General features: G+C 60.6%; 59 protein-coding genes and 2 pseudogenes (1 of these 61 running past the window's edge). 21 read left to right on the plus strand and 40 right to left on the minus strand.

The features are described 5' to 3' along the window. Positions 1 to 111 precede the first annotated feature (111 nt). A pseudogene (locus EGM97_RS17270) lies at positions 112 to 216 on the minus strand (NUDIX hydrolase); the annotation flags it as partial. A 103-nt stretch (positions 217 to 319) separates the two neighbouring features. On the opposite strand from EGM97_RS17270, the gene EGM97_RS17275 reads away from it, so the two are divergent. After that, positions 320 to 712 carry a RidA family protein gene (locus EGM97_RS17275; RefSeq protein WP_238961772.1) on the plus strand — a complete coding sequence of 131 codons (393 nt, stop codon included), beginning with the start codon at positions 320 to 322 and terminating at the stop codon, positions 710 to 712. Positions 713 to 731: 19 nt separating this feature from the next. Here EGM97_RS17275 and EGM97_RS17280 read toward each other — a convergent pair whose 3' ends face one another. Further along, on the minus strand, positions 732 to 1,184 hold the full coding sequence (locus tag EGM97_RS17280) for a winged helix-turn-helix transcriptional regulator (RefSeq protein ID WP_238961773.1): 453 nt from the start codon (positions 1,182 to 1,184) through the stop codon (positions 732 to 734). 95 nt (positions 1,185 to 1,279) lie between these two features. On the opposite strand from EGM97_RS17280, the gene EGM97_RS17285 reads away from it, so the two are divergent. The 3 genes from EGM97_RS17285 to EGM97_RS17295 all read left to right on the plus strand — a co-directional run bounded on the left by EGM97_RS17285 (position 1,280) and on the right by EGM97_RS17295 (position 4,398). Continuing rightward, positions 1,280 to 2,227: an aromatic alcohol reductase gene (locus EGM97_RS17285; RefSeq protein WP_238961774.1), complete on the plus strand. Its 948-nt coding sequence runs from the start codon at positions 1,280 to 1,282 to the stop codon at positions 2,225 to 2,227. A gap of 39 nt (positions 2,228 to 2,266) precedes the next feature. Further along, entirely contained in the window at positions 2,267 to 3,316 is a 1,050-nt protein-coding gene (locus EGM97_RS17290; protein WP_238961775.1) for an alpha/beta fold hydrolase, read from the plus strand. Positions 3,317 to 3,546: 230 nt separating this feature from the next. Then, on the plus strand, positions 3,547 to 4,398 hold the full coding sequence (locus EGM97_RS17295; RefSeq protein WP_238961776.1) for a LysR family transcriptional regulator: 852 nt from the start codon (positions 3,547 to 3,549) through the stop codon (positions 4,396 to 4,398). 14 nt (positions 4,399 to 4,412) lie between these two features. Here EGM97_RS17295 and EGM97_RS17300 read toward each other — a convergent pair whose 3' ends face one another. Then, positions 4,413 to 5,867 carry an MFS transporter gene (locus EGM97_RS17300; protein ID WP_238961777.1) on the minus strand — a complete coding sequence of 485 codons (1,455 nt, stop codon included), beginning with the start codon at positions 5,865 to 5,867 and terminating at the stop codon, positions 4,413 to 4,415. Positions 5,868 to 6,113: 246 nt separating this feature from the next. Between EGM97_RS17300 and EGM97_RS17305 the strand changes: the two genes are divergently transcribed. Both EGM97_RS17305 and EGM97_RS17310 read left to right on the plus strand, forming a co-directional pair. Next, positions 6,114 to 6,872 (plus strand): SDR family NAD(P)-dependent oxidoreductase, encoded by a 759-nt coding sequence (locus EGM97_RS17305; RefSeq protein ID WP_238961778.1) that lies wholly within the window; start codon positions 6,114 to 6,116, stop codon positions 6,870 to 6,872. Positions 6,873 to 7,022: 150 nt separating this feature from the next. Further along, on the plus strand, positions 7,023 to 7,541 hold the full coding sequence (locus EGM97_RS17310) for a GNAT family N-acetyltransferase (RefSeq protein ID WP_238961779.1): 519 nt from the start codon (positions 7,023 to 7,025) through the stop codon (positions 7,539 to 7,541). 36 nt (positions 7,542 to 7,577) lie between these two features. Here EGM97_RS17310 and EGM97_RS17315 read toward each other — a convergent pair whose 3' ends face one another. Beyond that, positions 7,578 to 7,952, minus strand: coding sequence for a c-type cytochrome (locus EGM97_RS17315; protein ID WP_238961780.1), 375 nt, complete (start codon positions 7,950 to 7,952; stop codon positions 7,578 to 7,580). Between the two features lie 16 nt (positions 7,953 to 7,968). Beyond that, a complete protein-coding gene (locus tag EGM97_RS17320; RefSeq protein WP_238961781.1) occupies positions 7,969 to 8,466 on the minus strand; it encodes an HIT family protein in 498 nt (165 codons plus the stop codon). Positions 8,467 to 8,841: 375 nt separating this feature from the next. Between EGM97_RS17320 and EGM97_RS17325 the strand changes: the two genes are divergently transcribed. Together EGM97_RS17325 and EGM97_RS17330 are read left to right on the plus strand one after the other, a co-directional pair. Next, positions 8,842 to 9,345: an antitoxin Xre/MbcA/ParS toxin-binding domain-containing protein gene (locus tag EGM97_RS17325; protein WP_238961859.1), complete on the plus strand. Its 504-nt coding sequence runs from the start codon at positions 8,842 to 8,844 to the stop codon at positions 9,343 to 9,345. Further along, positions 9,342 to 9,830: an RES family NAD+ phosphorylase gene (locus tag EGM97_RS17330; RefSeq protein ID WP_238961782.1), complete on the plus strand. Its 489-nt coding sequence runs from the start codon at positions 9,342 to 9,344 to the stop codon at positions 9,828 to 9,830. The genes EGM97_RS17325 and EGM97_RS17330 overlap by 4 nt, the downstream gene beginning before the upstream one ends. Before the next feature lie 121 nt (positions 9,831 to 9,951). Here EGM97_RS17330 and EGM97_RS17335 read toward each other — a convergent pair whose 3' ends face one another. The 16 genes and pseudogenes from EGM97_RS17335 to EGM97_RS17410 all read right to left on the minus strand — a co-directional run. After that, positions 9,952 to 10,494 (minus strand): hypothetical protein, encoded by a 543-nt coding sequence (locus EGM97_RS17335; RefSeq protein ID WP_238961783.1) that lies wholly within the window; start codon positions 10,492 to 10,494, stop codon positions 9,952 to 9,954. 122 nt (positions 10,495 to 10,616) lie between these two features. Further along, positions 10,617 to 11,363 (minus strand): substrate-binding periplasmic protein, encoded by a 747-nt coding sequence (locus tag EGM97_RS17340; RefSeq protein WP_238961784.1) that lies wholly within the window; start codon positions 11,361 to 11,363, stop codon positions 10,617 to 10,619. A gap of 117 nt (positions 11,364 to 11,480) precedes the next feature. Further along, complete coding sequence (locus EGM97_RS17345) at positions 11,481 to 13,247, minus strand: S8/S53 family peptidase (protein ID WP_238961785.1); 1,767 nt, start codon at positions 13,245 to 13,247, stop codon at positions 11,481 to 11,483. Between the two features lie 68 nt (positions 13,248 to 13,315). Beyond that, positions 13,316 to 13,942 carry a response regulator transcription factor gene (locus EGM97_RS17350; RefSeq protein ID WP_238961786.1) on the minus strand — a complete coding sequence of 209 codons (627 nt, stop codon included), beginning with the start codon at positions 13,940 to 13,942 and terminating at the stop codon, positions 13,316 to 13,318. Then, entirely contained in the window at positions 13,929 to 15,005 is a 1,077-nt protein-coding gene (locus EGM97_RS17355) for a sensor histidine kinase (RefSeq protein WP_238961787.1), read from the minus strand. Before EGM97_RS17355 ends, EGM97_RS17350 begins: the two co-directional genes overlap by 14 nt. A 53-nt stretch (positions 15,006 to 15,058) precedes the next feature. Next, entirely contained in the window at positions 15,059 to 16,366 is a 1,308-nt protein-coding gene (locus EGM97_RS17360; RefSeq protein ID WP_238961788.1) for an ABC transporter ATP-binding protein, read from the minus strand. Positions 16,367 to 16,379: 13 nt separating this feature from the next. Next, positions 16,380 to 18,119 (minus strand): ABC transporter permease, encoded by a 1,740-nt coding sequence (locus EGM97_RS17365; protein WP_238961789.1) that lies wholly within the window; start codon positions 18,117 to 18,119, stop codon positions 16,380 to 16,382. 440 nt (positions 18,120 to 18,559) lie between these two features. Continuing rightward, positions 18,560 to 19,627 (minus strand): protein-glutamate methylesterase/protein-glutamine glutaminase, encoded by a 1,068-nt coding sequence (locus EGM97_RS17370; protein ID WP_238961790.1) that lies wholly within the window; start codon positions 19,625 to 19,627, stop codon positions 18,560 to 18,562. Positions 19,628 to 19,629: 2 nt separating this feature from the next. Continuing rightward, positions 19,630 to 20,127, minus strand: coding sequence for a chemoreceptor glutamine deamidase CheD (cheD, locus tag EGM97_RS17375; protein WP_238961791.1), 498 nt, complete (start codon positions 20,125 to 20,127; stop codon positions 19,630 to 19,632). After that, positions 20,124 to 20,960, minus strand: coding sequence for a CheR family methyltransferase (locus EGM97_RS17380; RefSeq protein WP_238961792.1), 837 nt, complete (start codon positions 20,958 to 20,960; stop codon positions 20,124 to 20,126). The genes cheD and EGM97_RS17380 overlap by 4 nt, the downstream gene beginning before the upstream one ends. Further along, entirely contained in the window at positions 20,957 to 21,493 is a 537-nt protein-coding gene (locus EGM97_RS17385; protein ID WP_238961793.1) for a chemotaxis protein CheW, read from the minus strand. Before EGM97_RS17385 ends, EGM97_RS17380 begins: the two co-directional genes overlap by 4 nt. A gap of 38 nt (positions 21,494 to 21,531) precedes the next feature. Next, positions 21,532 to 23,190, minus strand: coding sequence for a methyl-accepting chemotaxis protein (locus EGM97_RS17390; RefSeq protein ID WP_238961794.1), 1,659 nt, complete (start codon positions 23,188 to 23,190; stop codon positions 21,532 to 21,534). 33 nt (positions 23,191 to 23,223) lie between these two features. Then, positions 23,224 to 25,320, minus strand: a complete 2,097-nt coding sequence (locus EGM97_RS17395; protein ID WP_238961795.1) for a chemotaxis protein CheA — start codon at positions 25,318 to 25,320, stop codon at positions 23,224 to 23,226. A 42-nt stretch (positions 25,321 to 25,362) separates the two neighbouring features. Continuing rightward, entirely contained in the window at positions 25,363 to 25,647 is a 285-nt protein-coding gene (locus EGM97_RS17400) for an STAS domain-containing protein (protein ID WP_238961796.1), read from the minus strand. A gap of 15 nt (positions 25,648 to 25,662) precedes the next feature. After that, the gene (locus EGM97_RS17405; RefSeq protein WP_042730627.1) at positions 25,663 to 26,031 is read right to left on the minus strand and encodes a response regulator; all 369 of its coding nucleotides are present in this window, start codon (positions 26,029 to 26,031) and stop codon (positions 25,663 to 25,665) included. A gap of 11 nt (positions 26,032 to 26,042) precedes the next feature. Then, positions 26,043 to 26,993, minus strand: a pseudogene (locus EGM97_RS17410) (methyl-accepting chemotaxis protein); the annotation flags it as partial. 565 nt (positions 26,994 to 27,558) lie between these two features. Here EGM97_RS17410 and EGM97_RS17415 point away from each other — a divergent pair. Both EGM97_RS17415 and EGM97_RS17420 read left to right on the plus strand, forming a co-directional pair. Next, positions 27,559 to 28,905 carry an MATE family efflux transporter gene (locus EGM97_RS17415; RefSeq protein ID WP_238961798.1) on the plus strand — a complete coding sequence of 449 codons (1,347 nt, stop codon included), beginning with the start codon at positions 27,559 to 27,561 and terminating at the stop codon, positions 28,903 to 28,905. Positions 28,906 to 29,086: 181 nt separating this feature from the next. Next, positions 29,087 to 29,755: an HAD family hydrolase gene (locus EGM97_RS17420; RefSeq protein ID WP_238961799.1), complete on the plus strand. Its 669-nt coding sequence runs from the start codon at positions 29,087 to 29,089 to the stop codon at positions 29,753 to 29,755. Between the two features lie 130 nt (positions 29,756 to 29,885). Here the strand turns inward: EGM97_RS17420 and ppnN are convergent, their stop codons facing one another. Next, on the minus strand, positions 29,886 to 31,259 hold the full coding sequence (gene ppnN / locus EGM97_RS17425) for a nucleotide 5'-monophosphate nucleosidase PpnN (RefSeq protein ID WP_238961800.1): 1,374 nt from the start codon (positions 31,257 to 31,259) through the stop codon (positions 29,886 to 29,888). 218 nt (positions 31,260 to 31,477) lie between these two features. On the opposite strand from ppnN, the gene EGM97_RS17430 reads away from it, so the two are divergent. Continuing rightward, a complete protein-coding gene (locus EGM97_RS17430) occupies positions 31,478 to 32,011 on the plus strand; it encodes a DUF3087 family protein (protein ID WP_238961801.1) in 534 nt (177 codons plus the stop codon). A 91-nt stretch (positions 32,012 to 32,102) separates the two neighbouring features. Continuing rightward, positions 32,103 to 32,858, plus strand: coding sequence for an OBAP family protein (locus EGM97_RS17435; protein WP_238961802.1), 756 nt, complete (start codon positions 32,103 to 32,105; stop codon positions 32,856 to 32,858). 127 nt (positions 32,859 to 32,985) lie between these two features. On the opposite strand, the gene EGM97_RS17440 is transcribed toward EGM97_RS17435, so the two are convergent. From EGM97_RS17440 to EGM97_RS17475, 8 genes are all read right to left on the minus strand, one after another. Beyond that, on the minus strand, positions 32,986 to 33,213 hold the full coding sequence (locus EGM97_RS17440; protein ID WP_238961803.1) for a hypothetical protein: 228 nt from the start codon (positions 33,211 to 33,213) through the stop codon (positions 32,986 to 32,988). 60 nt (positions 33,214 to 33,273) lie between these two features. Beyond that, entirely contained in the window at positions 33,274 to 33,453 is a 180-nt protein-coding gene (locus EGM97_RS17445; RefSeq protein WP_003182983.1) for a con-10 family general stress protein, read from the minus strand. A 220-nt stretch (positions 33,454 to 33,673) separates the two neighbouring features. Continuing rightward, complete coding sequence (locus EGM97_RS17450) at positions 33,674 to 34,237, minus strand: ATP-dependent Clp protease proteolytic subunit (RefSeq protein ID WP_238961804.1); 564 nt, start codon at positions 34,235 to 34,237, stop codon at positions 33,674 to 33,676. 145 nt (positions 34,238 to 34,382) lie between these two features. After that, positions 34,383 to 35,420, minus strand: a complete 1,038-nt coding sequence (locus EGM97_RS17455) for a DNA topoisomerase IB (RefSeq protein ID WP_238961805.1) — start codon at positions 35,418 to 35,420, stop codon at positions 34,383 to 34,385. A 241-nt stretch (positions 35,421 to 35,661) separates the two neighbouring features. Next, positions 35,662 to 36,741 carry a molybdenum ABC transporter ATP-binding protein gene (gene modC / locus EGM97_RS17460; protein ID WP_238961806.1) on the minus strand — a complete coding sequence of 360 codons (1,080 nt, stop codon included), beginning with the start codon at positions 36,739 to 36,741 and terminating at the stop codon, positions 35,662 to 35,664. A gap of 3 nt (positions 36,742 to 36,744) precedes the next feature. Next, positions 36,745 to 37,425 (minus strand): molybdate ABC transporter permease subunit, encoded by a 681-nt coding sequence (modB, locus tag EGM97_RS17465; protein WP_238961807.1) that lies wholly within the window; start codon positions 37,423 to 37,425, stop codon positions 36,745 to 36,747. Next, positions 37,426 to 38,175 (minus strand): molybdate ABC transporter substrate-binding protein, encoded by a 750-nt coding sequence (gene modA, locus EGM97_RS17470; RefSeq protein ID WP_238961808.1) that lies wholly within the window; start codon positions 38,173 to 38,175, stop codon positions 37,426 to 37,428. It lies immediately after the preceding gene. Positions 38,176 to 38,358: 183 nt separating this feature from the next. Beyond that, positions 38,359 to 39,432, minus strand: a complete 1,074-nt coding sequence (locus tag EGM97_RS17475; protein WP_238961809.1) for an NAD(P)H-dependent flavin oxidoreductase — start codon at positions 39,430 to 39,432, stop codon at positions 38,359 to 38,361. Between the two features lie 147 nt (positions 39,433 to 39,579). On the opposite strand from EGM97_RS17475, the gene EGM97_RS17480 reads away from it, so the two are divergent. Further along, positions 39,580 to 40,068, plus strand: coding sequence for a GyrI-like domain-containing protein (locus EGM97_RS17480; RefSeq protein ID WP_238961810.1), 489 nt, complete (start codon positions 39,580 to 39,582; stop codon positions 40,066 to 40,068). Here the strand turns inward: EGM97_RS17480 and ada are convergent. From ada to EGM97_RS17505, 5 genes are all read right to left on the minus strand, one after another. Next, positions 40,032 to 41,105 (minus strand): bifunctional DNA-binding transcriptional regulator/O6-methylguanine-DNA methyltransferase Ada, encoded by a 1,074-nt coding sequence (ada, locus tag EGM97_RS17485; protein ID WP_238961811.1) that lies wholly within the window; start codon positions 41,103 to 41,105, stop codon positions 40,032 to 40,034. The two genes, EGM97_RS17480 and ada, sit on opposite strands and share 37 nt — an antisense overlap. Positions 41,106 to 41,193: 88 nt before the next feature. Next, complete coding sequence (gene alkB, locus EGM97_RS17490; protein WP_477788825.1) at positions 41,194 to 41,874, minus strand: DNA oxidative demethylase AlkB; 681 nt, start codon at positions 41,872 to 41,874, stop codon at positions 41,194 to 41,196. Next, the gene (locus EGM97_RS17495) at positions 41,861 to 42,589 is read right to left on the minus strand and encodes a 2OG-Fe(II) oxygenase (protein ID WP_238961812.1); all 729 of its coding nucleotides are present in this window, start codon (positions 42,587 to 42,589) and stop codon (positions 41,861 to 41,863) included. The genes alkB and EGM97_RS17495 overlap by 14 nt, the downstream gene beginning before the upstream one ends. Before the next feature lie 104 nt (positions 42,590 to 42,693). After that, complete coding sequence (locus EGM97_RS17500) at positions 42,694 to 42,864, minus strand: hypothetical protein (protein ID WP_172679664.1); 171 nt, start codon at positions 42,862 to 42,864, stop codon at positions 42,694 to 42,696. A 30-nt stretch (positions 42,865 to 42,894) separates the two neighbouring features. After that, positions 42,895 to 43,197, minus strand: a complete 303-nt coding sequence (locus EGM97_RS17505) for a DUF1883 domain-containing protein (protein WP_053157497.1) — start codon at positions 43,195 to 43,197, stop codon at positions 42,895 to 42,897. Positions 43,198 to 43,399: 202 nt separating this feature from the next. On the opposite strand from EGM97_RS17505, the gene EGM97_RS17510 reads away from it, so the two are divergent. Further along, a complete protein-coding gene (locus EGM97_RS17510) occupies positions 43,400 to 43,750 on the plus strand; it encodes a hypothetical protein (RefSeq protein ID WP_238961813.1) in 351 nt (116 codons plus the stop codon). A gap of 54 nt (positions 43,751 to 43,804) precedes the next feature. On the opposite strand, the gene EGM97_RS17515 is transcribed toward EGM97_RS17510, so the two are convergent. Next, complete coding sequence (locus EGM97_RS17515) at positions 43,805 to 44,017, minus strand: hypothetical protein (RefSeq protein WP_053157491.1); 213 nt, start codon at positions 44,015 to 44,017, stop codon at positions 43,805 to 43,807. Positions 44,018 to 44,252: 235 nt separating this feature from the next. Here EGM97_RS17515 and galU point away from each other — a divergent pair, with 235 nt between their 5' ends. The 4 genes from galU (at position 44,253) to ahpF (ending at position 49,085) form a co-directional block, all read left to right on the plus strand. Further along, positions 44,253 to 45,092 (plus strand): UTP--glucose-1-phosphate uridylyltransferase GalU, encoded by an 840-nt coding sequence (gene galU, locus EGM97_RS17520; protein WP_011061681.1) that lies wholly within the window; start codon positions 44,253 to 44,255, stop codon positions 45,090 to 45,092. Between the two features lie 158 nt (positions 45,093 to 45,250). Beyond that, a complete protein-coding gene (gene gorA / locus EGM97_RS17525) occupies positions 45,251 to 46,606 on the plus strand; it encodes a glutathione-disulfide reductase (RefSeq protein ID WP_238961814.1) in 1,356 nt (451 codons plus the stop codon). Positions 46,607 to 46,835: 229 nt separating this feature from the next. Then, positions 46,836 to 47,399: an alkyl hydroperoxide reductase subunit C gene (gene ahpC, locus EGM97_RS17530; RefSeq protein ID WP_238961815.1), complete on the plus strand. Its 564-nt coding sequence runs from the start codon at positions 46,836 to 46,838 to the stop codon at positions 47,397 to 47,399. A gap of 123 nt (positions 47,400 to 47,522) precedes the next feature. Continuing rightward, complete coding sequence (ahpF, locus tag EGM97_RS17535; protein ID WP_238961816.1) at positions 47,523 to 49,085, plus strand: alkyl hydroperoxide reductase subunit F; 1,563 nt, start codon at positions 47,523 to 47,525, stop codon at positions 49,083 to 49,085. A 184-nt stretch (positions 49,086 to 49,269) separates the two neighbouring features. On the opposite strand, the gene gloA is transcribed toward ahpF, so the two are convergent. Next, positions 49,270 to 49,791 (minus strand): lactoylglutathione lyase, encoded by a 522-nt coding sequence (gene gloA, locus EGM97_RS17540; RefSeq protein WP_238961817.1) that lies wholly within the window; start codon positions 49,789 to 49,791, stop codon positions 49,270 to 49,272. 181 nt (positions 49,792 to 49,972) lie between these two features. Here gloA and EGM97_RS17545 point away from each other — a divergent pair, with 181 nt between their 5' ends. Beyond that, positions 49,973 to 50,509 carry a DUF4946 domain-containing protein gene (locus EGM97_RS17545; RefSeq protein ID WP_238961818.1) on the plus strand — a complete coding sequence of 179 codons (537 nt, stop codon included), beginning with the start codon at positions 49,973 to 49,975 and terminating at the stop codon, positions 50,507 to 50,509. A gap of 91 nt (positions 50,510 to 50,600) precedes the next feature. Here EGM97_RS17545 and EGM97_RS17550 read toward each other — a convergent pair whose 3' ends face one another. Then, entirely contained in the window at positions 50,601 to 50,969 is a 369-nt protein-coding gene (locus tag EGM97_RS17550; RefSeq protein WP_238961819.1) for a histone-like nucleoid-structuring protein, MvaT/MvaU family, read from the minus strand. 322 nt (positions 50,970 to 51,291) lie between these two features. Beyond that, positions 51,292 to 52,155 carry a LysR family transcriptional regulator gene (locus EGM97_RS17555; protein ID WP_238961820.1) on the minus strand — a complete coding sequence of 288 codons (864 nt, stop codon included), beginning with the start codon at positions 52,153 to 52,155 and terminating at the stop codon, positions 51,292 to 51,294. A gap of 83 nt (positions 52,156 to 52,238) precedes the next feature. Between EGM97_RS17555 and EGM97_RS17560 the strand changes: the two genes are divergently transcribed. Both EGM97_RS17560 and hppD read left to right on the plus strand, forming a co-directional pair. Then, positions 52,239 to 53,183 (plus strand): DMT family transporter, encoded by a 945-nt coding sequence (locus EGM97_RS17560; protein ID WP_238961821.1) that lies wholly within the window; start codon positions 52,239 to 52,241, stop codon positions 53,181 to 53,183. Between the two features lie 248 nt (positions 53,184 to 53,431). Further along, the gene (hppD, locus tag EGM97_RS17565; protein ID WP_238961822.1) at positions 53,432 to 54,508 is read left to right on the plus strand and encodes a 4-hydroxyphenylpyruvate dioxygenase; all 1,077 of its coding nucleotides are present in this window, start codon (positions 53,432 to 53,434) and stop codon (positions 54,506 to 54,508) included. An 87-nt stretch (positions 54,509 to 54,595) separates the two neighbouring features. On the opposite strand, the gene rarD is transcribed toward hppD, so the two are convergent. Beyond that, positions 54,596 to 55,229 carry the 3' portion of an EamA family transporter RarD gene (gene rarD / locus EGM97_RS17570; protein WP_238961823.1) on the minus strand. It continues 251 nt past the right edge of the window, so 634 of the gene's 885 nt are visible here — the last part of the coding sequence; its start codon lies beyond the right edge, outside the window; its stop codon occupies positions 54,596 to 54,598.

Below are 55,229 nucleotides of genomic sequence, written 5' to 3' on the forward strand. Positions count from 1 at the left end.
CCTGATGCATCGGTACAACTGGATTAGACCGCACCAATTCAACAATGGACTGGCCCCAGCTCAGGCCGAGAAAAAACTTAACGTCGTGTCCGGGATTAGTTGACCACTACAATACAACGTCTGCTCTTTTACGGCGTCGTAGAATGAGTTGACCAGGATCTTTCCGTGATGGTGAAAAATACAGAGGGCGAGGGGGCGGATGCTTGGTTCTGACACGAGTGAAATTCCCTTTTGACTGGATAAGCTGACCACAGGATTCCCCCGCGCAATGCATTCTAAGCTACGAATGGCGGCCAATTATAAAAGAAAGGATACAACCATGACTGATCGTCAGATCATTGTTCCAGATGCCATGAGATTGCTCTGCGAGCAGGCTGGTTATGCACCAGCGGTAAAGGTAGGAAAAACTCTTTACTGCGCTGGTCAGGTAGGCCGGACGCCGGAATTATCAGTTATCGAAGACCCCGAGCAGCAGTTTTTGGCGGCATGGGAAAATCTCCGGCTCGTCTTGGAAGCCGGTGGCTGCGAGTTTGAAGATGTCGTCGAAATGACAACTTATCACGTCGATATTCACCGCCACATGCCAGTTTTCAGACGTGTGAAGGATGAGGTCTTCCCCAGAAGCACGTGTGCATGGACATGCATAGGCGTCAGTGAACTGGCTCGCCCCGGACTTCTCGTGGAGATCAAATGCATCGCCGTAGAACGATAATCTTTCTGATAGACCTTCTCTAGTCCCGCGGGATCGAGGGAATCGACGTAGGGATTTGCCATGATGGTTTGCGGGTATCCTGGCTGTCGAAAACTCGACGCGCCTCACGGAACTCCTCGGCATTTTCGACCACCCACATCCAAACGGGGGACATATGAACCAAGAGCCCCATACCCAGCGCAGTTATCTCGTACTCTACGTGGGGGGGAACTACATCAAACTCCCGCCGGAGCAATAGTCCATCCCGCTCCATGGCTCGTAGCGTCATCGTCAGCATTCGCTGAGTCACTCCAGCCATCTGCCTTTTTATCTCGGCATGGCGCATCGTGCCGTAAACGCCCAGGGCATGCAGGATGCCCAATGACCAACGGCTACCTGCGTGAGCGAGGACCTCTCGCCTGACGCCATCATCATCTTCTCTGAGCGTTTGGCATAGGGCTTCTGCCTGACGCAGAGTGTCCTGACCTATCATTTTTTCCTCCGGTATCACGCGTGTGCCTTCTTACTAGTGCTGCCCAATCGTGCAAGCATTTGCTCATGTTATAGGTAACAGCCTAAGGAGAAAGCATGACCGAAGCGACCTCTCAATCCATTCTCGTCCTTGGCGCCGGCGAACTTGGCCTTCCTGTTTTGCGCAATCTCGCGCAGGTAGCCAAGCGCGTGCCCGGTTCCCAGATCAGCGTCCTTCTCAGGGCGTCGACCATCAATACCCAGGTACCGGAGAAAAAAGTCGAAATCGACGAGCTTCGCGGGCTGGGCATTCAGATGGTCGCCGCGGATCTGGTGAGCGACTCAGTCGATCAACTGGCTGAAGTATTCGCACGTTTCGATACCGTAATAGGCTGTGCAGGCATGGTGGCAGGCCGGGAAACGCCGATGAAGCTGGCTACCGCTGCGCTGAAATCCGGTGTGAAGCGCTACTTCCCATGGCAGTTTGGTGTCGACTTCGAGGTCATTGGTCGCGGCAGTCCTCAGGATCTGTTCGATGCTCAGCTTGATGTTCGCGAATTGCTTCGTGCTCAGGATAAAACGGAATGGGTCATCATCTCGACAGGCATGTTCACCAGCTTTTTATTCGAGCCTGTCTTCGAGGTGGTTGACTTCGAAAATGATACCGTAAACGCGCTGGGCAGCCTTGAGACCAGCGTGACGCTCACGACTCCAGACGATATTGGTGCGCTGACAGCGGAAATTGTTTTCTTCGAACCTCGATTCCGCAATCAGATTGTGTATCTCTCGGGAGACACTGTGACGTATGGAGAGGTTGCGCAGCTCCTTGAACGTGTACTGGGCCGCCCGTTCAAACGTAACGTGTGGACTGTTCCGTACTTGCTTCAGGAACTGGAGAAAGACCCAACGCATCACATCAAGAAGTATCGCGCGGTGTTCGCCCAAGGCAGAGGCGTAGCGTGGCCCAAAGCAGGTACTTTCAACGCGCAGCAATCGATTCAAGTCACGACTGCTGAGGAGTGGGTTCGGGCGAATTTGGCAGCCCCATCAGCATTAGGGCAGTAGCTGAGCGAACGATCCCGCGCTGGAGGCTGACCTGCTACAGTGCTCCTCAGTCTGGCAGCCAAATCAAATGTTATTCCCCTGAAAGCGTGGCTGACCTGGTGCAGTGGTAACTATTTGTTGACGTGGATGGCGAGTGAAAAAAAGCGCAGTAAAAATACGACAACAGCTCATCGTCTATCGGCGTCGGGGGCACGCCTCATAGATCTGCCCAAGCCTCCACTTCGCGATCAAATCGATCACCTATCAGGCGTCGTGTACTCTCAGATCACTGATGTCCGGTCGGTACGCAAGCTCGAAATGTCCTTGCTGATTCCACGAAACGACACGCTCAAACCCGCAATAATCTTTTTCCCTGGCGGCGGCTTTATTTCCAGCCATCACGATAGATTCATTGAGTTGCGATTCGCTTTAGCGCAAAGGGGATTTGTAGTTGCCGCCGCAGAATATCGCGTCCTTCCAGAACGCTACCCTGCGCCGGTAGAGGACTGCAAGACCGCCGTCAGATACCTGCGCGCTCACGCGCAGGACTATGGAATCGATCCCACTCGAATAGGTGTGATTGGTAATTCTGCAGGTGGTTACCTTGCCCAAATGCTTGGCCTGACGAACGACGAGTCTAAATTCGAAAAAGGACCCTACCCAGAACAATCGTCCGCTGTGCAGGCAGTAGCCAGTTTATACGGCTTCTCATCTTTGCTTGATGTCAGTGGTGGCTTCTCGGAGCTTGCTCATGCGACCCACGCTTCTGCAGCTTCGCCTGAAGCGCTACTGGTACACGGTCTGACGGTTGGTGAGCGTGTTGGAAAAAGCATTCAGGATGATCCCCAGCTGGTAGTCTCCTGCAGCACTGTCGGTTATCTGGAAGGTAAAAAGCCTCCATTTCTTATCATGCACGGCACGGCAGACAAACTCGTATCCCCCATGCAATCGGAGCGGCTTTATACCGAGCTGGTTGCACGTGGAAATCACGCCGATTATTACCTTCTCGAAGGAGCAGGTCATGGGGATATCTACTGGTTTCAACCTTCAGTCATCGACAAAGTGGCTGACTGGTTTCAAAGAGTTTTGTGGGAGCAGTTCCGCGGTTGAATAGATGCCGGTACTGATTTTCTGACCATTGCACCATTGCACCATTGCACCATTGCACCATCGCACAGACCTAGCCAGTCACTGAGTCGAAGTCAGTTGCTCACGCCGATAGAGCCAATGTTCATGTCGACGCCTGCGAGGCTAATGGCTTCAAAGCAGGTGGCCTCAGGGATTGCTGTAGGGCCGCCATTGCTGCAACCTCGTCGTTCCATTTTTGTGTGGGGTGAGGCATGGACTGGAGTGACATGCGGGTCTTCCTGGCGATTGCCCGCAGCGGCTCGCTGGGGGGCGCTGCCAGGCAGCTGGGGGTCAGTCACCCGACGGTCGGACGGCGGTTGCAGGTGCTTGAGCAAACCAGTGGGCAGCCCTTTTTTCTGCGGACGGCCCAAGGGCTGGTGCTCACGGACAGTGGCGAGAGGATTCTCAGCCTGGCGCAGGATATGGAGCACAGCGCCCTGGCCATCGAGCGTCGTCTGGCGGGGCATGGCGATCAACCGGAAGGGCTGTTGCGCATCTCCTCAGCCGATTGGTTCGCCTGCCATGTGTTGTCGCCGGTACTGAGCGAACTGGTGCAACGGTATCCATTGATCGTTCCCGAAGTCATCGCCGGGCATCGGCTGTTCGACCTTGCCCGCCGGGATGCCGACATCGCGTTCCGGATCGTGCCCTTCACCGAACCCGACATCGTCCACCGCAAGCTGACTACCCTGCCGTACGGCCTCTACACCGCGTTGCATGCCCCGGCGCCGCAACCCGACGGCGAGGGCCTGGGCCTGATTCTCATGAACGTTGCCCAGGCCCATTACCCGGACGTGCAGTGGCTGCAGCAACGCTATCCGCTGGCTCGCACCGTATTCACCAGCAGCAGCCGGACGGTCCAGGCGCAGATGTGCGCGAAGGGGCTTGGCGTGGCCGTATTGCCTCGTGTCCTCGGGGACTCAGTGCCGGGACTGCGACTGCTGGATGAGGATGAGCCACCGCCAGGGCGAGACATCTGGATGGGGTACCACCGGGACATGCGCCAGATGGACCGGCTGCGCGCGCTGGCCGACCTGGCTTCCAGCATGATCGGCGCGGGGTAAAGCTTGGAAGCTCTTCAGGTCGAGCGAACAGCCGACGCCTCCGATACACGCGCTGGCTGGCGCGCTAACGTCACGCTCACCGCAGCGCCCACGGCCAGGCAGGCGGCGATGCACAGAACAGAAATCTCGAAGGCGTGAGCGATGCTGGCCGCCGTTGCCTGATCCCCCAGCAAGGTATAAAAAACGCCGCCGATCAGTGCGACGCTCAGTGAGGTGCTGATTTGCAACGTTGCACTGGTGATGCCTGCGATCATCCCGGAATATGCCGGCGCGACCCGGCCCGTGACCATGCGCATCAACGTTGGCAGGGCCAGCCCTTGTCCAAATCCGATCAGGAACAGAATGACCATCAGTGTCGTGAGGGGCGGGGCGAGGGTGGGCGGCGTCACTGACAGCAGCCAGCCCAGCCATAGCAGTCCGAATACTTCCAGTCCCATGCCGACGGGGTTCACGTAGTCCGCGAGGACGTGTCTGAGCAGAGGTACGGACAGGGGGCCGAGCAGGAACCCTGCGCCGAACGGCAGGAAGATCAGGCCGGCGTGCAATGCGGTCATCTGCAGCGCACCTTGCATGTACATCGATAACAGCAGGAAAAACACACCGATCGCGTAGAAGCAAAGCGCGACCAGCAGCGCTCGGCCCAGGCCAGGCGCTTTCAGCGCGGCCGGGTCGAGGATGGGCGTTCCACCGACGAGGCGCAGGCGGGTTTCGTAGCGCCAGAACAATACCGCCAGCACTGGGGCAGCGGCGAGCGACAGCCATGCCCACAGCGGCCATCCGGCTTCGCGGCCTTCGATCAACGGTACCACCAGGGCGGTCAGGGTCAGCATCGACAACGCGGTGCCCACCAGGTCCAGCTTGTTCGCGTGCAACGCACGGGTTTCTTTGAGCACAGGGAAGCCGAACGCAATGACCAGCAATGCAATCGGCAGGTTGACCAGGAATATCGCGCGCCACCCCATGCCCAACACGTCGACCGCAATCAGAACACCGCCCAGCGCCTGACCGATCACAGACGCCAGTCCAAACACGGCCCCGTACAGACTCAATGCCAATGGTCTTTGCGAGGCCGGGAAAATCGCCTGCACCGATGCGAGCGCCTGAGGCGCCATCACCGCGGCGGTCACACCCTGCAAGGCGCGTCCGAGGATGAGGAGCCAGGGCGAAGCTGCCAGGCCGCACATCAGCGACGCGGCGGCGAAGCCCAGCAGGCCAAGGAAGAACATCCGCCCGCGGCCGTACAGGTCGCCGAGTCGCCCGCCGGTAATCAGCGTCACGGCATAGAGCGTCGCATAGGAAGAGATCACGAGTTGCTCGGCAGAGGCCGCTGTACCCAGGTCCTCCTGTATCGAGGGCAGGGCGACGTTAACGATAAAAAAATCCAGGGGCGGCAAAAACGCACCTACGAGCAAAATGGCGAACATCAACCAGCGCCGGGGCTCGGGCGCTTCGATTTCGATTTGAGACATGACAGGCATCCTGTGTGGAGAACTCAGGTTTCACGACGAGTGAAGGGCGACGAGTGAAAGACCAGGCTTCTGGCCCGCTCGCGCCAAGTCGCAGGGGCCCAATTTAGGGGATCACTCTGAGTCTTTCGCCTTACAAAACTGCACGGCCACCGTTCATTCGTGTCAGTCCCGCTCTGCTCCAATGATGCTCACAATCGGTCAGGGTTGCTCCAGGCGACCCCTTTATCGACGACTGAGGAGTGAGATATGGCAGGTAAATTCAGCGATCACGTTGCTGTCGTGACCGGCGGGTCCACGGGGATCGGATTTTCCATCGCGCAAGCCTTTATCGCCGAGGGCGCCAAACGCGTTTACATCACTGGACGTTCAGCGGACACGCTGGAGGCGGCGGTTGCCAGACTCGGCGACAAGGCGGTCGCGGTGGTTTCCGATGTCTCGCGTCAGGCGGATCTCGATGCGCTCAAAACAACCATCGAGACGCGGGACGACCGGCTGGACGCCGTGTTCGCGAATGCCGGGATCTGTGAGAAAAATCCCCTTGGAGAAACCAGCGAGGCCGCTTACTACGCAATGTTCGACGTGAACGTCAAAGGTGTTTTCTTCAGCGTTCAAACGCTTCTGCCCTTGATGAAAGACGCTTCGTCCATCGTCTTGACCGCCTCGATCTGTTCCAGCAACGGCATGGAAGGATTGAGCCTGTACAACGCTTCCAAGGCGGCGGTGCGATCGTTTGCACGTACGTGGGCCAATGAGCTCAAGGGTCGTAAAATCCGCGCAAACGTATTGAGCCCTGGCTTCACCCGCACGCCGCTGATGGACAACGGGCTGAAAATGAGCGAGAGCGACATCGCCGCACTGCGCCAATACGTCGAGCAAATCACACCTTTGGGCTACATGGCCCAACCTGAAGAAATCGCCAGCGCGGCACTGTTTCTGGCCTCCGACGATGCCCGATACGTGAACGGCGTGGAGTTGATGGTCGACGGTGGTTTGTCGCAGATCTGAAGCCCTTCGGCGTCAACAGGCTGAACGCGCCCATATGCCCATTGACCACAGAAGCCATCGCACTGATGCTTGCGCAGGCTGCGCCATCGAACGGGCGTGGCCTGCCGGGCTCTCGATCGGGCCAATCCATTCACAGAACCGAGGGAACGTATGCCTGTGACTGTTCGTGTCGCGGTTGCGGACGACGCACAACACCTGCCGGCCATCGAGGCGTCCGCTGCCCTGGCGTTCGGAAGCATTGATGAGCTGAGTTGGGTGGCGCAGTCGCCGCCTATGTCCGTCGAGCGACATTGCCAGCTCATTGTGCTATCGACGTGCTGGGTTGCCCTCGATGACGAAGGCGCGCCGCAAGGGTTTCTCAGTGCCGAGCGCTACGGCGAGGCTCTTCATATCCATGAGGTGTCCGTCGCGCTTCCCTGGCAGGGCCAGGGCTTGGGACGGCGGCTGATAGAAGTTGCGCAGGACCATGCCCGCTCCAACGGGCTGCGTCAGGTTACCCTCACGACATTCCTTGATGTGCCCTGGAACGCCCCGTTTTATGCCCGTATGGGTTTTCAGGCTCAAGCCAGCCAGGACCTGGAGCCGCGACTGGCGGCTCTATTGAGTGGGGAATACCAGCGCGGATACGCTCCGGGCAGCCGCTGTGCGATGGTTTGGTCAGTCGCCTGAGTGCGTGTTGGGCTGTGCGCTTGCTGGGGCACAAGGTCATTTTTTTGAAATGACGCCACTCATGTATTGATGCAGGTCGCGAAAATCCCTGACACTCCAGGCGTGTGGCGGGATCTTCACGCCGTTCTCTTGCAAGGTCCTCGGAATCAGGTCTCCATTGGGACGAAGGATGATCGAGGACACGATCACGCCCGGGTAATCAGCCAGTCGTTTTCTGAAGGCGGGCGTCGTGAGGTCAGGGGTTGGCGGATTGCTTTTCCTGGCCAACGGCCCCGTTCCCTTGATATCCGCCCCGTGGCAAACGGCGCATCTTTGAAGATAGAGAGTCTTCCCATTGGCGTTGTCCGCAAAGGACAGGGTTGGTGCAACGATGGACAACAGTCCTAGCAAAGCGGTGTACAGCATCTTCATTTGTTGTGGGCCTTGTTCAGGGGCGAGCGCGCGTTTCAAATGACTGGCGCAATCGTTCAATCACCTGGTCAATCGACGGCCCCTGGATAGCGGGCGGCGTCGGGCTTTCACCAAATTCACGCCAGATGAATAACGTCAGCTCCGCGCCATCGGTCAGTGTCTGGGCGTTTTCCTGAGTGCCAAAAGTCTCCAGCAGCCTGTATCGCGCATCGTTCCAGAAAAGCTCCTCGACCCAGTCGTACACCGGAATGAAATGGAAGTGGATGGGGTAGCGGGGATCGTGGCCGAATCGGCTGATGTAAAGCCATTTGGGGTTCAGTTGTGCTTCAAGAACGCTCTGGATATCTGCCATGAGGCCACCCAGTTCTGCCAGCGCCGGGGCAGGCAGTCGGGCCAATGAGTTCTCGTAGGTCTTGGAACCGAGCATGACGTAGCCGGGAAGGGCGGATGCCATGTGATGATTGACTGTCCAGTGGTTGGTTTCATGAACGATGAACGGCGGTGCTGATTTCAAAGCAGACTCCCTGTCGTGTATTTCTTTAACTTCGTAACATTTTTAATCGGTGCGCTTACAGGTGATGCCGGTGATAACGGGTGGCGAGCGGACGTAGCCAGCCCTCAAAGAAATGCGTCCTACGGCCAATGACCACTTCGGAAAAAAACGAGGAAGTGTCCGACAACTTTTTAAGGTTGGGCTTCGGACGTATTGCACTTACGATCTGGCACTGCCTTGGTGCCCCGCGTGGCATCCAGCACGCTCAGCTTCGTTTCATATCGTGAGGACAAATCGATGCCTGAAACCCTATGCGTCAAGGCCTATGAACTGACTTGCCGCCATAACGACATTTGGCGCTATGATTACGTCAAATGTCGCAATGAGGTTAGCTTTATGTCCGCAGTGAAGCAAGCAGACAAGCGAGTCACCAAATCCACAGGGAAAACAGGTGCGGGGGCGAGGAGTCTTGCCAGAAAGCCCACGGAGGTTCTGTTGCAGGGTCGAAAAAGCGATGAGCGCTTGCTGATTATCCGGTACGCGCAGGAAGGCTTTTACTTAAGTGACGTCAAGGACATGCTTTCTACGTCCCCTCTGTACATGGAGCATGACTTGGTTCAGCGGATTACAGGAAGATCCGTCCGAACCGTCCAGCGTCTGGCGAAAGAGACTAAGCCCATACGTCTGAACCAGCAACAAAGCACGGTTGCTTTTCAGTATGCCCAGATCCTGGAGCATGCGATCAATGTCTTTGGCAGCCAGCAATTGGCTGAGGACTGGCTGAAAAAACCCTGTAAGTACCTGGATGGATACGTGCCATTGGAGCTGATCGACAACTCGCTGGGCTTTCAAGTAGCGGAGGATTACCTGACTCGGATCGAGAATGGGGTTTATCAATGATTCCGTTGCCCTGGGAAGGTCGATGGCACGCTTGGCGACTGGACCGCGAAATTTACAAGGATACGTGGGACAGCGGTATTGGGGCACAACGAACCGGTGGACGTTGGAATCCGCCTGGACGGCGGGTCATCTACGCCTCCGCTGACCCGTCTACGGCCATTTTGGAAGTTGCGTCCCACCTGGGGTTTGACGCGTTGGACACGGTGCCTTACCTGCTGACATGTTTTGAAGTGCTGGACCCGGCGCTCGTCAAAGTGGTCCAGGCCGAAGACCTGCCGAACCCGAACTGGCTTATTCCGGCTAGACCTTCACCCAATCAACAGCAGTTTGCGGATAAGCTGCTGGCTGAGTACCCTTTCATACTGATTCCTTCTGCGGTGACCCAGCATTCTTGGAATCTGTTGGTAAGCTGCGATTTGGCGACGAATCAATTCAGGCTTGTCTCACAGGAGCGGTTAGGCCTGGATACGCGATTGGTTAAATGAGTTGCTTGACCGAGGAGTGGACTCCCGGGACTCAGCGTCAGCTCATCTTTCCCACCCACGTCCATCGGCCCCGCCGCAACTACCCGATGACGCAGCTTCCGAACATCATAATCAATCAACCTTACTTCTTGACCGAATAATCCCGCCCCCAAACCCGTACCGAACTGATCGCCTCGTTCATCCCCTCGAACACGAACTTCTGCCGCACGGCCGTCTTCGGTGGGATGGTGACTTCATCCGGGTTTTCAAACCCGGTCAGCTTGTTGGCGTAGCCCGCCTGGTCGATCGCGAGCAAGGCGCCGGTCTGGCCGAGGTTGATCAGGCGCAGTTGGGTGTCGGTGCTGTTCTTGAAGCCGAGGGTGATGCTGTAGGTGTCGTCGACGGGCTCCTGCTTGAGCACTTCGATGGTGACGCGGTCTTTGAGTTGCTCGTTGGAGGAGATGATCGCTGCGCCGTCGGTGCCCTGGACCGATTCGCGGCCATCGAGCACGCCTTCGCTGACGCCGCCCAGCAGGTTTTTCCCGGCGGTGATGAACGTCGAGACGGCGGCCTTGGTGGAGTCCTTGATGAGGCTGCCGTCCGTTGGCTCGCCTTCGGCAAGGCACAGGGAACTGAGCAGGAGGCTGGAAAAGAAAAGAGTGGCGCGTGACGGCAGAGCGTTCATACCTGAGTCCTTGAGGTGGGCTGCAACATCGCTATGGGCAGGGCGAACGGCATGATAGCCGTGATCAGCGATCGGTTGCTATGGGCCTGCAGCGTCCCCGCGATGGTGGTGGATGAGATGGGCTATTGCTTCGGTTGGACGTACTGTCGCTGGATGCGTTCCAGCTCGCCCGAGCGACGCAGTTTTTCCAGAGCTTGGGCCCACGCGGCGACCACGCGGTCTTCCGAGTCTGGGCTGAAGGCGATGTACAGTGATGAGCGATAGAGTTCGACGGGCACTTTGCGCAACGTGCCGGGCGCAATATTCAATTGGCGGCTGTAGTAAGCCATGCCCGCCGGCGTGTCACCGACGATGATTTCCGTGCGTCCGGCCAGGAGCATGCGATAAAGCTGCAGACTCCCGGTGGCGCTTTTGTCGAGATTCTTAAAACCACGGGATTGCAGCACTTCGGGGATCAGACCGGCATTTCGCGTGGTGATCTGGGGCGCCTGCAACAGTTGCTCCAGCGAATTGACCGGTTGTCGCGCATCGGCCAACTGGTAAGGGTAAATGGACTCCTCCACGATCGGCCCGACCCACTTGTAGAGCGGTTCGCGCTCGGCTGTGCGGAACATGGAATACAAAATGGTCTTGGGCCGGGTTTTCAAGACCCGGGAACTGCGCATGCTGGGAAGCACCTCTATCGGAAAGTCGTCCCCGGTCAAAGCCATGATGGCCTGGACGATCTCCGTGGTCATGCCGGTGAGTCGATTGTTTTCCAGGTAGTTGTACGGCGCCCATTCTTCGGTGACGACCAGATACGACTCCGCCCGGACCGGCGTGCCGAGCAGTAGGCAGAGCAGCGCAACGACGAATATGGAATGTTTCAAGTGTCCTGCCTGAAGGCCTGGTCGGTGTTCAAAGGGTGATTGGATGAAGGGTAGGATCAGTATAGACCCGGCACGTAGCCTGCGTCGGTTGCAGGTCACGATGCGAGCCCGCCAGACTCAACGCACCCGCTCGCGACTCTGGGCTGCCAGGTCCAATGCCTTTTGCATGTCCAGCCGCGCCGAGCGGCCCACGTCCTTGTCGTTGAGCTGATAGCGGCGCTCCGATGGCAGGATGGGAGCGGTGAGATCCTCGCCATCCATGGCCTCGAAGTCGTGATTGTCGCCGATGGTCATGGCGCTGCGGCGCAGCAGCATGCGCAGCTGTTCGGGTTGCAGCTGCGGGTTGATAGACAGCATCGCCGCCAGCAATCCTGCCACCATGGGGGTGGCATAGGAGGTGCCGCAATGCACGGCGCCTTCCTGCCCGACCTGGGGCGTCGAGGCGTGGGCGCAGGCGGCGGCGGTGATATCGACACGCATATCGATGTTGGAGGAGTCGCGCTTGACCGCATAGGCGGGATCTTCGACGGCGACTCCGGTGCGTTCGCTGCGCTGGTGGCCGCCGACGACCAGCAGTTGCTCGGTGATGAAGGAGGAGGGCAGGCGGTATTCGTCAGTGCCCGAGAACGAAGACCCGTTGCCGGCGGAGTTCACCACCACGACGTCGGGATGGGACTTGCGTAGCCAGAGGAAGAACTCTTCCAGCAACTCTTCGTACCCACCCATGGCGATGCCCGAGCGCAGCAACGAGTCCACTTCGTCGCCTTTGACATCCTTCGCGCCGACCCGGTGGATACCCCAGCTCCAGTTCAACACACGAACGCCGTCTTCCACGAGGTTGACCGAGGCGGCGATGTTCGCGGTGATCCCTGCATCGGAATTACGTTCGACGATCACCTCGAATCCACCACTGGTTTTATCCAGGCCACGGAGAAATCCGGTGTTGCCGCCGTCGTTCCAGCGTGCGGCGAGGATGCCGGCGACGGTGGTGCCATGGTTGTCCGGTTTATCCGCATCGCGTGCGTAGACACACGTGCGCGGCACGGCGCAGGCCCCGAGGTAATCGGCAAAGTCCGCGGTGTCGAAATCCACGTCGCGCTCGATCAGGCCGATGCGCACTGGCTGCGGCCGGATGGGCGCGTGCTGGCCGGGGATGCGCCGCTGGTAGTAATTCACCGCGTCGAGAAAGCGGTTCGCCGCCCATTCATCGGAGTCCTGGGCCGGTTTCTTCGGTTCTTCCGGGCGAGCGGCGGCCTGCTCGGTTTCTTCTGCGGCGGATTCTTCGATCACCACGGCATCCACGCTGGTCTCGCTGCCCAGGCGCAGCACCAGCGCGTCGCGCTGCACCAGGTCACTGGCGGGCAAGCGCAGTTGGTACACGTTCAGCGGCGCGATACTGCCGACCACCTTCGCCCCGTACTTGCTGGCCAGACGCTGGGCTTCCGGCAAGCCTTCGCGATCTTCCTCGATGAGCACGCTGACCAGGTTGACGTAGGTGGTCAGGCCGTCCATGTTCTTCGCCACTTCGTCCGGTGTGGCGGCCAGGACGTGACTGTTGCGCAGGGTCAGCCAGGCTGCATTGCTGGCGCGCGAGCCCTCCTGCAGCCAGAGCGGTCCGCTCTGGTAGTCGGCGCTGTCCAGGCTCAACCGAAGGTTGGCCCCGTCGCGCTGGACGGCCTGCGCCGGTATCGTCTTGTCACCCAGCTTCAGTTGTGGGGTTTCATGGCCCAGGCCGCGCACGGTCAGGCACCAGTCCTGTCGTTGGCTTTGCAGCAGGTCGCCGCAGCGCTTCAGGGTTTCCAGGCGCAGCGGCTCTTGTGCGGAAGCCAGGGTGTGGGTGACCAAGGTGAACAAAGCGGCGAGGGCAGCGGATCGTACGGGCATGAACCAGCAATCTCTGGCAGGGATTTGTTGTTCCGACTGCCACAGGGTGCGCTTCGTTCAGCGGCGCATCAGCCCGCGCCCTTGAGTCTTTCCGACATTTTCACCAGGGCGGCCAACGAATCCGCGCCCATCTTGCGCATCAAGGCGCCGCGTCGCACTTTCACGGTCACTTCGCTCAACCCCAGCCGTCCGGCCACCTGCTTGTTCAGCAGGCCGGAGACCACCAGATCCATCACCTCCCGCTCTCCGTCGGTGAGGGTAAGGTGACGACGTTTCAGCTCATCCATCTTTTCCGCGACCTGACGTCGCTCCCGATCACGACTCAAGCCCAGGCCGATGGCGTCCAGCAGGTCCTGTTCACGAAACGGTTTGGTCAGGAACTCCAGTGCCCCGCCTTTCATGGCTTTCACCGACATGGGGATGTCACCATGGGCGGTGATGAAGACAACCGGAATCTGAATGTTCAAGCGGGCCATTTCCTGCTGGAAATCCAGGCCACTCAAGCCCGGCATCCGCACGTCGAGGATCAGACACGCCGGGGTATCGGCAAGCGTGGCGTCCATGAATTCCCGCGCCGAGCCGAAAGCCATGCTCGGCAGGCCGACGGAGGCCAGGAGGTCCTGCAGTGAGGCGCGCACGGAACTGTCGTCATCGACGATATAGATCATCGATTCGTTGGGGTCATGGGCAGTCATCGGAGTCTCGGGTTACGGCCGGCAGGGTGAAGTGGAAAGTGACGCCCGCCTGTGGATTGCTGGAGACCCAGAGCCGACCGTCATGGGCCTCGATGATGGAACGACTGATGGCCAGGCCCATGCCCATGCCGTCCTGCTTGGTGCTGTAGAACGCGTCGAATATCCGTTCGTGGTCGTTGCCGCTGAGGCCCTTGCCCTGGTCGGACACCGAAAAGAGCAAGCGCTGAGCCGATTCCAGTACGACATTGACCTCCAGGATGCGCTGGTCGACATCGACCTGCCGCATCGCGTCGATCCCGTTCATCGCCAGGTTCAGGATGACCTGCTGGATCTGTACTTCATCCGCCAGCATCGGCGGCAGGCCTTCCTGCACATGCACCTGCAAATTGATGTTTTGATCGTTCAGTTCGCCGGCCAGCAGCCGCAGCGCGGCATTGACCGTGTCGGCGACGTTCAACCACAGCTTGCTGGGCGCCTGGTGCCGGGCCATGCCCCGCAGGCGGGTGATGATCTCACTGGCCCGATGGGTGTCGGCGATGATGCGTTCCACGGCCTGGCGGGCCTTGGGCAGGTTTGGCGGGTCGTTGGCCATCCAGCGCAGGCATGCGCTGCTGCTGGTGGCCATCGCCGCCAGTGGCTGGTTCACTTCGTGGGCGATGGATGCGGCCAGTTCCCCCAGCATGTTGACGCGGGCAATGTGCGCCAGGTGCGCCCGGGTTTTGTGCACCGTGCCGATGGCGGTGGACAGGCGCAGCGCCAGGTAGGTGGTGCCGGCGATGGCGGCGAGGCTGATCAGGACGTTGACCAGCCCGGCCTCCGTATCGCCGAAACGGGTGAGCCGATAGCTGAGGATCGTCAGGAGCATGCAGACGACCGACAGGCCGGCGACCGCGCGCGTCGGCAGGATGCGCACGGCGATCAGCACCACGACGATCTGGAAGACGCCCACCGCGATTTCAAGGTCGGTGACGGTATCGATGGCCGCGATGCCGAGGGACAATCCCAGCAACAGCAGCAGGCGAAGGGTCAATTGAGTGCTTCTCACTGGATATTCATCTCGCATCGCTCCAATGGCCGGCGCAGGCACGCAGTGTATATCGCCTCTGTGCGCCTGGCTCAGGAAGGATTGTCCAGGCTGAACCGGTCAGCCACTTCATCGTAGGCAAACAGCTCCGCGTAGCGTCCCCATTGCGTGACGCAATCCAGGGTAGTCGCAGCGTCGTGCTCCGACATGAAATCCTCCAGTTGGTCCCGAAAGCGTCTGGCGGGTGCCGTGCGGGTCGGACGGTCATCCAGCACCTTGCGCACATGGCCCACCAGGGGAACGTGCCGGAGCAGGTGCTGGGCGAACAATTGTTTGCGCTCGTCGACTGTCGATTGGGCATACCGTCGCCCGGCCGGCAGCAGTGCGATATGGCCGTCCTGCAGGTCGGCCAGACGCATCAGTTGCAGCACCTCGGCCACCGGGAAGAGATCGCTGGGGCTGTAGCGCAAGGTGTCGGCCAGCTCGCGCAGGTCCGCCTGGCCGTCGTAGGGCTGATCGTGCACCGCCTCGATCAGGCCGGCCAGGGCGTTTGTGGAGATCGAAGGCAACACCATGGCCACGCCGCTGCCCGCAAATGCCCCCGTATAGGCTGAACCGTTCCGGCCGCCGCCGGCCATCTGTGCATAGATATGTTCCACCAACGCCTGGAACGCCGGGTCGGCACGATTGCGCGGCTGGCTGAGGTCGACGACGATTTCCTTCATGATCCGTCCCGGATTGGAGGAGAAAATCAGTATCCGGTCGCACATCAGCACCGCTTCTTCGATGTTGTGGGTGACCATCAGGATCGACTTGATCGGCATCCGGCCCTCGCACCACAGATCCAGCAGGTCGGTGCGCAGGGTTTCGGCCGTCAGGACGTCCAGGGCGGAAAACGGCTCGTCCATCAACAGCACATCCGGAGCGACCACCAGCGCGCGGGCCAGGCCGACGCGCTGGCGCATGCCGCCCGACAGCTCCTTGGGAAAGGCGCTTTCGAAACCGTCGAGGCCGATCATGTCGATGGCGGCCAGGGCCCGCCTGCGCCGTTCGGGCGCTGCCACGTCCAGCGCCTCCAGGCCGACCTCCACGTTTTGCAGCACCGTCAGCCAGGGGAACAGGGCGAAGCTCTGGAAGACCATGCGTACCGAGCTGGCCAGCCCGCGGTCATCGGCAGGGAAATCGACCACGCCGGCCGTGGGCGCGATCAGGCCAGCGATGGACCGCAGCAAGGTCGACTTGCCGGAGCCCGAACGTCCCAGCAGGCCGACGATCTCGCCATCGTTCAAGCGCATGCAGACGTCGTCCAGCACCAGTCGCTCGGCACCGCCGGTGGTGCCGTAGACGTGCCGAAGCTGTTGCACATCCACCAGGCAGCGTTTGTCCATGACTGCTTGCATTGGCTCACCTCCCTCAATCAATTCGAAGCCGACGCTCGGCGAACCCGTACAACGGGCGCCACAGCAGACGGTTGAAACCCACGACGAAAACCGACATGACCGTCACCCCCAGGGCCACCCGCGGAAGGTCCCCTGCGGTGGTGGCCTGGGCAATGAAAGCGCCCAGCCCTGAGGCGTAAAGGTGCTCGTCGCCCCAGGAAACGGCCTCGGCGACGATGCTGGCGTTCCACGAACCGCCGGCGGCGGTGAGGGCGCCAGTGACGTAATACGGAAAGATTCCGGGCAGCGCGACCACGCGCCACCACTGCCAACCGCCTATCCGGAAGTTGCGCGCCGCTTCGCGCAAGTCGTTGGGCAGCGCGCTGGCGCCTGCGATCACGTTGAACAGGATGTACCACTGGGTGCCCAGCACCATCAGCGGCGACAGCCAGATATTCGGGTCGAGTTTGAGGGTGACGATGGCGATCACGGCAAAGGGAAACAGCACGTTGGCCGGAAAGGCGGCCAACAACTGCGCAACGGGCTGCAGGCGCTCGGCCCAGCGTGGGTGCAAGCCGATCCACACGCCGATGGGTACCCAGACCAGACTGGCAAGGACGATGAGCACCGCGACCCGCAGCAGGGTGACAAGCCCCAGGCCGAAGGCCCCGATGACATCCTCCAGGCCCAACGTGCTGGCGATGAAACCGGCCAATTGAAGCAGGCCAGCCAGGCAGGCCAGGGCCACCAGGGCGATCCAGGCCCGGTCGGCGACACGACTGAAACCCTCACTGACCTTGAAGCGAAGCTGGGGGAGCCTGGGCAGTCTGTGCATGTACAACGCGGCCTTGATGTCACCCAGCGCGGTCAACATCAACGGCACCAATCGGGTCGAGCGCAACAGGTCGTAGATTCTCGACCGTGGGCGTTTCTGGGCGGCGGTCTGTTCGAAGCGGAATCTGTCCACCCAGGCCACCACGGGCCGGAAGAACAGCAGGTCGTAAAGCAGGATTATGGTGACCATGGCCAGCACTGCCCACACGGTCGCGGCGACGTTCTTCTGTTCGATGGCCAGTGCCAGCCAGGAACCGATGCCCGGCAGGCTCACGGTCGTGTCGCCGACGGTGATCGCCTCGCATGCCACCACGAAGAACCAGCCGCCGGACATCGACATCATCATGTTCCACACCAGGCCCGGCGTGGCGAACGGCAGCTCCAGCCGGATGAAGCGTTGCCAGGGCGAAAAGCCGAATTGTCGGCTGACGTCGTAGAGGTCGTTGGGCACGGTTCTCAGCGACTGATAGACGCTGAACGTCATGTTCCAGACCTGGCTGGTGAAGATGGCGAAGATGGCCGCGCATTCAACGCCCGATTCCTTGCCCGGGAAAAGCCCCATGAAGAACACGACAGTGAAGGTCAGAAAGCCCAGTACCGGTACGGATTGAAGGATATCCAGTGCCGGCAGTATGACCATGGCGGCCTTGCGGCTCTTCGCGGCCAACGTGGCAATGACCAGGGAAAAGACAAAGGAAGCGAACAGTGCGATGAACATGCGCAGCGTGGTGCGCAAGGCATACTCCGGCAAGCGGGCCAGATCCAGCGACAGCGGTGATGCATCCAGCACCCCGAGTGGCTGGTTCATCTGTTCCAGGCCGTAGCCGATGAATGCCGCCAGACCGACGATCAGACCCAGCAGGACGAGATCGGCCCACCAGGAGGTCTGTTGGCCAGGGTTGAAAGTGGTCAATGCCGGCGCGGGGAGTGGAGAGCGCATCGATCACCTCGCTATGGGTTGTGGAGCACGTTGACGGGCTGGGTTGAATGCCCGGCAAGATTAAGCATTGCCTCCGAACAGGGCCAGAAAGACTACGGACATGAAAATATACGTTGGTATATCGCTGATCCGCTTTTTTCGCCGGCAGGTGCGTCTGTAATGAGCCCGATCCCCAGGCCAAACTACACAGCGGATTAATGGCGACAAAAACCTGAAATCACCCCAACCTCTGCGGGAGCACATGAAATCACCCCAACCCCTGTTGGAGCACAGCTTGCTGGCGATGCGGTCGACGCGGTGTGTGCGTTATCGTTCATCGCGGGCAAGCCTTGCTCCCACAGGATCAAGATTCTCGACAGGACTGACTCATGACAAAGATGGCGATTTTTCTCGGTGGTTTTCTCGCGCTGACGCTTCTGATCGGCGCTCTTGCGACGATTTCACCGGTGTAGGATCGCCTGCGCGATTTCCTGCAACCCCATCACCCGTTGCGCGGCGTTGAGCTTGATCGCTTCCTTGGGCATGCCGAAGACCACGCAGCTGGCTTCGTCCTGAGCCACGGTGGCGCTGCCGGCGTCGAGCATTTCCTTCAGGCCGCGGGCGCCGTCGTCACCCATGCCGGTCATGATGACGCCGGTGGCGTTGCGGCCGGCGAACTTGGCCACCGAGCGGAACAGCACGTCCACGGAAGGGCGATGGCGGTTGACCAGCGGGCCGTCCACCACTTGTACGTGATAGAACGCGCCGCTGCGGGTCACCATCATGTGCTTGCCGCCGGGGGCGATCAGCGCCAGGCCGGGGTGGATACGGTCGTTGTTGCGGGCTTCGCGCACTTCGATCTGGCACAGGCTGTTGAGCCGGGCGGCGAACGAGGCGGTGAATTTTTCCGGCATGTGCTGGACGATGACAATGCCTGGGGAAACCCGCGGCAGGGCAGTCAGCACCGCTTCCAGGGCCTGGGTGCCGCCGGTGGAAGTGCCCAGGGCGACGATGCGTTCGGTGGTTTGCGCCATGGCATGGCCGTTGGCGGCGGGCAGTACGGCATCGGCGCTGAGCTTGATGGCCGGTGTCAGCGGGGCCGGGCGCTTGCCCAGGTTCCGGACATTCACCTGGGCCGCAGCGCGAATCGCCGCCACCAGTTCAGGTGCCGACTCCAGGAGAAAGTTCTTCAGGCCGGTGGTGGGCTTGGTGATGATTTCCACCGCGCCGGCCGCCATGGCCTGCAAGGTGGTTTCCGCGCCCCTGGGGGTCAGTGACGAGCAGATCACCACCGGCGTAGGGCGCTCGTTCATGATTTTCTTCAAGAAGGTGATGCCGTCCATGCGCGGCATCTCCACGTCCAGCACGATCACATCCGGCCACTCCCGGGCCAGCTTGTCCATGGCGAAAATAGGGTCGGACGCCGCGCCCATCACGTGGATGTCCGGCGTGTCGCTGAGGATCGCCAGCAACACCTGGCGCACCACGGCGGAGTCGTCCACCAGTAAAACATTGATCTTTTTTGACATGGTTAATGCCGGGTCCTTATCGGTTGGTGCCTGACCCACACATCGCCGTTGCACAGGTCGAAGATGATGCTTCGGTAACCCGTGCTGCCCAGATCCTGGGCAATCAGATCGAGGCGATAGAGGGCGGCCATTTCCAGCGCTGCGTTGATGTTCAGGCGCGCCACGTCGCCGAAGGGGACTTCCCGTTGCAGCTCGGGGAACATCTCGCCGCCGCCGAACAGCTTGAGCTGGTAATCCTCGGGATCGGTGCGGTGGGCCCGGGCCTCGCGCACGAAGAGTTCGATGGCTTCATCGGCGTACATGCCGTTGAGCGCGGTGGAGCAGCGCAGGCGACTGGGCAACATGAAGTGACACATGGCGCCGATCTTGCGCTCGGGGTGCCACAGGGTGATTGCCACGCAGGAGCCGAGGATCGTGCGCAGCCGGGTCGGGCAGGTGGCGAAGCGAAAGTCTCCCGGTGCCAGGTAGACTTCCGCCGCGGCTTTCCTGGCGGTGTTCATGGCTTGCGATAAATCGAAGGAGCCACCAGCTTCAACGCATCGGATACCCCGTTGAGGCTCTCGGAATGGCTTACGATGAAATACCCGCCGGGCTTGAGCCGGGGAACCAGTCGGGCGACCACTTTGCTTTTGGTGGGTTGGTCGAAATAAATCATGACGTTGCGCAGGAAAATCACATCGAACTCCCCCAGATCCGGCAACGTGTCGTTGAGGTTGACCTGGATGAAGTTGACCCGGCTGCGCAATGCCCGGTCGATCAGGAACGTGCCTTGCTGGCTGCCGGTGCCCTTGAGGCAGTATTTCACCAACAACGGCTGGGGCAGGGTGCGGGCGCGTTCCATCGGGTAATGACCGGAGCGAGCCTTGGCCAGGACCTGGGTGCTGATGTCCGAGCCGATGACCTCCCAGGGCGTGGTGCCCAAGCCTTCGGCCAGGGTCATGGCCAGGCTGTAGGGCTCTTCTCCCGACGAACTGGCCGCGCTCCAGAGACGGAAGGTTTTCCCTGGCACCGCATGGGGCAATACGTGCTGGCGCAGGAAATCGAAATGCTTGGGCTCACGGAAAAAGTAGGTTTCGTTGGTGGTGAGCAAGTCCAGCGCCACCTGCAATTCATCGGTGCGCTGGCCGTTCATGATCAACTTGAAATATTCGCCGTAACTGCTCAGCTCGTAGTGCTTGAGGCGTTTGAACAAGCGCCCGGCCACCAGGGCTTTCTTGGCTTGGGACAGGTTGATGCCCGCGGCCTGGTATAACCAGGACTGGAACTGGTTGAACTCCCGGTCACTGAGTGCTTGTGCGTTCCCCGTGCGTTCCTTGCAGGTGTCGGTGTTCACTTTCCTTCAAACTCCAATGCGGCCGGGGCGGCCTCGGCGAGTTGGGACATTTCGTCGATGGACAGCACCCGGTCGACTTCCAGCACGATGACGAACTTGCCGTCGACCTTGGCCATGCCGCTGATGAAGTCGGCACGGATCTTCGCGCCGAAGCTCGGTGGCGGTTCGATCTGCGAAGCCGGGATTTCCAGCACCGCCGACACGGTGTCCACCAGCAGGCCGATGTCCTGAGCCAGGCCGTCCGCGCTGTTGGCCTCGATGATCACCACGCAGGAACGCCGGGTGATCGACGAGTTCTGCCGGCCGAAACGGGCCGACAGATCCACCACCGGCACGACCGCGCCGCGCAGATTGATCACCCCGCGCACGAACGACGGCATCATCGGCACCACGGTCAGGTTGCCGTACTCGATGATTTCCTTGATGCACAGGATGCCGATGGCGAACATTTCCGTGCCCAACATGAATGTCAGGTATTGCGCTTCTTCCTCGACCGCCATGGCGGTGTGACGTGTGGTCGCGATGGCGCCCATGCCGTTTCTCCTTTAAATCGAGCCTGTGTGGCGAGCCGTCAGAACCGGGTGAATTCGGATTCGTCCGGCGCGCTGGCCATGTTGTAGGCAAAGGCCTTGGGCAGCACGGTCACCGTGGCCCGGGTCGGTTTGCGGCTGGTGGGGCCAGGCGTGTTGTCCATTTTTACCGGCAGGCTGGCCGATTTGGCCGGTGTGTCCAGGGTGAAGAAGCTCATGGCCTGTTGCAGTTGTTCGGCCTGGCTGCTCATCTCCTCGGCGGTGGCGGCCAGTTCTTCGCTGCTGGACGCGTTCTGTTGGGTCACCTGGTTGAGCTGGGTCATGGCGGTGTTGATCTGCGCCACGCCGGCGGCCTGTTCTTCGGAGGCGGCGCTGATTTCCTGCACCAGGTCCGAGGTCTTGTTGATCGACGGCACCATTTCGTTGAGCAGGTTGCCGGCTTTCTCGGCCATGTCGACGCTGCTGGAAGACAGTTCGCCGATTTCCTGGGCCGCAACCTGGCTGCGCTCGGCCAGCTTGCGCACTTCGGCGGCGACCACGGCGAAGCCCTTGCCGTGTTCACCGGCTCGGGCGGCCTCGATGGCGGCGTTGAGGGCCAACAGGTTGGTCTGGTAGGCGATGTCGTCGATGATGCTGATGCGCTGGGCGATTTTCTTCATCGCCACCACGGTCTGTTGTACCGATTCGCCGCCATCGGTGGCTTCCTTGGCGGCCTTGCTGGCCATGCCGTCGGTGACCTTGGCGTTCTCGGTGTTCTGGTTGATGCTGGCGCTCATCTGCTCGATGGAGGCGCTGGTTTCCTCGACGCTGGCCGCTTGTTCGCTGGTGGCCTGGCTCATGGATTGCGCGGTGGCACTGACCTGCTCGGAGGCGCTGGCCAGATTGTCCGCCGCGTTACGCACTTCACCGATGATATGGGACAGCTTGCCCACCATGTTTTTCATGGCGTTGAGCACCATGCCGGTTTCGTCCTTGGCGCCGTCTTCTATTTTCGCGTTCAGGTTGCCTTCGGCCAGTTGTTCGGCCACCTGTGCGGCCTGCTTCAAGGGGCGGGAAATGACCCGGGAGATGAACAGCGCCAGGCCAAGGCCGATCAGCAGGGCGGCAGCCAGTACGGCAATGATCGACAGGCGCGATTTTTCAAACAACGCCGTACCGCGCTCGCTGGCCGCGCCAGCGCCGGCATCATTGAGCTCCACCAGTTTTTGCAGGTCGGTGATGACCAGTTCGAACCGGCGCCGGGACTCGCCCTTCAGCAGCACATGGGCGTCTTCGATCAGGTTCTGCCGGGACAGCGCGAGCAAGTCTTTGCTGATTGCCAGGTAAGCGTTCCAGTCGTTGCGGGTGCTTTCGAACAGTTGCCGATCCTGGGCATTGGAGAGCAGTTTTTCGTAGGTCTCCAGGCGTGTTTCAAAACCCTTCCTGGCGTCGTCCGCTTCTTGCTCGACGGATACGCGTTCCTGCTCGGAATCGGCGGTGATATGCCGGTTTTCCTTGAGACGATAGTTTGCCGCATAGAACCGCATGCCCGAAGCCGCGCGCATGGATGGCATCCAGTTTTCGCGAATCTCGGTGGTGGTCCCGTTCACCTCGCCCAGCTGGATGATCGAGAACACCCCCATGACGGCAGTCAGCGCCAGCACCACGAGAAATGAGGTGATCAGTTTGGTGGCGATTCTAAGATCGTAGAACCATTTCATTGGGAAGTACCTCTCCATGGAGTTGCTAAAGCATCAGCGAGCGTTGGCTTGTAATTGAGTAGGGGTGTAGCGGTTTTCGATCTGGGCGATCTGGGTGAGCAACGCCGGGACGTCGAGAATCAATGCCACGGCGCCGCTGCCCAGGATGGTCGAGCCACTGATGCCGCGCAGCGCGCCGAACAGCTTGCCCAGGGGCTTGATGACGGTCTGGAATTCCCCCAGCAGGTCATCCACCACCAGCCCGGCCTTGAGGTCGGCGTAGCGCACCACCACCACGTTCTGCCGGCGCGCGGCAGGGCCTTCGTGGTTGAAGTGGTCACGCAGGTACACCAGGGGCAACACTTCGCCCCGCAGGTCCAGGTAGCCCTGTTCACGGCTGGCAGCGCCGTCGTCTTCGCTCAGTTCGATGCATTCCTGGACCATGTCCAGCGGAATCACGTAGGTGGACTGATCGATGCCGACCAGGAAACCGTTGATGATCGCCAGGGTTAGTGGCAGGCGGATGCGCACAACCGTGCCCTGGCCCGGTTGGCTGTCCAGGTCGACCGTGCCGCGCAGCAGGGTGATGTTGCGCTTGACCACGTCCATGCCCACGCCGCGTCCCGACAAGCTGGTGACGGCCTGGGCGGTGGAGAAGCCGGGCTCGAAGATCAGGTTGTAGATCTCCTGGTCGGTGGGGCTGGCACCGGGGGCGACCAGGCCGCGCTCCTGGGCTTTTTCCAGGATCCGATCGCGGTTCAGGCCGGCGCCGTCGTCGGCGATCTCCAGCACGATACTGCCCGAGTCGTGGTAGGCGTTCAGGTGCAGGTGACCCTTGGCCGGCTTGCCGGCCGCCAGTCGCGCCTCGGCGGTTTCGATGCCGTGGTCCATGGCGTTGCGCAGCAGATGCATGAGCGGGTCGCCGATTTTTTCCACCACGGTCTTGTCCAGCTCGGTTTCCGCGCCGCTGATGATCAGGTCGATGTCCTTGCCCAGTTCCTGGCTGACATCGCGCACCACCCGCCGGAACCGGTTGAAGGTTTCACCAATGGGGATCATGCGCAGACGCAGGGCGCCGTCGAGGATTTCCTCCACCAGCCCGGAGACCCGCGAGGTGGATTCTTGCAACGAATCGTCGTGGCAGTTACGGGCCAGCAGGCTGGTACCGGCGCTGGCGATGACCAGTTCGCCCACCAGATTGATCAGCTCGTCCAGTTTGTCGGCGTTGACCCGCACATAGGCGCCGTCCTTGGCTTTGCTTTCAGTGGTGACGGCTTGTCTGTCGGGGGTTGCCTGGGCAGGTGTCCGCGGGGTCTTGCGCTGGTCCGGCAGCAGTTCGCCGGTGGCCACCAGCGCTGTGTTTTCGTCGCGCTGCGCTTGGGTGGTTGCAACCAGACCGGTATTCACCAGGGCTTCGGCTTCGTCAGCGGCAACGATCTCGATCAGGCAATCTTCCCGGACGAAATCGAAAACTTCGTTGATGGCGGCGTAGCCGGCGCCCGAGCGGAAATCGATGTCGAACCCCAGGTAGCAGGATTCGGCGTCCCAGCTGTCGACCGATGGCATCGCGTCCGTCAGTGTGGCGATGTGGATGATTTCTCCGAGGGTTTGCAGGTAGCGCAGGAACGACAGCGGGTCCATGCCATTACGGAACACGTCCTGGCCAAAGCGCAGGGAGATGTGCCACAGGCGCGTTTCGGAGGGGGCGTCGGTGCCGGCTTCTTTCGCCACTTTCGGCGTCTCGTCAGGCGGAGGCGCCTGGTACTCCTGCAGGACCTGGCACAGCTCCATCTCGCGCTTGAGGGCCGGTGGCGTCAGCGTGCCGCCCTGGTTGGCGACCACATTGATCAGTTCCAGCATGTGGTCGCTGGATTTGAGCAGCACGGCGATCAAACCTGTATCCACCTCGACGCTGCCGTTGCGCAGGCGATCGAGCACGTCTTCGACAATATGGGTGAAGCTGACAATCGGCTCCAGGCCGAACAGGCCTGCGGACCCCTTGATGGTGTGGGCCGCACGGAAGATCGCACCAATGGCGTCATCGTCGCCTGGGTCGTTTTCCAATTGCAGCAGGGATTCCTCCATGGCCTGCAACTGTTCCCGTGCCTCGACGATGAACGTTTGTTGTGCCTGGTCGAGATTGATGCTCACGCTCATATCCTTTGTCGTGTAGGGCCGCGATACAGCAGAGGCTTAGGCCTGCAGACTGCACAGCTCGAGTGTGTCGGTGACGGCTTTGCTGCGACCGGTCAGCGTCAGTTCGGTACCGGCCTTGGGCGCCTCGCGCAATGCCATCAACAGCAGTTGCAACCCGGCGCCGTCCATCTCGGTGACCTGCGACAGGTCCAGCGTCATGCGCGGCATGTTGCCCAGGCAAGGCAGCAACTGAGCTGCCAGCTCGGCGGCGGTGTAGATCGTCAGTTCGCCGTCGATGCTGACCTGGGCGGTGTCATCCTGGGTTTCGTACAGCAACGGCATGGCAGTCTCCGTCGATCAAGGAAGAATCAGCTTGGAAACCGCCGCGAGCATCTGCGCGGGCTGGAATGGCTTGACCACCCACGCCTTGGCGCCTGCTGCCTGGCCTTCCTGTTTTTTCGATTCCTGGGATTCGGTGGTGAGCATGATGATCGGCGTGAACTTGTAGCTGGCCAGCTTCTTGACCTCCTTGACGAAGGTGATGCCGTCCATGTTCGGCATGTTCACGTCGCTGATGATCAGGTGCACCTTCTGGCCGGTGAGCTTGCCCAACGCATCCTTGCCATCGCTGGCCTCGATCACGTCGTAGCCGGCACTTTTCAACGCGATGCCGACGACCTGCCGAACGCTCGCGGAGTCGTCGACAACCAATACACTTTTAGCCATGAACGGCTCTCCTAAAAGAAGGTTATTTCCTGGGAAGTCTGTTGCGCACCGGAGTCGCCGTGGTGATTACGGCGCTGCTCGTCGGTGGCATAAGTGGTTTCCATGCGCGCCAGCCATTGGCGGGCGTCGATGGGGGCGGCCTGGTCGGGCGACTGGCTGGCCTGCTGCATATGCACATGCAGGTCCTCGATGTTGTCGCGCACGTGGCTGAGGATCTGGCTGACCCGATCCTGGAACTGCAGGCTGACCAGTACTTCGGTGAGTTCGTCACGGATACCGAAGCTTTCCTGCTGCAGCATGTCCGCCGATTCGGCGAGCCGTCCGGTCACGCTCTTGAAACGCTCCAGCACGCGCTGGATGCTCTCTTCGGAAGCGGTGACCGAATGGCTGTCCTGGTCCGCGCCGCTGGAGGCGGCCTGGACCAGTTGGGTAATGGCGGTATTGATGATGTCGACCTTGGCCGACATCTGCTGGCCGGTCTCGCTGGACTTGCTCGACAGGCTGCGTACGGCGTCGGCCACCACCGCGAATCCGCGCCCGGCTTCACCCGCCCGGGCGGCCTCGATGGCGGCGTTGAGGGCCAGCAGGTTGGTTTGCGCGGCAATCGCGGCGACGTCCGCGGCCATGGTTCGCAGCTCGCCCGTGTAGGCGGTGAGGTTACGCACCTGGGCCAGGGTTTCGTCGCGGCTGGCCTGGGTGGCCTTCAGGGAGTTGATGACCTGCACCAGTTCGCCTTCACTTTGCGCCAGCACCTGAACGGCGCCGCCGCTGCTTTGTCCGGCCAGCTCACCGGCGGCCAATTGCGAGGCCTGCACGGTCTCCTCCAGACGCGAGGAAATGCCGGTGAAACGGCTGGTCAACGAGACGATCGCGGTTTCGGTTTGTTGACGAGAGCTCTCCACCTGCCTGGCCCAGATGGGCATGGCACCGAGGATCACTTCGTTGAGCTGTGCGCTGGCGGCGTGGTTGGCCTGCTCGATGGTGTGCAGGTCGTGGCGCGCAGTGGCGGCGGCAAAAGCGTTATCGAACCGGCGACGTTGCGAGCGTGCGTCCCAGACTCCGGCACCGATGCCTACGGCCAGGAGCACTGCGCTCAAACCCAGGTTCTGTGCACTGGAGCCGTTGAGCAGCAGCACGCCGGCAGCGGCGACGATGGCTACGAGCACGGTGCTCCAGAGGATACGGGGTTGGGTTGGGGCGAAAGAATGACCGTGTGGGTACGACGTCATGGTTCGGTCCTTGAACAGTGTTGCTAACAGGTTATTGGCGAATAACTGGTTATCTGCGATCCCGGATATGACTTGAAGACCAGTCGTCCGATTTCCGACCTCTGTAGGCAGAAGCCTACTCAGTACGTGGCACTGTGCTATTTCAGATTAGACGCAGTTCGTGAAATGTCGAATCGGACTGACGAAGCTATTGTTCACGCGCCCTCGCCACAAAAGCGGTTCGAGTCAATTCTATGAAGTGTCGTGATTGAGCTAGATTATGGGCACCCGAATTGTCGAACCCACCATCAGAGCCCCCATGCCCGACCAGCCTCTCTGGAAAACCTATCTGCTGTTCCTCGCCCCTATGGTCTTGTCCAATTTCCTGCAATCGATGTCCGGCACGTTCAACAGCATCTACATCGGCCAGATGCTGGGCACCCAGGCACTGGCGGCGGTGTCGGGGATGTTTCCGATCCTGTTCTTCTTCATCGCGCTGGTGATCGGCTTGGGTGCGGGAGCCGGGGTGTTGATCGGGCAGGCTTACGGCGCGCGGGAAACCGGTAAGGTGAAGGCCATTGCCGGTACTACGTTGCTCTTGGGCGCGATCATCGGGCTGACGGCGGCCGTGCTCGGCAGCGTCTTTGCCCGCCAGGCGCTGCAAGGGTTGGGCACGCCGATGGATGTGCTGGACGATGCCGTGTCCTACGCCCGGGTCATGATGTGGACCCTGCCGATACTGCTGGTGTTTGTGCTGTTCACCCAACTGCTGCGGGGAGTGAGTGATACGTTTTCACCGCTGTTGGCATTGTTGGTGTCCACCAGCGTCGGGTTGTTGCTTACGCCGGCATTGATTCGCGGTTGGCTGGGGTTGCCGCAGATGGGGATCCAGAGTGCGGCGCTGGCAGGATTGATTGGCACCGCAGCGGCCATGACGATGCTGGTATGGCGTCTCAATCGCCGCGAGCATGCCCTGGCGCCGGACCGGGCCTTCTTCGCAGCGATGCGCCTGGACAAGGACATCCTCGCCAAGGTCCTGCGCATCGGCCTGCCCACGGGGTTGCAGATGGTGGTGATTTCGCTGTCGGAGCTGGTGATTCTCAGCCTGGTCAACCGTCATGGTTCGGAGGCCACGGCGGCCTATGGCGCGGTGACCCAGATCGTCAATTATGTGCAATTTCCCGCGCTGTCGATTGCCATCACCGCCTCGATCCTCGGCGCCCAGGCCATTGGCGCCGGACGCCTGGAACGCCTGGGGCCGATCCTGCACACGGGCCTGATGATCAACGTCTGGTTGACAGGCGGGCTAGTACTGCTGGGATACCTGCTGTCCCACTGGCTGTTGGGGTTATTCATCACCGCCCCGGCGGCGCGGGTCCAGGCCGAACACCTGCTGCACATCATGCTCTGGAGCCTGCTGGTGTTCGGCTTCCAGGCAATCGTCAGCGGCATTATGCGCGCCAGCGGTACGGTGCTGCCGACGGTAGCGATCTCCATTTTCTGCATCGTGGGTGTCCAGGTGCCGGCGGCGTATCTGCTGGACGCGCACTTCGGCCTGCAAGGCGTGTGGATGGCGTTTCCCGTGGCTTACCTGAGCATGCTGCTGTTGCAGACGGTGTATTACCGGCGTGTGTGGCTGCATCAGTCGATCGAGCGGTTGGTGTAGAGCATTTTTGATCACCACAAGTCCCTTTGTGGGAGCGGGCTTGCTCGCGAAGGCGGGGTATCAGTCACTGAAGGGGTTAATGACACACACCGCTTTCGCGAGCAAGCCCGCTCCCACAGAAGGATGCGCTGTCGGGTGATGTTACAGTGACCCACATTCTCACATCTCCACCGAGGATCCGATGCCAGTCAGTCTTTTACCGAGTAACACTTACCGCGCCTTCCTCTTCGACATGGACGGTACGCTGCTCAACTCCATTGCCGCCGCCGAGCGCATCTGGACACGTTGGGCCTTGCGTCACGGCGTGGACGTGGCGACATTCCTGCCGACCATCCATGGCGTGCGTGCCGTTGACACCATTGCTCGCCAGCATCTGCCGGGGGTGGATGCCGAGGCCGAGGCCAGGCAGATTACCCGCGAAGAAATCGAGGACGTGGAGGGGGTGGTGGACGTTGCCGGTGCGCAGGCATTGCTGCAAAGCCTGCCGCCCGAGCAATGGGCGATCGTCACCTCGGCGCCGATGGCATTGGCCTTGCGTCGGATGGAAGCGGCCGGCATCCCGCGCCCTCGCGTGATGGTCACCGCCGAAGACGTGAGCGACGGCAAGCCCAACCCCGCCTGCTATCGCCTGGCCGCCGAGCGCTTGCAGGTGGCACCGCAGGCATGCCTGGTGTTCGAAGATGCCCACGCCGGTATCCAAGCCGGTGAGGCGGCGGGAGCGGATGTGCTGGTCGTGACGGCAACCCATACGCATCCGCTCTTGACCCGCCACCCTTCGATCGAAGATTACCGGGGGCTTGGCGTCACGGTAGATGAAGCCGGAATGATGGGGCTGTACACAATTTCATAACCACTGCCGGCCCCCTATGGGAGCGAGCCTGCTCGCGATAGCGGCGGGTCAGCCTGCATCGATGTCGAATGTACCGACGCCATCGCGAGCAGGCTCGCTCCCACATTTGATCTGCGGTGACCCAGTCAGATCAGGTCACCACCCGATAGCAGGGCACATACGCCGCGCCGCCTGGCAGTTTCATGCGGTGCTGGGCAACGAACGCCTGGAGCAGGCGGTCGAGGGGTTCCATGATGGCGGCGTCGCCGTGGATTTCGTAGGGACCATGTTCCTCGATCAGGCGGATGCCCTTGTCCTTGACGTTGCCCGCCACGATTCCCGAGAACGCTCGGCGCAGATTGGCGGCCAGTTCGTGTGCCGGCAGGTCGCGGCGCAGGCCCAGGCCGGCCATGTTGGCGTGGGTCGGGTCGAAGGGGCGCTGGAAGCCTTCGTCGATTTTCAGCAGCCAGTTGAAATGAAAGGCGTCGTTGCGCTCACGGCGGAACTGCTTCACTTCCTTGAGCCCCTGGGTCATCTTGCGTGCCACTTCGGCCGGGTCGTCGATGATGATCTGGTAGTGTTTCTGGGCGGCCTCGCCCAGGGTCGCGCCGACAAAGGCATGCAGTTGATCGAAGTATGGCGCGGCGCTTTTCGGCCCGGTGAGGACCACCGGGAAGGGCAGGTCCTGGTTGGCCGGGTGCATCAGGATGCCCAGCAGGTACAGGAACTCTTCCGCCGTACCGGCACCGCCCGGGAAAATGATGATGCCATGGCCGACGCGCACGAAGGCTTCGAGGCGTTTCTCGATGTCCGGCAGGATCACCAGCTCGTTGACGATCGGGTTCGGCGCCTCGGCGGCGATGATGCCCGGCTCCGTCAGACCCAGGTAACGACCGCCATGGATCCGCTGCTTGGCGTGGGCAATGGTCGCGCCCTTCATCGGGCCTTTCATCACGCCCGGGCCGCAGCCGGTGCAGATGTCCAGGCTGCGCAGGCCCAGCTCGTGGCCGACCTTCTTGGTGTATTTGTATTCTTCGGTGTTGATCGAATGACCGCCCCAGCACACGACGATCTTCGGCTCCACGCCCGGGCGCAACGTACGGGCGTTGCGCAGCAGATGGAACACGTAGTCACTGATGCCCTGGGACGAGCTGAGGTCGATGCGCTGGCTGTCCAGTTCGTTCTCGGTGTAGACGATGTCGCGCAGGGCGCTGAACAGCATCTCGCGGGTGCTGGCGATCATCTCGCCGTCGACGAAGGCATCGGCCGGCGCGTTCAGCAATTCCAGGCGTACGCCCCGGTCCTGCTGGTGAATGCGGATCTCGAAATCCTTATAGGCTTCCAGGATGGTTTTGGCGTTGTCGACATGGGCGCCGGTGTTGAGGATGGCCAGGGCGCACTGGCGGAAGAGGGTATAGATACTGCCGGAACCGGCTTCGCTCAGTTGCTGGACTTCGCGCTGGGACAGGGTCTCCAGGCTGCCCTTGGGGCTGACCGAGGCGTTGATTACATGTCTTTGAGTCATTCAGCTTTCCTTGAAAACGATGCCATGCACACAGCGACGGCATCTTGTAAAAACCGTCCACGCAGAAGATCGCATGATCCTTGCGGTACCGCCATGGACTTTGATCCGGACCCGTCGGGTCGGTTGCAACGCAAAATGAGCCCCAGCATAGCTAAATCGACCGTTCAGGCGATAATGCGCGACACTTTTTTGCGCCCGTACGAGGAAATAGCATCGCGATGTTCGAAATCAAACCGTGGGACGCCGCTCTCTACCGACAGCAGACTCGACGCAGCACGCTCATTGTTGCGGTGGTGTTCCTGGCACTGGCGATGTTGCTGTCCAGCCTCGCCGTGATGCTGTTCGGCACGCCCGGGGGCGATAACTTTCGTTTCAACCTGGGGGGAGTCATTGCAGCCGTACTGGCGATGGTCGTGCTGATGCGCCTGTATTTCTGGTCCCAGCCGTGGATGGCCGCAGCGGTGTACGGCTGGCAGCTCAAGCGCAGCCTGATGAGTATCACCAACGTCATGCACCAGGTGAAGGCCGGCGTGGAGGCTGGGGATCCGGTCGCCATGAAAGTGCTGAGGTTTTATCACCTGGGACTGGCCCAGATGCATCAACTGGACGCCAACTCCAGCGCCCAGGGTTCGCTGGAGCGAGAGGCTGCCGAGCATGTGGCGGCCATGCAGGCGCTGGGCCTGGATATTCACCAGCCGCGCCTGGAGCCTGCCTGGATCGAGGCGGTGAAACGGGCTTCCAAGCCACGCTGAAACGATCCGCTCGTCGGTTTGCCAACAGGAAAATCAAACCCGCTGCGCAGGATCCCTTTCTCATGGACAGTCATGGAAAAGGAGCGACGACATGCAAGGAAAAAATACCAAGGGACGTTGGGCGGTGATATGTGCCGCGGCGGTGGGGTTGAGCGGTTGCGCGGGTGGTAATACCGATTCGTCCGTGAGCGTACCCGGGGCCGAGAAGACTCCGAGCACCATCACCCTGGAAGCCGGGGCTGGCGTGCTGCAGGACAAACCCCCGCTGCAGGCGCTGGATACGTATCTCGACGGCTTTCATTTCTACAACGGCCGGATGTCCGGGCAAATGGAAGCCCATCACTACTGCACGGCGCTGAACGAGGAAGTCTTCCAGTGCGCCATCTTCGACGGCAACACTTCCCGCGCCAAGTTGATGGGTGTGGAATACATCATCAGCAAGCGGCTGTTCGAAGGCTTGCCCGCCAGCGAGAAGCAACTGTGGCACAGCCATGCGCATGAAGTGAAATCCGGACAACTGATCGCCCCCGGCATCCCTGACGTGGCGGAAACCCGGCTGATGGAAAAGCTGGTGGGCACCTATGGCAAGACCTGGCACACCTGGCATCCCGAGCAGGGCAACCCACTGCCTTACGGCGTGCCGCAGTTGATGATGGGGTTTACCGCGGACGGGCAGATCGACCCGCAACGGGTGCGCGAACGCGACAGCCGCATGGGGGTGGACAGTGAAGCGAAGAAGCGCGCCCGGGCCCGTATCGAAACCCCGGCGGTGGATCCTGGTGCGGATGCCTGGCAGAAAGGGCGGGTGTGGCAGATCAAGGATCCGACAGGCGAACACGCCCATTGATGCCTGGAAATGAATCGGCTGGTGAGGGGGACAAGTTCTCTCGCCACCGGATCGTTATGACGGCAAGAGTAAGCCAGGCGAAGTGAAGGGCAGGATGTTTAATTAACGCACTGCTAAAGGTAAATAATCAGGGTTGTTTAAAGTGCCCCGGCACCCCATGTTCTTCTTCTGTGGGTCGGGTTCTTTTCTGAACTTGAATGTCACTGAGTTCAACGCCCTTGAGTTCGCTGAAAGAAATCCTCAGCAGGGCCTCGGCTTCGCCGACGCTGAGCGTCTCGGTGTCGGCCTCCAGCACCCGGCTGTCGGGTTGCCCGTTGGCGATAAAGCTGACAATGAATCGGTCCTGATGGCTCATGCTGACCTCGACAAAATAAGCGCCGGGGCGCAGCGGACTGCGCCCCAACGGTCCTCCGGGTTACGATTTCCTGCCGCCGCCATGGCTGCGTTCGCCACCTTTCCTACCGGCTTCGGAGGCTTTTTCCCGGTCGTTGGCAAAGTTTCCGCCCGAAGCGTGTCCACCTTTTTTGCCGGCTTCGGAAGCTTTCTCACGGTCGTTTGCGAAGTTACCTGGGTTCTTGTTTCCGCTATTAGCCATTTCGAGATTCCTCATTTTGGTTAAGCGAGTAACTGCCTCGCATTACTGTGAAAGAAAATGCCGGCGGGAAGTTTAAAAAAATCGTTTCGCTGGCGACGAGTGGTAAAAAAGTTATACAGCCGTTGCGCTTGGAAGTTGTACAGCCGCTTCGCTTGAAAGTTACGGGCGCCATGAATGGTTACAAGTGGAATATTTAAAGAGGCCAACGTCTTGCAGCCGGTCAATCGTCGCCTCCGCTGACTTTCCAGTGCTTGGCATCCGCTGGAAACACCACCTGCTCGACCCGATGCGCAATGCCGAACGCCAGAGAGTTTTCCGCCGGGATGACCCGCTCCTCGGCGCACAGGCATTTGAAAATATCCAACTGAGTGGCGGCGCCGGCGGTTTCCTTGACGTAGATCTCCACGTACCGCGCCACGTCGTTGTCCAGGCTGGACAGGTATTCGCGCAAGCGGGAATGGTCCACCGATTTCTGGCCGAAATACCAGTTCATCGGGTGGATCAAAAAGCGCGAATGAGGCGTGGTGGTGCGGTCGCTGGCGGCCAGGTACATGACGATGCCCATCGACTCGATGTTGCCGGCATTCACGGCGCGCACCGGCACGGGCAATGACTTGATGAAGGTGTAGAGGGTAAAGCCGAAATTGGTGCTGCCGCCCACTGTAGAGAGGTTGAGCATCAATGAGTCGGCGCCTTTTTCGATGGCTTCCAGACAATTGTCCCGGAAGCGTTCCGTAGTTCCCTGATCGATCTGGCAATGAAAGTGGACGATATGTTCGGACATCTCAAGCTCCTGTCGACTTCATTCGTTGAAGTGTCTGCGGATCGGCGGCGCCGTACAGTTGGGAGTTCTCAGGCTGTCGGATGTTCCTCTTTCGTACAGAGCCTAGCAGGGCCGTGGCGGATGTCTCGGACGTCGGATGTTTCGATCAGCAGGCTTCGGCGGCTTGCGCCAGCCGCTGCAAAAACATCGCCAGTGCGGCTTCTTCTTCGCTGAGACCCTTGCGTACCCGGGGTTTGGGCAGCTCTCTCAGGGCTCCGAGCAGGAAGCCCTCCAGGACGGCCGGGTGGATGTAGCATTTACGACAGACGGTCGGTGTGTTGCCCAATTGCTGGGCGACCTGGCGGACCATTTCGACGACGTGTTTCCTGGCCTCCGTCTCGGTGTCCCAGCTCAATGTGCGCAGCCCGGCCAGTGCCGCTGCGCTACCGGCCCAGGTGCGGTAGTCCTTGGCGGTGAAGTCGGCGCCGGTGAGGATCTTGAGGTAGGCGTTGATGTCCGATGAGGTGACGCTGTGGCGCTCGCCGTTCTCGTCCAGGTACTGGAACAGGTTCTGGCCGGGTATTTCCTGACAGCGCTTGATGATCCGCGCCAGGCGCCGGTCCTTGACGGTGATCTGGTGTTCGACGCCGCTTTTGCCTCGGAACTGGAAAGCGATGGCGCTACCGTTCACCTCGACATGCTTATTGCGCAGGGTGGTCAGGCCGTAGGAGCGATTGTCCCGGGCGTACTGAGTGTTGCCGACGCGAATCAGCGTCACGTCCAGCAAGGTGATGACCGTGGCCAGGACTTTGTCGCGGCTGAAGCCGGGCGTGGCGAGGATCGCTTCCAGGCGTTTGCGCAGGCGTGGCAGGGCGCGACCGAACTCCAGCATGCGCGAATATTTGTCGGCGTCGCGCACCTCGCGCCAGCGTGCATGGTAGCGATACTGCTTGCGCCCACGGGCATCTCGACCGGTGGCCTGGAGATGGCCGCGCGGGTCGGGGCAGATCCAGACGTCGGTGTAGGCCGGCGGGACCGCCAGGGCATTGATGCGCTGGATTTCAGCCGCGTCGGTGATGCGCTGGCCCTGCGGGTCGAAATAACAGAATTTGCCCCGTAACTTCTTGCGGGTGATGCCGGGGCCGCTGTCGTCGACATAATGCAGGTCGGGCGGCAATGCGTGCGGGGGCGGGGTGTCGGGCATGAAAGAATCCTTGGCGGAAGATCCGGGGAAGCCTATGGATTCATTGACCGCAGGCCGTTGCGGTCGTGCCGGATTTTTAAGCCCTGGACCTTGTGGGCGTGGCAATGGCCCACTTGTGGGAGCAAGGCTTGCCCGCGATGACGTTGGCACGCTCAACATCATCGGTACAGACAGACCGCCGTCGCGAGCAGGCTCGCTCCCACAGAGTCACACCCACAGAGTCACTTGGATGCCTCGGGGCTTACGCCAACACCGCTACTGCCTTGATCTGTGCCCACAACGATTGCCCCGGATGCAACTGCAACTGATCACGCGAGTAACGGGTGATGCGCGCCAACAGCGGGGTGCCGGCCGCTTCCAGGCGGATCAGCACATGGGCGGCGTTGTCGGCGGCCAGTTCGCTGATCACCGTGACCGGCAGGCGGTTGAGGATGCTGGTGTGGGCGTCGTTCGCCAGGCTGAGGCTGACGTCCCGTGCCTGGACCTTGAAGCGCAGTGGTCGTCCGCAGGCCAGCGGCGTATGGGCGACGCGCACCTCCAATTGACTGTCGGGGAGCGTGAGGGTGAGCAACTGATAGCCGGCGTCATAACCGCTGACGTTACCCTGGATGACCACGCCCGCGTCGTCCCCCAGCGCCAGCGGCAGGTCGAGCCGGGCCAGGGTTTCGCCAATCGGTCCGCTGGCGAGGGCACGACCGGCATCGAGCAGCACGATATGGTCGGCCAGGCGCGCCACTTCGTCCTGGGAATGGCTGACGTACACCACCGGGATATCCAGTTCATCGTGCAAACGTTGCAGATAGGGCAGGATTTCGTTCTTGCGCCGGGTATCGAGCGCGGCCAGGGGTTCATCCATCAACAGCAGGCGCGGGCTGGTCAACAACGCCCGGGCGATACCCACCCGTTGGCGTTCGCCGCCGGACAGGGTGTGCGGCTGTCGATCCAGAAGGTGGCCGATGCCCAGCAGTTCGGTCGCCTGATCCAGGCTCACCCGCCGCTGTGCCGGCGCGATACGCTTGAAGCCGAACGTCAGGTTGGCCTGCACCGACAGGTGGGCGAACAGGCTCGCCTCCTGGAATACATACCCCAATGCCCGTTGATAAGGCGGTACGAACACGCCGCGTGCGGTGTCCTGCCAGACTTGACCATTGACCTCGATAAAACCCTGCTTCGGCTGCTCGAGTCCTGCCATGCAGCGCAGGCAGGTGGTCTTGCCGGACCCGGACTGACCATATAGCGCGGTCACGCCACGGCCCGGCAACTGCACATCCAGGTCGAGGGAAAAATCCCCACGGTCGAGCTGAAAACGCGCTTGAATCATCGATCAGCTCCAACCGGACCGGGTTTTGCGACTGGAATACAGCGCCAGCAGCACCAGAAACGAGAACAGCAGCATCGCCGACGCCAGCCAGTGAGCCTGGGCGTACTCCAGGGCTTCGACATGGTCGTAGATCTGCACCGACACCACTCGGGTTTTTTCCGGAATATTGCCGCCGATCATCAGCACGACGCCGAACTCGCCGACGGTGTGGGCGAAACCAAGAATCGCGGCGGTGATGAAGCCGGGCCGGGCCAGGGGCACAATGACACTGAAAAACGTGTCCCATGGGGCGGCGCGCAAGGTGGCGGCGACCTCCAGCGGACGGTTGCCAATGGCCGCGAAGGCGTTTTGCAACGGTTGCACCACGAACGGCATGGAATAGATCACTGAGCCGACCACCAGCCCGGCGAAACTGAAGGTGAGGCTACCTAACCCGAGGCCCTGGGTGAGTTGACCGAGCCAGCCGTTCGGCCCGAGCGCCAACAACAGATAGAAGCCGATGACCGTGGGCGGCAGCACCAACGGTAACGCCACCACGGCACCCACCGGCCCGCGTAGCCAGGAACGGGTCTGCGACAGCCACAGGGCGATGGGCGTGCCGATGAGCAGGAGGATCACCGTGGTCACGGAGGCGAGTTTCAGGGTCAGCCAGATGGCGGCGCAGTCGGCGCTGGTCAGTGGCATTTAGCGTTGATACCCATAGGCCTGGATGATGGCAGCCGCTTTCGGGCCCTTGAGATAGTCCACCAAAGCCATGGCGGCGGGGTTGTCCCGGCCTTTGTCGAGGATGACCGCGTCCTGCTTGATCGGATCGTGCAGTTCGGCCGGGACGATCCATGCCGAACCGCTGCTGAGCTTGCCGTCCTTGTACACCTGGGACAAGGCAACGAAGCCGAGCTCGGCGTTGCCGGTGGAGGCGAACTGATACGCCTGGGTGATGTTCTGGCCCTCGACGATTTTGCTCTTGACCTGCGAGGTCAGCCCCAGCTTGTCCAGCACCTGGGTTGCAGCCAGGCCGTAGGGCGCTGCTTTCGGGTTGGCGATGGAAAGGTGTCGGTAGGCGTTGTCCTTGAGCACCTGGCCCTTGTCGTCGACATAGCCGTCCTTGGCCGACCATAGCGCCAGCGTGCCGATGGCGTAGGTGAAGCGCGAGCCCTTGACGGTGTTGCCTTCGCTTTCGAGTCTGGCCGGGGTGGTGTCGTCGGCGGCGAGGAACACCTCGAATGGCGCGCCGTTCTTGATCTGCGTGTAGAACTGCCCGGTGGCGCCGTACGCCGCCACCAGTTTATGCCCGGTGTCTTTTTCGAAATCGGCGGCAATGGCCTGGATCGGCGCGGTGAAATTGGCGGCGACCGCCACCTGCACCTCATCGGCCTGAACGGTGCCGATGATCAGAAAGGGAAGCAGCAACAGCGAGAAACGGGGGAGGTGCATGGGCAAGGCTCCGTAGGGGCAAGTTCGCTATATACGGAAATATATAGCGAATGCCTGGCAAACGGAACGCGGCATTTTGTCGGCCACTGACCTGCCCGGATGTTGCGGTGGCCTGCCATTCCCTGTGGGAGCCTGTTCCGGGCGGCGATCCGACGATCACGTTCGATCAGGCAACCACCACCCTCAGGCCTTACCCCGACCCTGCAACAGCGCCAACGCCTCCTCAGCCAGTCGCCGGGTCAACTCGGCGCTGGGCAACTCGCGCCCCATGGGAAACGCCTGGCCGGCCCAGAGGTTGCTGAAGTCCGCTTCGTCCTTGGCGCGCAACGGCATCAACGCACCACCGGCCAGAGGAAAGGCCGGGGCCAGCGGGCTCATCGGGCCCACCTCGCGCATCACCCGGTTGACGATGCCCCGCGCCGGTCGGCCGGTGAACAGGTTGGTCACCGCTGTCTGGCTTTCCTTGGCCGTGCGCAACGCCCGGTGATGGGACGCGCTGATCTTGGCCTCGGGCGTGAACAGATAGGCGCTGCCCAGTTGCACTGCCGATGCGCCAAGGGCAAACGCGGCGACGATGCCCCGCGCATCGCCAATACCGCCGGCGGCGATGACCGGCACCTTCACCGCGTCCACGACCTGGGGCAGCAAGGCGAACAGGCCCACCTGGGTATTGAGGTCGTCACTGAGGAACATCCCGCGATGGCCGCCGGCCTCGTAGCCCATCGCGATGATCGCATCACAACCGTGCTGCTCCAGCCAGATGGCTTCCTCGACCGTGGTCGCCGACGACAGAATCTTCGCTCCCGTGGCTTTCACCCGATTCAGCAGGGACTGCTCCGGCAGGCCGAAATGGAAGCTGACCACTTTCGGCCGCAGCTCTTCAAGGACCCGGCAGGCCGCATCGTCGAATGGTGTGCGATTGGACACGGGCGTTGGCGCATCGAAATCGGCACCCAATTCCTCGTAGTAAGGTTTGAGCCGGTGCTTCCAGGCCTCGGCGCGTTCCTCATTGAACACCGGCGGCTGGTGGCTGAAAAAATTCACGTTGAAGGGTTTGTCGGTCTGTTCGCCGATGGTTGTCAGTGCCTGACGCAACTGCTCGACATCCAGCATCGCCGCCGGCATCGAGCCCAGTCCGCCGGCCTTGCAGGTGGCGACCACCATGGCCGGGCCAGTCACGCCGGCCAGGGGACCCTGGATAATGGGGAGTTCGATACCGAGCAGATCGAGAATGCGGGTGTCTGGCCATTGGCTCATGTGTGGAGCTCCGGAGGCGAAATGAAACAGCGTTTTAGCAGGTGTACCCCGGCCAGGGCCAGTCGAGTTTTTCAATCGAAAGCGACCGTTTGATCCTTCGATGGAGAGGATTACCATGCGTGCTTCACTTTCTCAGGAGCCTGCACCATGGACGTCAAACTCAAGGCAGTCGAACCTTTCACCGTGGCCGGTTTGCAGGTGCGCACCCGCAACGCCGACGAGCAGCAGCCCGACACGGCCAGGATCGGTCCGATGTGGGAACGGTTTTTCACCGAAGGGCTGTTCGACAAAATCCCGGCCCGGCAGTCGGAATCGTTTGTCTATGGGGTGTACTCCAACTATGAGTCCGACGCCACGGGGCATTTCGATGTGACGGCCGGGGTGCAGGTGGACGCAACGAGCGCAGGCTACCCCGCCGTGGACATCGAGGGCGGGGATTACCTGGTGTTTTCGGCCAGCGGGCCTATGCCTGACTGCGTGATCCAGACCTGGGGCCTGATCTGGGCCTACTTTGCCGACAACCCGCAAACCCTGCGCCGTTTCGCCACCGATTTCGAGGTCTATAGTGGCCCCGATTCAGTGGCGATCTACATCGGCGTTCAGTCCTCGGACGAGCGTTCCAGCGCCAGCAACTGACGCTTGCGCTCCACGCCCCAGCGATAGCCCGACAGGTTGCCGTCGCTGCGCACCACCCGATGGCAGGGGATCGCCACGGCCAGGCTGTTGGCGCCGCAGGCCTGGGCGACGGCGCGAACGGCCTTGGGCAGGCCGATCCGCTGGGCGATTTCGGCATAGCTGGCAGTGCTGCCCGGCGGGATGTCCCGCAGGGCCTGCCAGACCCGTTCCTGGAACGCGGTGCCGCGCAGGTCCAACGGCAAATCCAGACCCAGCGCCGGCGCTTCGACGAAGCCGATCACCTGGGCAATCAGTTGCTCGAATTCCCGGTCGGCACCGATGAGGTTGGCACGGCGGAATTTATCCTGCAGGTCGCGCACCAGCGCGTCCGGGTCGTCCCCCAGCAGGATCGCGCAGACGCCGCGTTCGCTCTGTGCCACCAGGATCGCCCCAAGGGAGCACTGCCCGACGGCGAAGCGGATGTCGGTGTTCTGCCCGGCGGCCCGGTAGTCGGTGGGCTTCATACCCAGCACTTTATCGGCGGCTTCGTAAAAACGGCTGTTGGAATTGAAACCGGCGTCGTACAGCGCTTCGGTGATAGACCCGGCATCGGCCAGGCGTTCGCGTACCTTGCGTGAGCGGTGGGCGGCGGCATAGCCCTTGGGCGTCAGTCCGGTGACCGCCTTGAATACGCGATGAAAGTGGAAAGGGCTCAAGCCGGCATTGCGCGCCAGCTCATTCAAGCCTGGCAGTTCGTCAGCCGCCTCGATCTGCCGGCAGGCTGCCGCGACCCGTGCCGCTTGTTGGGCGGCGATCTGGGTCTGGTCCCTGGCCGTACGCTTGCTGGGGCGGTATCCCGCCGCCTGGGCCTGTTCCGGCGTGTCGAAGAACTCGACATTGCGCGGGTTGGGCAGGCGCGACAGGCTGCTGGGGTGGCAATAGATACCGGTGGTTTTCACGCCATATACGAATTGCCCGTCGGCGCGCGGATCCCGGGCGAGCACGGCGGCCCAGCGTGGGTCCAGTTCAGGAGCAAGGGTATTCGAAGGATTGTTCATGGTCGTTATGTCCGGTGGCCCGTTTTGGCTACAGTAGCCAGCCTGGAAAATGCCGACACTCCGGGTCTTGCGGTTGAATTGTGCATCGTTATCCGGCGGTGCGGAATGTCAGGTTGATCCGTTGGGCACCCAGTTGCGGATGCGCGCCATCCTTGAGCGGCAGCACGCCGTGATAACGCAACCGGTCCACGCCACCCCAGACCACAATGTCGCCATGGAACAAGGGGACGCGCAGGCTCTTGTCGCTGCGCTCGAAGCCACCGAACTGGAACACTGCCGGCAGGCCCAGGGATATCGACACGATGGGCGCGGTGAGTGAGCGCTCGTTCTTGTCCTGGTGCAGCGACATCCGTGCGCCGGGTACGTAGCGGTTGATCAGGCAGGCATCGGGCTCGAAATGCTCGAAGTTCGCCGCTCGGGCAGCCGCCTGGGCCAGTTCCCGGAACACTGCCGGCATGTCGGGCCAGGGCTGGCCGGACTGCGGGTCACGGGACGTGTAGCGATAGCCGCTGCGGTCGGTGGTCCAGCCCAGCGCCCCGCAACTGCTCAAGGCCACCGACATGGTAAAGCCGCCGGGCGTGACCATCTGCCGGAACGGCGCGGCCCGCAAGACCGCTTCGAGGTCCGGCAGCAAACGCTCCAGCCAGGGTAGGGCGAACCCGCGCAGCACGAATGCCTGCTGGCCGATCCGTTCGGTCTGGCCAGGCGTGGAGGGGGCCTGGTCGGCAAACAGATCCAACGTGATCGGGGTGTTGTCACTGCGCATCATGAAAAATGATTCCTAACGTATGTCGCCTGCCACTGTGCACGCAGCTGACACCGTGGCGCATGTTCACCCGATAATAACCGCGAACGCCCTTGACGGGCCGCTGATGCACGGCGAACACCACCGCATCGCCCTGTTTCAGACCGATGACCTGCGGCCGCGACTGCATACGCGGGCGTTGCTCGGTGAGGACGAACTCGCCGCCGGTGAAATCCAGGCCCGGCTCGGACAACAGGATCGCTACCTGCAAGGGAAAGACCTGTTCCCCATAGAGATCCTGATGCAGGCAGTTGTAGTCCTGCGGGCCGTATTGCAGCAACAGGGGAGTGGGGCGCAGTTGCCCGGCGTCATGGCAGCGCTGAAGAAAAGTGCGATGGTCATCGGGGTATCGAACGTCGATGCCCATGCGTTCGTTCCAGCGGTTGGCCATGGGCACCAGCGCCGGGTACAACGACTGACGCAACTGCTGAACGATGTCGGGTAGCGGATAACGAAAATACTGGTATTCGCCACGTCCGAAGCCGTGCCGGGCCATGATGACCCGGGAGCGAAAATGCTCCGGCTCGGCGTACAGGCTGCTGAGCCGCCGGCACAGGGTAGGCGGCAGCAGGTTGCGGATGACTGCACTGCCGTCCTGGTCGAGACTGTGTTCGAGGTCCGGCCAGTTGGGGTTTTGTACAGGTAGGGGCTGCGACGGCAGATGAGCGACGGGTGACATGAAGACAATCCCTGGTAGAAGGATTGGTCAGTCTGACAACCGCCTGGACGGGCGCCACTCCGGATCTTGCGGTTCATCTCACCAGGCAATCATCGGGATGATTGCTACAGCGCCTTACTGACCCTGACCTCGCTGATGACATCATCGGTCTGCCCATGCAACGCCTCTAGCGCCGCCCGGGCTTCTTCCTCGGTGCCGGTTTGCAATTGTGCGAATTCAAAGCGGCGCTCGCCGTTGAGTTTGTATTTGATGACGTATTTGCTCGTCTGGGCCACGGTTCAACCTGCTATCAGAGTGATTATTGCTCAGCCCAGCTTCGAGCTGGAGCGCCGGATGATCTTGATCTTGTGGGTCAGGTTGGGCTTGCGCGTGACGCTGATGGCGCGACGGCTGACGGTGTCGATGGTAATGTTCCAGAAACCGGTGCTCGGGGCGGTGATTTTCGCCGGGAATTTATCGAACGCACCGCCATGGTAGGTGTGCCGGCCGCCATTCTTGAAGCTGCGGAAGTTGGCGTCGCTCATCAGGCGGATGTTGCACATTTGGGAACACTCGATGACAACGATGTCGTCTTCGTTGAGGTGCTCGCGCTGGTGGATGAATTTCATGGCGCCTCCAGAAGGGCATTTCTAGGCAAAACAAAACGGCAGGAACTGCTATAAGAGGTGCAGTTTATCAGCACCGTGGGTGAATAGCCGACCTGTGTTGCGGGCCTTGCCCACTTATCGCAACGATGCCGGATAAAAAAGCGACGCGGGCCGGAGAAAAACTCCGTTTGTACTGTCGGAGGGTCTTTATTGGAGGAAACATATGAAGCGCAGCGTGTGGGTATTGGCATTGGCCTTGGGTGGATGTGCATCGGTATCGGACATCAACCAGACGCCGCCCACCATGAGCTTCATCTCCGGCAAGAAACCTCACGAATATGCCAAGTGTGTTGCCGACCAATTGGCCGGCAGCCGTGGTGCCTTGCAGATGGAACCGCACAAGAACGGGGTCCGGTTGATTATTCCCGGCAAGCTGTCGTCCCTTCCGGCAGCGGTGTTCGACATTGAAGAGCGTTCCAGTGGCAGCAGCGTCAAGCTTCACGAGAGCATGTCCAATGTCCCGGTGCGGCCCGGCGACGTGCAGGACGCGGCCAACGCTTGCATCTCCGGTTAAGGGCTCAGGGGCCGGCTTCCCCAGGGGCCCGATGCACCGAGGCGATCCGTCCGCTTACTTCTTGCGAGGGGTGCCTGCGGGAGCCCGCTCACGCGTCTTGGCCGCCGGAGCTGGGCGTTCGTCGTGGAAGACTGCCGCCACTTCCACCGCCATCGCTTTGCTGGGCAGGGGACCGGCCACCTGCTCGCCGTGGTAGTTGATGATCCACCACTGTCCGTCCTTTCCCTGGCTGACCGAGTAACCGTTTGCGTTTCGTGTTGCAGACATCGAGTGACCTCATTGGCGTGATCAAGGGGCGCATGATACTTCATCTGCACGAAAACAGTGCTTGCGGGCCTCCAACGAGACCGCCGGCCCCTCGAAACGAAAGGGCGATTGAACTATCCGCCGGTTTATTTCTCTATGATGGCATCGGTTAGCCAGTGCGGGCATTGTAAGGTGTCCGCAGCCTGATTAGACTGCGCCGAAATTCGTCGTACACACCGCCTTTACAAGGATTCATATGATCAAGAAATGCTTGTTCCCAGCAGCCGGTTACGGTACTCGCTTCCTGCCAGCGACTAAAGCCATGCCCAAAGAAATGCTGCCGGTGGTGAACAAGCCACTGATCCAGTACGGTGTCGAAGAAGCCCTCGATGCGGGCCTGAATGAAATCTCCATCGTGACGGGTCGTGGCAAGCGTGCGCTGGAAGACCATTTCGACATCAGCTACGAGCTGGAAAACCAGATCAAGGGCACCGACAAGGAAAAATACCTGGTCGGCATTCGCAAACTGCTGGACGAGTGTTCGTTCTCCTACACCCGCCAGACCGAAATGAAGGGCCTGGGCCACGCTATCCTGACCGGCCGTCCGCTGATCGGTGACGAACCTTTCGCCGTGGTACTGGCGGACGACTTGTGCGTCAACCTGGAAGGCGACGGCGTCCTGACCCAGATGGTCAAGCTGTACAAGCAGTTCCGCTGCTCCATCGTGGCGATCCAGGAAGTCGATCCGCAGGAAACCAACAAGTACGGTGTGATCGCCGGCGAGATGATCCGCGACGACATCTACCGCGTTCACAGCATGGTCGAGAAACCAAAACCTGAAGATGCCCCATCGAACCTGGCCATCATCGGTCGTTACATCCTGACCCCGGACATCTTCGATCTGATCGAACAGACCGAGCCAGGCAAGGGCGGTGAGATCCAGATCACCGACGCGCTGATGAAACAGGCCCAGAACGGCTGCGTCATGGCCTACAAGTTCAAGGGCAAGCGTTTCGACTGCGGTGGCGCCGAAGGCTACATCGACGCGACCAACTTCTGCTTCGAGAACTTCTACAAGACTGGCAAGGCTTACTGATAGCCCGCGCCGTACCTTGAAAAACGCCCCGACTGGTTCGGGGCGTTTTTTTTCGCCAGTATCCTGCCTGAAATAAACCTGTGGTGAGGGGGTGAATCCCCTCACCACACTTGCGCACGAACTACGGGTATGCTGATGGCCTGCCAAAGGAGAGAGTAATGGCCTACGATTTTGACTTGTATGTAATTGGCGCTGGTTCCGGCGGCGTGCGGGCTGCGCGGTTCGCTGCCGGTTTTGGCGCCAGGGTGGCCGTGGCGGAAAGCCGCTACTTGGGCGGTACGTGCGTTAACGTGGGTTGCGTGCCCAAGAAGTTGCTGGTCTATGGCGCTCATTACGCCGAGGATTTCGAACAGGCATCGGCCTATGGCTGGTCTGCGGGCGAGGCGAGTTTCGACTGGGCTACGCTGATCGCCAACAAGAATCAGGAAATCAACCGCCTCAACGGCATCTATCGCAACCTGCTGGTCAACAGCGGGGTGACCCTGCATGAGGGCCACGCGAAGGTAACCGGTCCTCATGAAATCGAGATCAACGGCCAGCGTCACACCGCCGAACATATCCTGATTGCCACTGGGGGCTGGCCGGTGATTCCAGATATACCGGGGCGCGAACATGCCATCAGTTCCAACGAGGCTTTTTTCCTCAAGGAATTGCCCAAGCGCGTGCTGGTGGTGGGCGGCGGCTACATAGCAGTGGAGTTTGCGGGAATTTTCCATGGAATGGGCGCGCAGACATCGTTGTTGTACCGCGGCGAGCTGTTCCTGCGGGGCTTCGACGGCGCGGTCCGCAAGCACTTGGCCGAGGAACTGACACGGCGCGGGCTGGAGCTGCAGTTCAACGCCGATATTCAGCGCATCGATAAACAGGCTGACGGCAGCCTGCAGGTGACCCTCAAGGACGGTCGCCTCCTGTCCACCGATTGCGTGTTCTATGCCACCGGCCGGCGACCGATGCTCGACAACCTCGGTCTGGAGAACACCGCGGTCACGCTGGACGAAAAAGGCTTTGTCCAGGTCAACGAAAAGTATGAAACCCAGGAACCGTCCATCCTGGCCATCGGCGACGTGATCGGTCGTGTGCAACTCACGCCCGTGGCCCTGGCCGAAGGCATGGCAGTGGCGCGACGGCTGTACAAGCCCGAGCAGTACCGCCTGGTGGATTACCGGATGATTCCCACCGCCGTGTTCAGCCTGCCCAACATCGGCACGGTGGGTCTGACCGAAGAACAGGCACGGGAAGAGGGGTACGAGGTGCAAATTTTTGAAAGCCGCTTCCGGCCGATGAAGCTGAGCCTCACCGACTGCCAGGAACGCACGCTGATGAAACTGGTGGTGGATGCCCGTACCGACAAGGTGCTGGGTTGCCACATGGTCGGCCCGGATGCAGGGGAAATCGTCCAGGGGCTGGCCATCGCCCTCAAGGCCGGCGCCACCAAGCGCGATTTCGACGAAACCATCGGCGTCCATCCGACCGCTGCCGAAGAATTCGTCACCATGCGTACCCCCACCGCCTGAGGCAATGGCGCGCTCCAACGGCTGAAGGCCATGTTTTCTTGATCCGCGTCACCCTGACGCGTGATTGGGCAAGCGTGGCCATCGGCAGCATCTATGCTTGGATTCTTCTATCTATAGAGATCCTGATAGCCAAAACCAATCATTCGCATGAGCTTTGCCAATGAGCCAGCATGGGAACGAGTGGGTAAGCTTCACTCCATCAACTTTCAACCCTGACGGAGAAACACCGATGCCTACCATCAACAGCCAAGTTAAACCGTTCACCGCTACCGCTTACAAAAACGGCAACTTCGTCGAAGTGTCGGACGCCGATCTGAAAGGCAAGTGGTCCGTGGTGTTCTTCTACCCGGCTGACTTCACCTTCGTTTGCCCGACCGAACTGGAAGACCTGGCCGACAACTACGCCGAATTCCAGAAGCTGGGCGTCGAGATCTACAGCGTGTCCACCGACACTCATTTTGCCCACGCTGCCTGGCACAACACTTCGCCAGCCATCGGCAAGATCCAGTACACCATGATTGGCGACCCGACCCACGTGATTTCCCGCAACTTCGACGTACTGATCGAAGAAGTCGGCCTGGCTGACCGCGGTACCTTCGTGATCAACCCTGAAGGCCAGATCAAGATCGTCGAAATCAACGACGGCGGTGTAGGCCGTGACGCTTCCGAACTGCTGCGCAAGATCAAGGCTGCTCAATACGTTGCCGCTCACCCAGGTGAAGTCTGCCCAGCCAAGTGGAAAGAAGGCGAGGCCACTCTGGCTCCGTCCCTGGACCTGGTTGGCAAGATCTAAGACCGTGAGTCCTTTGAGGGCGGTCATCCGCACTTAAGCAAGCCGCACCGCCCACAAAAAACGCCCGGGCGAGATTCGCTCGGGCGTTGTTTTTTCTGAAATTCAAAAATGGAAATCGCCCGTATGTTGGACGCCAATCTTAAAGCTCAGTTGAAGTCATATCTGGAACGGGTCACCCAGCCGATCGAGATCGTTGCCTCCCTCGACGACGGTGCGAAATCCCAGGAAATGCTCGCGTTACTCAAAGACGTTGCCAGTCTTTCCAGCCAGATTACCTTGCTCGACAACGGCACCGATGCGCGCAAGCCGTCGTTTTCGTTGAACCGCCCGGGAGCCGATATCAGCCTGCGTTTCGCCGGCATTCCCATGGGGCACGAATTCACTTCGCTGGTGCTGGCCTTGCTGCAAGTCGGCGGCCACCCTTCGAAAGCCAGTGTCGAAGTCCTTGAACAGATCCGCGCCCTCAAGGGTGAGTTCAACTTCGAGACTTATTTCTCGCTGTCATGCCAGAACTGCCCGGACGTGGTCCAGGCGCTGAACCTGATGGCGGTGCTGAACCCGAACATCCGCCATGTCGCCATCGACGGCGCGCTGTTCCAGGCCGAGGTCGACGAGCGCCAGATCATGGCGGTGCCAAGCATCTACTTGAATGGCGAGAACTTTGGCCAGGGTCGCATGGGCCTGGAGGAAATCCTCGCCAAGATCGACACCAGCGGCATCGAGCGCCAGGCCGAGAAGATCAGCGCCAAGGATGCCTTCGATGTGCTGGTGGTCGGCGGTGGTCCGGCCGGTGCGTCGGCGGCGATCTACGCCGCCCGTAAAGGCATCCGCACCGGTGTGGCGGCCGAACGCTTTGGCGGTCAGGTGCTGGACACCATGGCCATCGAAAACTTCATCTCGGTTCAGGAAACCGAAGGCCCCAAATTGGCCGTCGCCCTGGAAGAACACGTCAAACAGTACGACGTTGACATCATGAACCTGCAACGCGCCGATGCTTTGGTACCGGGCAAGGACGGCGCACTGCACGAAGTCCGCTTCGCCAGTGGTGCCAGCCTCAAGGCCAAGACCGTCATCCTGGCGACCGGTGCCCGCTGGCGCGAAATGAACGTGCCGGGTGAGCAGCAGTACCGCAACAAGGGCGTGGCGTACTGCCCACATTGCGACGGCCCGCTGTTCAAGGGCAAACGCGTGGCGGTAATCGGCGGCGGCAACTCGGGTGTCGAAGCGGCCATTGACCTGGCCGGTATCGTGGCTCACGTCACCTTGCTGGAGTTCGATGTGCAACTGCGTGCCGACGCGGTCTTGCAGCGCAAACTGCACAGCTTGCCGAACGTGACCGTGATTACCAATGCCCAGACCACCGAAGTGACCGGTGATGGTCAGAAGGTCAATGGCTTGCGCTACAAGGACCGTCCAAGCGGCGAAGTGCGTGATGTAGCGCTGGAAGGTATCTTCGTGCAGATCGGCCTGTTGCCCAACACCGATTGGCTCAAGGGCACCGTCGAGCTGTCGCCGCGTGGCGAGATCGTTGTCGATGCCCGGGGGGAAACCTCGATCCCGGGTGTGTTCGCCGCCGGTGACGTGACCACCGTGCCGTACAAACAGATCGTGATCGCCGTAGGTGAGGGCGCCAAGGCCTCGCTGAGTGCCTTCGACCACTTGATCCGCACCTCCGCGCCGGCATAAAACGCCGAAAGCGGGAAAAAACCCCATGGGCCTGGCTCATGGGGTTTTTTATTGAGCGTCTACATTCACTACCGAACCCTGTGGGAGCGAGCCTGCTCGCGATGGCGTCAGATCAGGCAGTAAATAGTTGATTAGCAGACCGCTATCGCGAGCAGGCTCGCTCCCACAGGGGCTTTGGCAGGCTTCAGAGCGGCGCAGGCTGGATGATTTCCACCCAGTAGCCATCCGGGTCCTTGATGAACGCCAGGCTTTTCATGCGACCGTCGCTCAGGCGTTTCTGGAAATCACAGCCCAGTGCTTCGAAGCGTTCGCAGGCCGCGACGACGTCTGGTACCGAGATGCAGATGTGTCCGAACCCTCGTGGGTCGGTGTTGCCATTGTGGTAGGCGAACGACGGGTCGTTTTCGGTGCCGTGGTTATGGGTGAGCTCCAGGATGCCGGGGATCGATTTCATCCATTCGGTGCGGGCCGCGGCGTCTTCCGGGATCTGGCGCTTGTCCACCAGGGCCAGGAAATACAGGCTGAATTCGGCTTCCGGGAAGTCGCGTTTTTCCACCAGCGAGAACCCCAGGACACGGGTATAGAAGTCCAGGGACTTGGTGATGTCCTTGACCCGCAGCATGGTGTGGTTGAACACGAAGTTGTGAGTGGCGGCATCGGGTTGGGCGGTGACACCCGGAAAAGTATTGAGTTCGTGCAGGCTCATGGGCCCTCCGGAAAGAAATGAGGCAGACGGCGTCGCAGAGCTTGTCGCGACGGTTCTCGGGCTGCGCTGAATGGCTTGCAGCATGATACGCAAGGGACGCGGCCACGCCAAACCGCAGGTGGCTATTGCCTGGGTTTGCGGTCGGCTTCAGACTTGCCAATCCGTCCTTGAGTGCAACCTGATGATTCGACCGCTCCTTTCGCTGTTTGTCCTGCCGTTTGCCTTCGTTGCGAGTGCCGAGGTCTGGGCGGCCGAACCGCAGGTCGTATGGCCCCAAGGTTGGGTCATCGAATCGTTGCCTTCCGATGCTTCCGCCACCACAGCCGGCCAGGGGACGACACGTCAGCGTGGGACCAAAAGCGATGCCGCGGGGAATGCATTATTGGTCATGGAACTGACCGCAACGCCCGTGGAGCCGGATCATCAAGTCAACTTGCAAGGCGTGTTGCTGGAAATGCGCAAGTCAGTCCAGAAAGATTTTTTCCAGGGTGGTTATCAAAGTGTCTGCAATAAGATCCATGCTTCCCTCCTGGGTGGCGTCACCGCCCTGGAAACCACTTGCACCATCACGCAGAATGGCCGGCATGTGTTGTCTCAGACGCTGGTTGCTGCACTATATGCCGGGCGAGCTTATGTATTGTCCTATGCCGGGCAGGCGCAGGCGATTGTCGACAGCGATGGTGAAATACAGTCGGTACGAAATAGCCTGAAACTATAAGCCTGGCCGTCCGATACTCAGGAGTTAATCCAAAAGTTCAAATCCATAAAAAAGCCCCGATGATCAGGGCTTTTTTATTCAAGGCTGGATGTCAGGTACGTACCCAGGAATCAACGGTCTCGGCGCCGTACTTTTCTTTCCAGGCTTTCAGGCCGCGATGGTTGCCGCCTTTGGTTTCGATCAGTTCACCGGTGTGCGGGTTCTGGTAGACCTTCACCACGCGGGCACGGCGTGTCTTGGGCGTCTTCCTGGCCGATGCCACACCTGCCTTGGACGGACCCGGATCAAGAATCGCAATGATGTCGCGCAAGCTCTTGCCATAGGTTTTCATCAGTCCCTGGAGCTTTTCTTCGAATTCGATTTCTTTCTTGAGGCCGGCGTCGTTCTTCAGCATTTCCAGCTGTTTGAGCTGGGCTTGAAGGTCTTTTTCGGCTTTACGAAATTCAGCGAGTCTGGACAATTATCGTTACTCCAATCAAATAGGTGGCTGATACCAACCGCAAACAAAGCTATAAGCCAAGCGCCTTGACGCGACCCGGTGATAAATGTTTCCCCCTTGCCAATCAGCACAGGTAGAAAAATTGTAGTAGTTAAACCGGAGAGTGTAAATCGCAACTTTTTCGTCATGTAACAATGGCAAACGTTTTCCTCAATTTGAATCCTGGCAGGCACGCTGGCCCAAATGTACGAGCAACTACCAGGCAATAGATAGTTCGCTGTGAAGTTGCCGGCCGACAGTCTCTTAATTGCGTTGCGTTATCACCTGCGCGCGGCAGAGGCACTCAGGCCGGGCGAGCCAGGTCGATGAACGCCCGGGTAGCGGGCGAAATCTGGCGGCTATCCAGCACTGCCAGGCCGATCTGGCGCCGGACCCGGGGCATCAGGGGGCGCACCACGAAACCTGGACGTTCGCCCGCTGGCAGCGATCCTTCGGAGACCACGGACACGGCGTCGCCTCGGCCAACGACATGCAGCGTGCTGAGCAGTTGCGAACAGCGGTAACGCACGTTGGGCGTAAGTTTCGCGGCGTTGAACAGGCGGGTGACCAGCTCCGAGGACCCAGCCTCGGTGAGTACGAAAGGGTCGTGACACAGTTCCTTGAGGGACAGGCCTGGCTGGGCGGCGAGGGGGTGGGCGGCCGGAAGGAGGGCCACCATTTGGTCCTCCATCAGCGCGACCGTATCGAAACGCTCTTCGGGCAGTACCACGAAACCGACGTCGATCCGTCGCTCGTCCAGCCATTGGATGACCTGGCGGTCCGGCCCTTCGTCGATGTGTACCTCAATCCCCGGATGCAGGGCGCGATAGCGCTGCAGGAGGGGCGGCAGCAATTTCATTGACGAAGTCGGGCCAAACGAGCCGATGCGCAAGGTGCCTCGGCGCATGCCTTGGGCATCGGCGGCTTCCTGGCGCAGCGTGTTGGCCAGCCCGAGCATGGCCCGTGCCCGTAACAGCAGCTGTTGACCAATGTCACTGAGCTCCACTGCCGATTGATGGCGCCTGAGCAGTTCGACACCCAGCTCTTGCTCCAACGATTTGATGGCATGGGACACCGCTGACTGGCTGATGCCCAGTCGCATCGCCGCAGCGGTGAACCCTCGCAGTTCGGCCACCAGGGAGAAAATTTCGAGCTGGGTGAGTGTCATGAGTATTTACTCATTTTACGATTATCGAACATGAGTCGGAGAATACGCCATATCGGTAGTCGATTGAACGGATGTGGTGAACCATGAAGACCCTTGAACACGTTGTCCCGACCTCGTCGGATGTGCCGGTGTACCTGAAACTGTCCATGGTCACCATGGTCTGGGGCGGTACGTTTGTGGCCGGCAGGATTCTGTCTGGCGTTCTGGAACCCTTGCTGGCCGCCAGCCTGCGCTTTTCGTTGGCCAGTATCGCGCTGCTGCTGTTTCTGGGCCTGGCCAGGATTCCCCTGGTCAGGCCCACCCTGAGACAGGTGCTGCAACTGGCCGTCCTGGGGTTTTTCGGCATCCTTTTCTATAACCTGTGTTTTTTCTATGGCTTGCAATACGTCCAGGCGTCGCGCGCTTCGCTGATCGTGGCCTTGAACCCTGCAGTCATCGGCCTGGCGTCCTGGGGCTTGTTCAAGGAGCGGCTGGGACGGTGGAAAGTCCTGGGCATCGGGCTGTGCATCGGCGGGGCTGCGCTGGTGATCATCAGCCGTGATCCATCCTTGCTTCAGAGCACCGCGCAAGGCTGGAGGGGCGACTTGTTGATTTTCGGCTGCGTGCTGGGATGGGGCATTTATTCGCTGTTTTCCAGGGGCCTGAACGACAGCCTCGGCCCGTTACAGACTGTCACTTGGTCGATTCTGTTGGGCACGGCGATGCTGTGGTTGGCTTGCATGGCCGCCGGCGAGGCTCAATTCGAACCCTTGGGCGGACTGGATGCCCGCCAATGGCTCAGTCTGCTCTACCTCGGTGTGTTGGGCTCGGCCCTGGCCTACATAGCCTGGTACGACGGGATTCGTCGGATTGGTGCAACCCGCTGCGGTGTGTTCATTGCGCTCAACCCGCTGACCGCTGTGCTATTGGGGGCTTTGCTGCTGGACGAACGGCTCACGACGCTGATGGGGCTGGGGGGAGGGCTGATCCTGGCGGGCATTTTCCTGTGCAACAAGCCCCTTGCACGATCGACGCAAAAGGCGATTTGATACGCAAGGCGGACAAATCAGGTTACGCTGTGTAGAATCGGTTTACGCATATAAGAATAACGTCTTCTGGCAGCAGAAGCCTCGCCCGCAAGAGCCTTGGGTCGACAATGAAGATACTCGGGTTACAACTGATCTATGGCGATTTCCTCGCCCGCAGCGTTCGCGGTATCTCCTGCGCGCCACCTTGTGCCCTCAGCATCGCCAGCCACTAACGTTCCGTTAATTGACAAGCATGATGAGGCGCCGACATGGCAGATCTATACGAAAACCCAATGGGCCTGATGGGCTTCGAGTTCATTGAGTTCGCATCCCCGACACCCAACACCCTGGAGCCGATCTTCGAGATCATGGGCTTCACCAAGGTGGCGACGCACCGTTCCAAGGACGTTCACCTGTATCGCCAGGGCGCGATCAACCTGATCCTCAACAACGAACCCCACAGCGTGGCGTCCTACTTCGCGGCCGAGCATGGCCCGTCTGTGTGCGGCATGGCGTTTCGCGTCAAGGACTCGCAACTGGCCTACAAACGTGCCCTGGAGCTTGGCGCCCAGCCGATCCACATCGAAACCGGCCCGATGGAGCTGAACCTGCCGGCGATCAAGGGCATCGGCGGTGCGCCGCTGTACCTGATCGACCGCTTTGGCGAAGGCAGCTCGATTTACGATATCGATTTTGTGTTCCTCGAAGGTGTCGACCGTCATCCGGTGGGTGCTGGCCTGAAAATCATCGATCACCTGACCCACAACGTGTATCGCGGCCGCATGGCTTATTGGGCTAACTTCTATGAGAAGTTGTTCAACTTCCGCGAGATCCGCTACTTCGACATCAAGGGTGAATACACCGGCCTGACGTCCAAGGCGATGACCGCCCCGGACGGCATGATCCGTATCCCGCTGAATGAAGAGTCGTCCAAGGGTGCCGGGCAGATCGAAGAGTTCCTGATGCAGTTCAACGGAGAGGGCATCCAGCATGTGGCCTTCCTGACCGACGATCTGGTCAAGACCTGGGACGCGCTGAAGAAGATCGGCATGCGTTTCATGACCGCGCCGCCGGACACTTACTACGAAATGCTCGAAGGCCGCCTGCCGAACCATGGCGAACCGGTCGCTGAGCTGCAATCGCGGGGCATCCTGCTGGACGGCTCATCCAACCCTGACGACAAGCGTCTGCTGCTGCAGATTTTCTCGGAAACCCTGATGGGGCCGGTGTTCTTCGAGTTTATCCAGCGCAAGGGCGATGATGGCTTCGGTGAAGGCAACTTCAAGGCGTTGTTCGAGTCCATCGAGCGGGATCAGGTGCGTCGGGGTGTGCTGGCTACCGAATAATGCCTGCACCCTGAAAAAGCCCGCCCGGCAGTGATGTCGGGCGGGCTTTTTATTACCAATGCAAGCCCCCTGTGGGAGCGGGTGGCTTCAGGACCGACGCCGTTGACGCATCAGATGCCGGAACCCTTCGAGCACCAGCACCGCTACCGCCATCCAGATGGGGATGTAGGTCAACCATTCGCCGGCCTGGATGCTTTCGCCCAATAGCAAAGCAACCCCCAGCAGCAACACCGGTTCGACATAACTCAACAACCCGAACAGGCTGAACGACAACAACCGGCTGGCAATGATGTAGGTCACCAGGGCCGACGTGCTGATCACGCCGAGCAACGGGATTAGCACCGACAACCACGGCTGCTGGTCAAAAACGGCAAAGCCCTGTCCGCCGCTGAGCACGAACCAGAGCGCCAGCGGCAGGATCAGGGTCATGTCCAGCCAGAGCCCGCCCAGGTTGTCGGTTCCAAGACGTTTGCGCAGGATGAAGTAAATCGGATAACCCACCACGACCAGCAACGTCGCCCAGGACAAGCCACCCATGCGGTACAACTCATTGAGTACGCCAAGGGTGGCGAAGGAGACGGCGATTTTCTGGAAACGAGAAAGTCGTTCGCCATAGACGATGCGGCCGGTCAGGACCATCGCCAGCGGCAACAGGAAATACCCCAGCGACACATCCAGGCTATAGCCGTTGAGCGGCGCCCACATGAACAACCACAACTGC

Source organism: Pseudomonas sp. AF32, from assembly GCF_022342325.2.
GTDB lineage: Bacteria > Pseudomonadota > Gammaproteobacteria > Pseudomonadales > Pseudomonadaceae > Aquipseudomonas > Aquipseudomonas uvaldensis.

Bases quoted from the DNA above. Each gene is read 5' to 3' on its own strand.
- EGM97_RS17275 (WP_238961772.1), top strand. From the start codon at position 320: ATGACTGATCGTCAGATCATTGTTCCAGATGCCATGAGATTGCTCTGC.
- EGM97_RS17280 (WP_238961773.1), bottom strand. From the start codon at position 1,184: ATGATAGGTCAGGACACTCTGCGTCAGGCAGAAGCCCTATGCCAAACG.
- EGM97_RS17285 (WP_238961774.1), top strand. From the start codon at position 1,280: ATGACCGAAGCGACCTCTCAATCCATTCTCGTCCTTGGCGCCGGCGAA.
- EGM97_RS17295 (WP_238961776.1), top strand. From the start codon at position 3,547: ATGGACTGGAGTGACATGCGGGTCTTCCTGGCGATTGCCCGCAGCGGC.
- EGM97_RS17300 (WP_238961777.1), bottom strand. From the start codon at position 5,867: ATGTCTCAAATCGAAATCGAAGCGCCCGAGCCCCGGCGCTGGTTGATG.
- EGM97_RS17305 (WP_238961778.1), top strand. From the start codon at position 6,114: ATGGCAGGTAAATTCAGCGATCACGTTGCTGTCGTGACCGGCGGGTCC.
- EGM97_RS17310 (WP_238961779.1), top strand. From the start codon at position 7,023: ATGCCTGTGACTGTTCGTGTCGCGGTTGCGGACGACGCACAACACCTG.
- EGM97_RS17315 (WP_238961780.1), bottom strand. From the start codon at position 7,952: ATGAAGATGCTGTACACCGCTTTGCTAGGACTGTTGTCCATCGTTGCA.
- EGM97_RS17325 (WP_238961859.1), top strand. From the start codon at position 8,842: ATGTCCGCAGTGAAGCAAGCAGACAAGCGAGTCACCAAATCCACAGGG.
- EGM97_RS17330 (WP_238961782.1), top strand. From the start codon at position 9,342: ATGATTCCGTTGCCCTGGGAAGGTCGATGGCACGCTTGGCGACTGGAC.
- EGM97_RS17335 (WP_238961783.1), bottom strand. From the start codon at position 10,494: ATGAACGCTCTGCCGTCACGCGCCACTCTTTTCTTTTCCAGCCTCCTG.
- EGM97_RS17345 (WP_238961785.1), bottom strand. From the start codon at position 13,247: ATGCCCGTACGATCCGCTGCCCTCGCCGCTTTGTTCACCTTGGTCACC.
- EGM97_RS17350 (WP_238961786.1), bottom strand. From the start codon at position 13,942: ATGACTGCCCATGACCCCAACGAATCGATGATCTATATCGTCGATGAC.
- EGM97_RS17355 (WP_238961787.1), bottom strand. From the start codon at position 15,005: ATGCGAGATGAATATCCAGTGAGAAGCACTCAATTGACCCTTCGCCTG.
- EGM97_RS17360 (WP_238961788.1), bottom strand. From the start codon at position 16,366: ATGCAAGCAGTCATGGACAAACGCTGCCTGGTGGATGTGCAACAGCTT.
- EGM97_RS17365 (WP_238961789.1), bottom strand. From the start codon at position 18,119: ATGCGCTCTCCACTCCCCGCGCCGGCATTGACCACTTTCAACCCTGGC.
- EGM97_RS17370 (WP_238961790.1), bottom strand. From the start codon at position 19,627: ATGTCAAAAAAGATCAATGTTTTACTGGTGGACGACTCCGCCGTGGTG.
- cheD (WP_238961791.1), bottom strand. From the start codon at position 20,127: ATGAACACCGCCAGGAAAGCCGCGGCGGAAGTCTACCTGGCACCGGGA.
- EGM97_RS17385 (WP_238961793.1), bottom strand. From the start codon at position 21,493: ATGGGCGCCATCGCGACCACACGTCACACCGCCATGGCGGTCGAGGAA.
- EGM97_RS17390 (WP_238961794.1), bottom strand. From the start codon at position 23,190: ATGAAATGGTTCTACGATCTTAGAATCGCCACCAAACTGATCACCTCA.
- EGM97_RS17400 (WP_238961796.1), bottom strand. From the start codon at position 25,647: ATGCCGTTGCTGTACGAAACCCAGGATGACACCGCCCAGGTCAGCATC.
- EGM97_RS17405 (WP_042730627.1), bottom strand. From the start codon at position 26,031: ATGGCTAAAAGTGTATTGGTTGTCGACGACTCCGCGAGCGTTCGGCAG.
- EGM97_RS17415 (WP_238961798.1), top strand. From the start codon at position 27,559: ATGCCCGACCAGCCTCTCTGGAAAACCTATCTGCTGTTCCTCGCCCCT.
- EGM97_RS17420 (WP_238961799.1), top strand. From the start codon at position 29,087: ATGCCAGTCAGTCTTTTACCGAGTAACACTTACCGCGCCTTCCTCTTC.
- ppnN (WP_238961800.1), bottom strand. From the start codon at position 31,259: ATGACTCAAAGACATGTAATCAACGCCTCGGTCAGCCCCAAGGGCAGC.
- EGM97_RS17430 (WP_238961801.1), top strand. From the start codon at position 31,478: ATGTTCGAAATCAAACCGTGGGACGCCGCTCTCTACCGACAGCAGACT.
- EGM97_RS17435 (WP_238961802.1), top strand. From the start codon at position 32,103: ATGCAAGGAAAAAATACCAAGGGACGTTGGGCGGTGATATGTGCCGCG.
- EGM97_RS17440 (WP_238961803.1), bottom strand. From the start codon at position 33,213: ATGAGCCATCAGGACCGATTCATTGTCAGCTTTATCGCCAACGGGCAA.
- EGM97_RS17445 (WP_003182983.1), bottom strand. From the start codon at position 33,453: ATGGCTAATAGCGGAAACAAGAACCCAGGTAACTTCGCAAACGACCGT.
- EGM97_RS17450 (WP_238961804.1), bottom strand. From the start codon at position 34,237: ATGTCCGAACATATCGTCCACTTTCATTGCCAGATCGATCAGGGAACT.
- EGM97_RS17455 (WP_238961805.1), bottom strand. From the start codon at position 35,420: ATGCCCGACACCCCGCCCCCGCACGCATTGCCGCCCGACCTGCATTAT.
- modC (WP_238961806.1), bottom strand. From the start codon at position 36,741: ATGATTCAAGCGCGTTTTCAGCTCGACCGTGGGGATTTTTCCCTCGAC.
- modB (WP_238961807.1), bottom strand. From the start codon at position 37,425: ATGCCACTGACCAGCGCCGACTGCGCCGCCATCTGGCTGACCCTGAAA.
- modA (WP_238961808.1), bottom strand. From the start codon at position 38,175: ATGCACCTCCCCCGTTTCTCGCTGTTGCTGCTTCCCTTTCTGATCATC.
- EGM97_RS17475 (WP_238961809.1), bottom strand. From the start codon at position 39,432: ATGAGCCAATGGCCAGACACCCGCATTCTCGATCTGCTCGGTATCGAA.
- EGM97_RS17480 (WP_238961810.1), top strand. From the start codon at position 39,580: ATGGACGTCAAACTCAAGGCAGTCGAACCTTTCACCGTGGCCGGTTTG.
- ada (WP_238961811.1), bottom strand. From the start codon at position 41,105: ATGAACAATCCTTCGAATACCCTTGCTCCTGAACTGGACCCACGCTGG.
- alkB (WP_477788825.1), bottom strand. From the start codon at position 41,874: ATGATGCGCAGTGACAACACCCCGATCACGTTGGATCTGTTTGCCGAC.
- EGM97_RS17495 (WP_238961812.1), bottom strand. From the start codon at position 42,589: ATGTCACCCGTCGCTCATCTGCCGTCGCAGCCCCTACCTGTACAAAAC.
- EGM97_RS17505 (WP_053157497.1), bottom strand. From the start codon at position 43,197: ATGAAATTCATCCACCAGCGCGAGCACCTCAACGAAGACGACATCGTT.
- EGM97_RS17510 (WP_238961813.1), top strand. From the start codon at position 43,400: ATGAAGCGCAGCGTGTGGGTATTGGCATTGGCCTTGGGTGGATGTGCA.
- EGM97_RS17515 (WP_053157491.1), bottom strand. From the start codon at position 44,017: ATGTCTGCAACACGAAACGCAAACGGTTACTCGGTCAGCCAGGGAAAG.
- galU (WP_011061681.1), top strand. From the start codon at position 44,253: ATGATCAAGAAATGCTTGTTCCCAGCAGCCGGTTACGGTACTCGCTTC.
- gorA (WP_238961814.1), top strand. From the start codon at position 45,251: ATGGCCTACGATTTTGACTTGTATGTAATTGGCGCTGGTTCCGGCGGC.
- ahpC (WP_238961815.1), top strand. From the start codon at position 46,836: ATGCCTACCATCAACAGCCAAGTTAAACCGTTCACCGCTACCGCTTAC.
- ahpF (WP_238961816.1), top strand. From the start codon at position 47,523: ATGTTGGACGCCAATCTTAAAGCTCAGTTGAAGTCATATCTGGAACGG.
- gloA (WP_238961817.1), bottom strand. From the start codon at position 49,791: ATGAGCCTGCACGAACTCAATACTTTTCCGGGTGTCACCGCCCAACCC.
- EGM97_RS17545 (WP_238961818.1), top strand. From the start codon at position 49,973: ATGATTCGACCGCTCCTTTCGCTGTTTGTCCTGCCGTTTGCCTTCGTT.
- EGM97_RS17555 (WP_238961820.1), bottom strand. From the start codon at position 52,155: ATGACACTCACCCAGCTCGAAATTTTCTCCCTGGTGGCCGAACTGCGA.
- EGM97_RS17560 (WP_238961821.1), top strand. From the start codon at position 52,239: ATGAAGACCCTTGAACACGTTGTCCCGACCTCGTCGGATGTGCCGGTG.
- hppD (WP_238961822.1), top strand. From the start codon at position 53,432: ATGGCAGATCTATACGAAAACCCAATGGGCCTGATGGGCTTCGAGTTC.